Genomic DNA, 57,671 nt, shown 5'->3' with positions numbered 1-57,671 from the left:
GATCTTGCCCCGGATCGGCAGCAGCGCCTGGTAGTCGGACGAGCGGGCGTTCTTGGCGGTACCGAGCGCGCTGTCGCCCTCGACGATGAAGAGTTCGGACCGCTCCGCGTCGTCGATCCGGCAGTCGGCGAGCTTCGCCGGCATGGAGGACGTCTCGAGCGCGTTCTTTCGCCGCTGCGTCTCCTTGTGGACCCGCGCCGAGATGCGGGACTTCATTTCCGCGACGACTTTCTCCAGCAGCAGCGCCGACTGCGCTTTGTCGTTCCGCGCCGAGGAGGAGAGCCGGGCCTGCAGTTCCTTCTCGACGACCTTGGCGACGATCGCCCGGACAGCGGAAGTCCCGAGGATCTCCTTGGTCTGGCCCTCGAACTGGGGCTCGGCGAGGCGCACGGTGAGGACGGCCGTGAGCCCGGCGAAGACGTCGTCCTTCTCGATCTTGTCGTTGCCGGCCTTGAGCTTGCGCGCGTTGGCCTCGATGACCTTGCGGAAGGTCTTCAGGAGCGCCTGCTCGAAGCCGCTCTGGTGCGTGCCGCCCTTGGGTGTCGCGATGATGTTGACGTAGCTGCGCACCGTCGTCTCGTAGCCGATGCCCCAGCGCAGCGCGATGTCCACCTCGCAGTCGCGCTCCACCTCCGCCATCTGGCTGTGCCCCCGCTCGTCGAGGACGGGCACGGACTCCTTGAAGCGGCCCGAGCCGTGGAACCGCCACACATCCGTGACCGCCGCGTCCAGGGCCAGGAACTCCGCGTACTCGGAGATGCCGCCGTCGTGCTGGAACACCTCCTCCACGGGGCCGGACTCCGCCGGCGTGCCCGGCAGCCTCCGCTCGTCCCGGAGCGTGATGCGCAGGCCCGGAACCAGGAAGGACGTCTGCCGGGCGCGGGTCTGCAGTTCCTCGTAGGAGAAGGTGGCGTCGGGTGTGAAGATCTGCCGGTCGGCCCAGTACCGGATGCGCGTTCCCGTCACGCCCCGCTTGGCCGTCCCGACGACCTCGAGGCGCGACCCGTCGAGGAAGGGCTCGAAGGGGGCGGTGGGCGACGGCGTCCTGCCGTCCTTGAAGATGCCGGGCTCCCCGCGGCGGAAGGACATGGCGTAGGTCTTGCTGCCGCGGTCGACGAAGACGTCCAGGCGGGAGGACAGGGCGTTGACCACGCTCGCGCCGACACCGTGCAGGCCGCCGGAGGCCGTGTACGAGCCACCGCCGAACTTGCCGCCGGCGTGCAGTTTGGTGAAGACCACCTCGACGCCGGTCAGGCCGGTCTTGGGCTCCGTGTCCACGGGGATGCCGCGGCCGTCGTCGTGGATCTCCACCGAGCCGTCGCCGTGCAGGATGACCGTGATGCTCTGGCCGTGGCCGGCGAGTGCCTCGTCGACGGAGTTGTCGATGATCTCCCACAGACAGTGCATGATGCCGCGGGAGTCCGTGGACCCGATGTACATCCCTGGACGCTTGCGCACCGCCTCGAGGCCCTCGAGGACCGAGAGGTGCCGGGCGGTGTAGTCCGAGGTGGGGGTCACGGTGAGTTAGTCTCCTTGGCGGAACGGGCACGATCCAGGACAGGCGTCAGGAGGGTGGTTGCCGGGATGGGTCGCTCCAGTTTATTACCTCCCGCCGACAGGAACCGGCAGCACCCGCGCCGGGCGCCGCCGCAGCACATCCCGTCGCCGGAATGTGACCCATACCCCTGATACGCCGCCAGCGAAAGGGGACCCAGCCTGCGGAGGAGCGGCAACGAATAGTGGTTATATGGAAAGACGATCCACATGAGGAGGCATTCATGACCACTGCAGTAGCCACTCGCGAGCTCACTGCCCTGGACCGCTGCGACCGCTGCGGCGCCCAGGCCTACGTTCGGGCAGTCCTTCAGTCCTCCGGTGGAGAGCTTCTGTTCTGCGGCCACCACGCACGCGCCGTCGAAGCTAACCTCAAGCCACTCACGTCCGAGTGGCAGGATGAGACCCAGCGGCTTCACGCGAAGCCGGCTCTCGTCGGCGACTGACCGCCGCAGGGACTATCGACCACTGACCCATCAGGCGCCCCGTGTACGGGCGCTCGTACGAGGAAAGGCCCGCTCCGACGGAGCGGGCCTTTCCTCGTTTCGGGGATGGCTGCGGCGAGTCGGTGGCCGTGCTCGATCGGCACGCCTGGTGCTGCAGCAGCGCACGGAGGGTGGGTCCGTGTCGTTCCCGGTGGACTCGTACCGGATCCGGATCCTGCCGGTATCCCGACGTGCCGTTGGCGACTCGAGTCACCGGGCCGGAGCGGATGCTGCGCGTGCACACGTGCGTAACGGTGCACCTATAGTGGGGCGACGTGTTCCTACCGAGATGGGCCCTCATGCTCTCTGTTCTCCGCCATCGGGCGTACCGCAATCTGTTCACCGCTCAGGTCGTCGCCCTGCTCGGGACCGGCCTGCTCACGGTCGCCCTGGGCCTGTTGGCGTTCGATCTCGCCGGCGGGCAGGCCGGCGCGGTCCTGGGTACGGCGCTGACGATCAAGATGCTCGCCTACGTCTTCGTGGCCCCCGTGATGGCGGCACTGGTCGAACGCCTGCCGCGCAAGGGCGTTCTGGTCGGCGCCGATCTGGTGCGGGCGGCGATCGCGCTGAGCCTGCCGTTCATCGATCAGGTGTGGCAGATCTATGCTCTGGTGTTCATCCTCCAGTCCGCCTCGGCGACGTTCACCCCGGCGTTCCAGGCAATGATCCCCGTGGTCCTGCCCGAGGAGAGGGACTACACGAGGGCCCTGTCGCTCTCACGGCTCGCCTACGACCTCGAATCCCTGGTGAGTCCGCTGCTGGCCGCGGCACTGCTGACGGTGCTGCATTTCCATGACCTGTTCGTCGGCACGATGGTCGGGTTCCTGGTCTCGGCGGCAATAGTCCTCGCGACCGGGTTGCCCGTGGTTCCGGTGGCCCGACAGCAGGGGTCCTTCCTGCGGCGCACCACCCTGGGCTCACGGTTCTTCCTGCGCGAACCGTCCCTGCGCGGGCTGATGGCGCTGAACCTGGCCGTCGCCACGGCCACCGCTCACGTGCTGGTGAACACGGTCGTTGTCGTCCGCAACCTCTTCGCGGGGACCAATACTGATGTCGCAATAGCGCTGGCGTTCTACGGGGCCGGGTCCATGATCATCGCGGTCATCGCCCCTCGGGCACTGGAGCGGACACCGGAGCGGACATTCATGCTGTGTGGCGCCGCGGTCCTGACCGCGGGGCTGCTCTGCGCGGCATTCCTCGCCTCCACCGAGCAGAGCAGCGTGCATCTCACCGACAACTCATGGTGGATCTTCCTCGGCCTGTGGGTCGTGCTGGGCATCGGCACCTCGATGATCAGCACCCCGTCCTCACGCCTGCTGCGCCGGGTTGCGACCGACGACACCAGGAGCTATCTCTTCACCGCGCAGTTCTCACTGTCCCACGCCTGCTTTCTCCTGGCCTACCCGATCGCGGGGTGGGTGGGTGCCGCAATCGGCCAGAGTGCCGCCGCCCTCGTTCTCGGTGGGCTTGCCCTCGCCGGAACGATCGCCGCGTCGCTCGTCTGGCCCTCGACGACGGGCACGTCGTCGAGGGCCGGCAGGACGTCGATCCCAGCAGTGAGATCGTCATCCGGATCACCCGCCCCAGCCCCCGTGCCGACGGAGCCTCCAGCGCCGGGAGGTAGCGTAGGACAACCATCAGCATCCGACGCCGGAAGGGAAGCGCACCCGTGAGCAACCCGCCGGCCGATCAGCGCATCGATCGCAGCGCAGCCCTTCAGCCGCCCGCGCAGGCCGCCCGGGACGAGCCCGGCTCGGATGAGCCGAGCCTCGTGCATGCGGTCCAGCCGGACGCCCAGCGCCTCGACGCGGGAGCGGCCACGTTCAGGATGCTCGCCGATCCCACCCGCCTGCACATCCTGTGGCTTCTCACCCAGGGCCCCGCCGATGTCGGAACGATCGTCGCAGCTACCGGCGCGAACCGCACCGCGGTGAGTCAGCATCTGGCCAAGCTCCGACTCTCCGGCCTCGTGTCCACCCGCAGGGCCGCGCGCAACGTGATCTACAGCATCATCGACGGGCATCTCGCCCGGCTCATCCTCGAGGGAATGAACCACGCGGACCACCGCGTCACGGGAGAACCCGCCCACGACTAGAAGCGGCCGACACGCCCTCCGACGACCCCGGAACACACCGAACGACTCCCCCGACGACGAAGGGCCCCTCCCGCAGGAAGGGCCCTCCACCGTCTGGAGGCTCGACGATCAGTCGAGGTAGTCCCTCAGCACTTGTGACCGCGAGGGGTGGCGCAGCTTCGACATCGTCTTCGACTCGATCTGGCGGATGCGTTCACGCGTGACGCCGTAGACCTTGCCGATCTCGTCCAACGTCTTGGGCTGTCCGTCGGTCAGGCCGAAGCGCATGGCCACGACGCCGGCCTCCCGCTCGGAAAGGGTGTCCAGCACCGAGTGGAGTTGCTCCTGCAGGAGGGTGAAGCTCACCGCGTCCGCGGGCACCACGGCCTCGGAGTCCTCGATGAGGTCGCCGAACTCCGAATCGCCGTCCTCGCCGAGCGGCGTGTGCAGCGAGATGGGTTCGCGGCCGTACTTCTGGACCTCGACGACCTTCTCCGGCGTCATGTCGAGCTCGAGAGCGAGCTCCTCGGGGGTCGGTTCGCGGCCGAGGTCCTGCAGCATCTGCCGCTGGACGCGGGCCAGCTTGTTGATGACCTCGACCATGTGGACGGGGATGCGGATGGTCCGGGCCTGGTCCGCCATGGCACGGGTGATCGCCTGGCGGATCCACCAAGTCGCGTAGGTGGAGAACTTGAAGCCCTTGGTGTAGTCGAACTTCTCGACCGCACGGATCAGGCCGAGGTTGCCTTCCTGGATGAGGTCGAGGAAGAGCATGCCACGCCCCGTGTACCGCTTGGCCAGCGACACGACGAGGCGGAGGTTCGCCTCGAGCAGGTGGTTCTTTGCCCGCTTGCCGTCGTGGATCACGAATTCGAGTTCGCGCTTCAGCTTGGGATCCATGTCCGGGTCCGCAGCGATCTTCTCCTCGGCGAAGAGCCCGGCCTCGATGCGGAGAGCGAGGTCCACTTCCTGCTCCGCGTTGAGCAGGGCGACCTTGCCGATCTGCTTCAGGTAGTCCTTGACGGGGTCCGCGGTGGCACCGGCGGACACCACCTGCTGCGCGGGGGCGTCATCGTCGTCCGCGTCGGAGTAGACGAAACCGGTGCTCGTGCCGACCTCGGGGGTCTCGGGCTTGGCGTCCTCGGCCTCGACCTCGACGGCGGGATCCGTTGTGTCGACGGTCTCCACGGAACCCTGTGCGTCCGCTGCCGATGCCTTGGCGGCGGCGGTCGAAGCGGCCTTGGTCGCTGGCTTCTTGGCCGCCACCCGTCGCTTGGTAGTGGTGGTACCAGCGTCTGGCGACGCCGGTGCTGCTGTCTTCTTGACCGACACAGAGAACCTTTCGAACGGCGGTGTGCGGCATCATCAGAGGGACAACACCACTATGACCCTGTCAAGTCCGCGCTCTATACCAGATAGATGCTGCCCGGGTCAGTTCCCAGAGGAACGGTCCCGCAGCCCTCGCTATTCCCTCGGAGCCGCCTGTCGACGGAAACCCGATGGAAAATGCTCGGTGAAGTTCTGGTGCACGGACCCAACCGGGTCTCAACCTTCATTGTCTCATGGGTCGCCGCCGCGCCGGAAATCACCCGGGGTCGTCGATCTGCCCCCGTCGGCCGGTCCCGCAGGCTCCGGTGCGCGGTCTCGGGCCACATCACGCGGCGCCGACACAGGCCGAGGCCGTCCAGGCTGTCGCACGGCTCCGCGCCCAGGCCGGGAGCCCGCCGCGGCGCAGGAGTTCGTGCAGCAGGCGGGCGAGACGGTACCCGGGAACGGCCCGCTCCGCGGCATCCAGGAAGACAGCCGCGCGCGAACCCCGACCCCGCGCGTATTCGAACCAGGCGCTCATCGTCAGGGCCGCGGCACGCGACTCGCCGTCCGACACCGCCGCGAGCTGCGCGAGGAGCATGCTCATCGCATCGACGCGGTGCCAGGCGATCACGCCGGAGTAGCTGCCGCCCAGCACCTCCGCATAGGGCAGGGCGCCGGCATCGCCGGCAGTGGCCTCCCGTGTCGGCGTTCCCGCAGAACCGGGGGCGTGCCCGGGACCGGGACCATCCGCTCGGAGCGCGGCCACTGTGCCCTCGAGCGGGCCGCCACGCCGGACCTCCGGCAGGACCGGTACGGCGCCGGGAGCCGTCCCTGCCGTCGTGGGCGCGTCGATCGGCGGGGGCGGCTCGAGCAGCCCGCAGGCGGTGGCGCCGTCGAGAGCTGCCCCAGACCCGAGGCACGCACTGACGAGGAGGAAGTCTCGGACAGCCCGTGACTCGATGCTCGCCAGGAGGAAGCCCGTGACGTCGGGTTCCGCCTCCACGTCCCACCTCCGGGCGGCAGGCAGGACGGCGTCCCACAGCGCGGACGTCACGTGGAACTGCGCCGGCGTGATCCACCGTCCCGCGCAGCACGCGGCATAGTGCGCCTGCGCGTCGTCGACGGCCCGCGTCACCGGGTCGGAGGCCCTCGGCCCCATGAGGTCCCGCGCAGCGACGGCGGGGACGGTGCGGTGTACGGCGTCGGGCGCGGAGGCGTCGAAGGCACTCCCGCCGAAGATCAGTTCGGCATTGAGGGCGCTGTGGGACACGGTGTCGAGGGGTTGCCCGGGCCAGGGGCAGCACTCCTCCTCCATGCAGAAGACATCACGCCACCCGGACCGGGAGACGACCCAGCCACCGCGGACTGGCAGGCCCGCGGCGTCGAGGACCGTCTCGACGGTCAGAACCAGCCCGCTGCGGGGCGCCGGAGTCCGTCTCTCCCACCGCTCCTGGGTGTAGACGACGATGAATGTGCCGTCGGCGTCGGCGTCGCCCTGCAGGAACGAGAGCACGCCGTCGGCGAAACCGAGCGGATCCACCCCGGCGTCCGGGAGATCCACCCGCAGCGTGGCGCCAAGCCTCCTGCCGCTGGTCGTCAGGACCACCAGGCTCTCGCGCGGCACGAAACCGAGGGCGTGCGGGATGTAGGAGAGGATGTCGGCCGGTGAGGTGACGACGAAGGACGGTGACGCCGGAGTGCCCGGTGCGGGGCTCGTGGAGGATGACATGCCGCCAGCGTCCTCGTGTCGCCCACCGGACACAGGAGCATGCCGGCCTATGTGGACAACCGTGGTCAGCGCGGCGACAACCCGAGCCGCCCTACCGCCCCCGGGCCTTCTGCTCCCGACGGCGGCGGCGTTCGCGGGCCAGGGCGTCGCGGAGCGGGGGGACGACGACGCCCTGCTCGGCCATCCTCCGGCGGACCCTCCGCCGCGCGATGACGACGGCTGCGGCGCCGACGGCGAGGACGAGGAGCTGCACGGACATCGCGAGGCGGAAGGACGGCAGCGCGTACAGGTCGCCCTGCGAGAACCCGTTCGCGAGCAGGACGTCGAGGACGGTTCCGATCGCGAACATCGTCAGCAGGGAGGCCATGAAGCCCCCGATGTTCACGATCCCGGTAGCGGTACCCATGCGCGCCGCAGGGTTGAACGTGCGGGCGAAGTCGAACGCGATCATGGACCCCGGTCCTCCGACGGCGAGCGCCACCACCAGCAGCGTCAGGAGCGGGAGGGGCGCGGGTCCCGGGTAGAGGAGGACGGACAGCCAGGCCGCGGCCATCAGCGCGGCGATCGCGAGCACCATGGTGGAGCGCCGGAGGGGATGCCGGCCCACGTAGCGGCCGAGGAGCGGGCCGCAGACGATCCCCACCGCGACGAACAGGGTCATCAGGCCCGACGCCGCACCCTCGCCCACCTTCTCGGCCCGGACCAGGTACGGGTATCCCCACATCAGGACGAAGACGGTGCCTGGGAACTGGATGGTGAAGTGCGTCCACAGGCCCAGCCGCGTGCCGGGCTGATTCCAGGCCGCGGCGAGGGATATGCCGGTTTCCCGGAAGGTCTGGGCACTCCGCGGGCCGGCGACGGGCGAGTCCCGGATCAGCGCGACCGAGAGCACGACGGCGAGGACCGAGAGGGCGGCGGCCGACAGGAACGCGGGCTGCCAGCCGAACGCGGCCAGCACCGCGACGAAGGGGATGACCGAGACCACCTGGCCGAGCTGGCCGATGATGCCCGTCCACTGCGTCAGGACGGGAATGCGGCGTGGTTCAAACCAGGCGGGCAGGAGCCGGAGCACGCTGATGAACGTCATGGCGTCCCCCGCCCCCACGAACAGGCGGCCGACGATACCGGCCCCCACGGAATCGGCGAACGCAAGCTGCGTCTGCCCCAGTGCCATGAGCACGCCACCGGTGACGACCAGTGTCCGGGGGCCCCAGCGGTCGACGAGCACGCCGACGGGCACCTGGAGTCCGGCATACACGAGCAGTTGGACGACGGTGAACGTCGACAGCTGCGAGGCCGAGGCGCTGAACCGGTCCGTCGCCTCGAGGCCCGCCACACCGAACGTGGTGCGCTGGGTGACGGCGACCAGGTAGGCCAGGACCCCTGCCGCCCAGACCAGGAGTGCCCGGGAAGAATTCACCCGCCCATTATCCTGTGGCGGATGGGCCGACCGCTCCGCCGTCGCCCCCGTCGGGGCCGCCCGGCTTCGACGCCGTGCCGGTCTCCGGCGCGATGTCGCCCTCGGACTCCGGGTGGGCGTAGTCGATGGCCGTGGTCCCCAGGAACTCCGTGTCCCAGAGGAGCGTGGACTCCTCCTCCGCCTGGGGACTCGCGAGGTAGGCCTCCACAGCGGCGCCCAGCTCCTCCGCGCTGGCCAGCTCGCTGTTCTCCTTGACCAGCAGCGACTTCCGCTCGGTGCCGTCGGCGTACTCGTCGTAGCGCTTCTCGAGCGAGGCGACCACCGACTGCACCTCCGCGGAGTTGCCGACCTGCCGGGCGATCTGCCGTTCGACGTCGCGCCCCGTCTCCCGCAGGCGGTCGGTAGGGAGGACAAGACGGGCCGTCGCGCCCAGGTATTCGAGGCCCGCGACGGCGGCCGGTGGGTACTCGGCCTCGGCGAGGTAGTGCGGGACGTGGATGACGTGACCGACGACGTCGTGGCCGGCCTCGATCAGGCGCAGCTCCAGCACGTGCCCGATCGACGCCTGCAGCTCCGCCGTGGGACGCCACGCATTCATGCCCTCGATGAGGTCGGACCGGTTGCCGTGCAGCGTCACTCCGATCGGCCGGGTGTGCGGGACGGGCATCGGGATCGCATGGATCCACGAGGTCATCGGCACCTCCAGGTCCTCGACGAGTCCGACGACGGCGCTCGCGAATCGCTCCCACTGGAGGTCCGGCTCGGCGCCGGTGAGGAGCAGGAACGGCTCACCGAGCCCATCGGACAGACGATGCAGCTCGAGCCGGTGCGGCCGGTAGTCCGTGAGGTGGTCCTCGGCGAAGGTGATCTTCGGGCGGCGGCCGCGGTAGTCCATGAGCTGGTCGGCGTCGAACGCGGCGACGGGCTCGTGCTCGAGCACCTCGAGGAGCTCCTCGCTGACCTGCGACACCACCTGGCCGGCATCGATGAAGCCGGTCAGGCTCACCAGCAGGGGCAGGCCCTTGCTCTCGGGGTCGTCGAAGACGTCGGGGTCGGTGGTGTACAGGGTTCGTGGATCCAGCATGGCTCTCTCCTCCGGTCAGGTCCTCATCTCATCAACACAGCCCGCGTCGGCTTCATTCCGGACCGCCGCACCGCAGAGACTACGATCGTCAGGACGGATCCCGGACCACCGGATACCGGGACCACCCGCAACGCCGATCTGGACAACCCAGCCGGACACGAGGAGACAGATTCCGTGATCAGAACCACCGAACCACACCTGACCGCTTCCGCGAAGGACCTCAAGAAGATTCCGAGCGACGCGCTCGTGATCGCGGTCGCCAAGGGGGCCGACGGGCCCGTCCTGCTCGAGAGCCCCCTCCCCGGAAAGGCCGCGCGCGCCCTCGGGGACTCCCTCCAGGTCCTCGGGATCACGGGCGCCGTGGACGAGGTGCGCCGCTTCCCCGGCCTCCCCGAGACGGGCGCCGATTCGCTCGTGCTCTCCGGTGTCGGCCCGGTGTCCGTCGGCGAGGCCCTCGCACCCGAAACCCTCCGCCGCGCCGCCGGGGCTGCGATCCGCCAGCTGAAGGGACTCGACACCGTCGTCCTCGCCCTGCCGGCCGACACCGTCGCGGCCGCGACCGCGGTCGCCGAAGGCGCCGCGTTCGGTGCCTACAGCTACGAGGGGCACAAGTCCGGAATCACTCCGGACGGCACGGTCGCACCGTCCAAGGACAACGAGGCCGTCCGCAGCGTCGTCGTGTACACGCCGGTCGCGTCCGACGCCGATCTGGCGCCCGCGTTCCGGCGCGCCGTCATCCTCGGCAAGAACGTCAACGCCACGCGCACCCTCGTGAACCAGCCCCCGAGCCACCTGTACCCGGAGACCTTCGCGCAGGCCGCGAAGGAGCTCACGCGAGGACTGCCGGTCAAGGTCACCGTGATGGACGAGAAGCGACTCGAGCGCGACGGGTACGGCGGCCTCCTCGGCGTCGGCAAGGGATCCTCCCGCCCCCCGCGCATGGTCAAGGTCGAGTACTCCCCCGCGAAGTCCGCCGTGCACCTCGCTCTCGTGGGCAAGGGCATCACCTTCGATTCGGGCGGGCTCTCGCTGAAGCCGGCCGCGGGCATGCAGACCATGAAGCTGGACATGGCGGGCGCCGCCGTCGTCCTGACCACGCTCCTCGCCGTTGCCGAACTGGGCCTGCCCGCGAAAGTCACCGCCTGGCTGTGCCTGGCGGAGAACATGCCCTCCGGAACCGCGCAGCGCCCCGAGGACGTCCTGTCGATCTACGGCGGGCGGACCGTCGAGGTCCTCAACACCGACGCCGAGGGCCGTCTGGTCCTCGCCGACGGGCTCGCAGCCGCGAGCGAGGAGGCACCCGACGCCATCATCGACATCGCGACGCTCACGGGCGCGCAGATGATCGCGCTCGGCACACGCGTCTCCGGTGTCATGGGCGACGACGGCGTGCGCGACGCTGTGAAGGCCGCCGCTGACCGGGCGGGCGAGCAGTTCTGGCCCATGCCCCTGCCCGAGGAGCTGCGCCCCAGCCTCGAGTCACAGGTCGCGGACCTCGCCAACATCGGCGAGCGGAACGGCGGCATGATGACCGCCGCGGTGTTCCTCCGCGAGTTCGTCGGCCAGGTCGACGGCGAGAAGATCCCGTGGGCACACCTGGACATCGCCGGACCGGCTTTCAACGAGGGCGCGCCGTACGGGTACACCCCGAAGGCCGGCACCGGTGTCGGCGTCCGCACCCTGCTCGCGTACGTCGAGGACGTCCTCGCCCGCACCGCGTGATGTCCCTCGGGGGCGCCGGACCGCACCGCGGCACGGCACCCCCGAGGCCCTGACCCGGTCGTAGTGTCCGCGCTCCAAGTGGATGCAGGCCACAACTGGGGATAGGGTGAAAAACAAAGGGTACGAAGCACCTGCGACCGCACCGCGACCGCATCAGTCATCGATTCATCAACCGACGCGCCCTGCGCGTCAAACAGACCACGCGAGGGAGCGTCCAAGTGGCCGCATCGGCAACTGCGCAAGAATTCGACATCCTGGTACTCGGTGGAGGCAGCGGCGGCTACGCTGCGGCACTCCGCGCGGTGCAGCTGGGCTTCACGGTGGGGCTCATCGAGAAGGGCAAGCTCGGCGGCACCTGCCTCCACAACGGCTGCATCCCCACGAAGGCACTCCTGCACTCGGCCGAGATCGCCGACGGCGCCCGCGACGCCGAGAAGTACGGGGTCAAGGCCACGTTCGAGTCGATCGACATGAATGCCGTGAACGCGTACAAGGACGGCATCATCGCCGGCAAGTACCGGGGTCTGCAGGGACTCATCAAGTCCAAGGGCATCACGGTCATCGAGGGCTCGGGCAAGCTCGCGTCGGAGAACACCATCGACGTCGACGGCACCGTCTACACCGGCAAGCACATCGTCCTCGCGACCGGTTCCTTCTCGCGCAGCCTCCCCGGCCTCGAGATCGGCGGCAAGGTCATCACCTCCGACCAGGCGCTCACGATGGACTTCGTGCCGAAGACCGCGATCATCCTCGGCGGCGGCGTCATCGGATGCGAGTTCGCGTCCGTGTGGAAGTCCTTCGGTGTGGACGTCACCATCATCGAAGCCCTGCCGTCCCTCGTCCCCAACGAGGACGCCTCGATCGTCAAGAACTTCGAGCGGGCGTTCAAGAAGCGCGGCATCAAGTTCAACACCGGCACCCGTTTCAAGTCGGTGGAGCAGAACGACGACGGCGTCGTGGTGTCCCTCGAGGACGGCAAGACGTTCGAAGCCGACCTCATGCTCGTCGCCGTCGGACGCGGGCCCGTCACGCAGGAACTCGGCTACGAGGAGGCCGGCCTCACCATGGACCGCGGCTTCGTCATCACCAACGAGCGCCTCCACACCGGCGTCGGGAACATCTACGCGATCGGCGACATCGTGCCCGGCCTGCAGCTGGCCCACCGCGGCTTCCAGCAGGGCATCTTCGTGGCGGAGGAGATCGGCGGCCTGAAGCCCGTCGTCGTCGCCGACCTGAACATCCCCAAGGTCACCTACAGCGATCCCGAGATCGCGTCCGTGGGCTACACCGAGAAGGCCGCCCGCGAGAAGTTCGGCGACGACCGCGTCGAGACGCACGAGTACAACCTCGCCGGCAACGGCAAGAGCTCCATCATCGGCACCGGCGGCCTCGTGAAGCTCGTCCGCGAGAAGGACGGCCCGATCGTGGGCGTCCACATGCTCGGCAGCCGCATGGGCGAGCAGATCGGCGAAGCGCAGCTCATCGTCAACTGGGAGGCGTACCCCGAGGACGTGGCCCCGCTCATCCACGCGCACCCCACGCAGAACGAGGCGCTCGGCGAGGCCCACCTCGCGCTGGCGGGCAAGCCGCTGCACGGCTGACCCGCAACACGTCACGCAGCACCCCGGCTTGGTCCACGCCCCGAGGGCGTGGACTAAGCTCGGAAGCAGGAAATTCGAGCACGTCCAGCTGAGCAGGCCCCGCGCATCACCCAGCTGCCAGGAACGATCTACGAAGGAGAAACGGGCGCACTATGTCTGAATCCGTGAACTTGCCCGCTCTCGGTGAAAGCGTCACCGAAGGCACCGTCACCCGCTGGCTGAAGCAGGTCGGTGACCGTGTCGAGGTCGACGAGCCGCTCCTCGAGGTCTCCACCGACAAGGTCGACACCGAGATCCCGTCCCCGATCGCGGGCGTGATCGAGGAGATCCTCGTCGCCGAGGACGAGACCGCGGAGGTCGGCGCTCCGCTCGTGCGCATCGGCGACGGCTCCGGCAGCGCCGATACGGACAGTGGTGATTCGGACGCCGCGGCTCCGGAGGCGCCCGCGGAGGCCGAGGAGGCTCCCGCCGAGCCCGAGGCCGACACCGAGCCCGAGGCCCAGGCCGCTCCTGCCGAGGCCGAGTCCTCCAGCGGATCCTCGGACGAGTCGTCCGAGGGCACCGAGGTCACCCTCCCCGCCCTGGGTGAGAGCGTCACCGAGGGCACCGTCACCCGGTGGCTCAAAGCCGTCGGCGACGACGTCGAGGTCGACGAGCCCCTCCTCGAGGTCTCGACCGACAAGGTCGACACCGAGATCCCCTCGCCCGTCGCGGGGAAGCTCCAGGAGATCCGCGTCAACGAGGACGAGACCGCCGAGGTCGGTGCGGTCCTGGCCGTGATCGGCTCGGGAGCCGATGCGCCGAAGAAGGCCGAAGCCGGGTCGGGCGAACCGATGGCCGCAGCACCCGCCGAGGAGCGCGGTGACGCTCCCACCGAGAAGGCCGGTTCCGACGACGGGACCAAGGCGGCCAAGCAGACGTCCGAGCCCGCCGAGGACGCTCCCGCCCCGGCCGAGGACGAGCCGGCAGCGAAGCCTGCGGCCCAGGACAAGCCTGCGGCCGACTCCGCTTCGGCGGAGGGGTCCGGCGGCTCGGACGCGGCGGCCTATGTGACGCCGCTCGTGCGCCGCCTGGCGAACCAGAACGACGTCGACCTCTCCACCGTCAAGGGCACCGGCGTCGGAGGACGCATCCGGAAGCAGGATGTCCTCGAGGCAGCGGAAGCCAAGAAGAGCCAGGCAACGGAACCTGCTGCGGCAACGTCCGCTCCTGCTCCCGCCGCTCCCGCATCATCGAAGCCCGCCGCTCCCGCTGTGGAGCCCTCGAAGCTGCGGGGGACCGTCGAGAAGGCCCCCCGCATCCGGCAGACGATCGCCAAGCGCATGCGCGAGTCGCTCGAGGTGTCCGCTCAGCTCACCCAGGTGATCGAGGTGGACATGAGCCGCATCGCGAAGCTGCGGGCCGCGTCGAAGGACACCTTCCAGGCGCAGAACGGCGCGAAGCTGACCTTCCTGCCCTTCCTCTCCAAGGCCGTGACCGAGGCGCTCAAGCAGCACCCCAAGCTCAACGCCTCGTTCGACGAGGAGAAGAAGGAAGTCACCTACCACGACGCCGAGCACCTCGCGATCGCGGTCGACACCGAGAAGGGCCTGCTCGTCCCGGTGATCAAGGACGCCGGCAACCTGAATCTCGGAGGACTCGCCAAGAAGATCGCCGACGTCGGTGCGCGCACCCGCAGCGGTCAGATCGGCCCGGACGAGCTGTCGGGCGGGACGTTCACGATCACAAACATCGGCTCCGCCGGCGCCCTGTTCGACACGCCGATCATCAACCAGCCGCAGGTCGGCATCCTCGGGACCGGCATCATCGTCAAGCGTCCCGTGGTCATCACCGGCCCCGACGGGGACGACACCATCGCGATCCGTTCCATGATGTACCTGAGCCTGACCTACGACCACCGCCTGGTCGACGGCGCGGATGCCGGCCGCTTCCTGCAGACGCTGAAGGCACGCCTGGAGGGCGGCGCGTTCGAGGCCGATCTCGGCCTGTAACGGCCGTCCGGGCCGCCCGGCGCACAGGAGAAGCCGCTTCCCGTCAGGGGGCGGCTTCTCCCGTTCTCCCCAGCTCCCTAGGATGGGACCGAAGCACCGGATGCGACCCCCGCGTCCGTTCCGACAGCAAGGAGAACCATGGCTACCGTTCGCACAGCCCACACCGTCTGGAGCGGGGACCTCCCCACCGGCTCGGGGCAGGTCTCTCTCGATTCCTCCGGCCTCGGCACCTACGACGTCACCTGGAGGGCGCGCGCCGAGCAGTCCGAGGGCAAGACGAGCCCGGAGGAGCTCATTGCCGCTGCGCACTCCGCGTGCTTCTCGATGGCGTTCAGCCACGCCCTCGGCGAGGAGGGGAAGACCCCGGAGCGCGTCGAGACGAAGGCGGAGGTCGACTTCCAGCCGGGCACCGGCATCACCGCCATCCGGCTCACGCTCGACGCCACCGTGCCCGGACTGTCCGAGGAGGATTTCCAGCGAGTCGCACAGGGCGCCAAGGAAGGCTGCCCCGTGTCGCAGGCACTGGCCGCGGTCAAGGACATCTCGCTGACCGCCACGCTGCACGGCTGAGCGACGTCCGCTCCGCAGCATGAGGGACCCTGGACGCCGTCCGGGGTCCCTCGTCCCGGCCGACTCCCTGCCGTCCTGCTCCGGAGCCACCTCGGCACCGTCCCGGTACCGTTCCCCCGTGACGCATGGTTCGATGGGAGCATGCGCATCCTCCTCGCCGGCGCGTCCGGGACCATCGGTACTGCCCTCATCCGCCAGCTCGAGACGAATCACGAGGTCCGACGCTTGGTGCGCAGGGCACCCGGGGGTCCTCAGGAGGTCCGGTGGAACCCCTCGGCCGGAGAACTCGACGTCGACGCCGTCGACTGGGCGGACGCCGTCATCAATCTCTCCGGGGCGGGCATCGCCGGCGGGCTCTGGACGCGGGGTTACAAGGAGACGCTCTACTCGTCGCGCATCACCGCGACCCGTACGCTCGTCGAGGCGATGCGGAGGGCAGCGAACCCGCCCACCGTATTCATCAGCCAGTCCGCGTCCGGTTACTACGGGGACCGCGGCGACGAGGTCCTGACCGAGAGTTCGTCGTCCGGCGAGACGTTGCTCGCGGACATCTGCCGCCGCTGGGAAGCCGAAGCGCTTCGCGCCCCGGACGGCGTTCGAGTGGTACTCGCCCGCACCGGGATCGTCATGACCGAGAAGGGCGGGGCCCTGCCTCCGCTGCTGATCCCCATTCGGTTCTTCGCCGGGACCTCGCTCGGCTCCGGGCGCCAGTGGTGGCCGTGGATCAGCCTCGACGACGAGGTCAGGGCGCTCGAGTTCCTCCTCACCGCGCCGCTGTCGGGGCCGGTCAACCTGAGCGCTCCGGCGCCGGCGACCCTGGATGCGATCACCCTGCAGCTCGGCGCCGCATTCCACCGGCCAGTGTGGTTCCGGGTGCCCGGACCGATCCTGACCACCGTCTTCGGACAGCTCGCCTACGAACTCCTGCTGGTCAGTCAGCGGATGGAGCCCCGCGCGCTGACCAGGGCCGGTTTCACCTTCGGCGAGCGCACACCGGATGCCCTCGCCGCCTGGGTGCACCGCACCGTGACCTCCTGAGGACGACGGCGCCACTCACGCGGGTGGCTCCACGACCGAGTGGATCCGCCACCCGTCGCCCGAGGTCCACAGGATGAAGACGAGCTCCTGCCGCCCGGCCGCCCTGCGCGTGCCGGGCGGGGACTCGTGCGGAGCCGACGCTGTCTCGGTGTAGGACGACAGCTCTGCCGTCGCACGGACCACGGAGACCTCGGTCTCCGGAGGCGGACCGGCCACCGCCGGCAGGTTCGCGAGCGCCGGCAGGCCGGCCAGCTCTGCCGCCGTCAGAGAGGCCGAAGCCCGGATATCGATCGACAGATCCTGCAGGGTCCTCCCCGTCTCCGCGAGCGCTCCGACCGCTTCACGATCCGCCGACATCGCAGGAGAACCCTCGACATCGACCATCGCGAGCAGACCCGCGTCGGCCTCCGCGAAAGCCCGCGCCCGCAGCGCGGCCAGGCCGTCCAGCGCGTCGGCGGGATCAGCGGCCTGCGCCGCCCGGTCGGCCTCGGAACCCGTGAGTGCACGCTCGTTCCGGTCCGGGACCGGACTGCTGTTCCCTCCGCCTGCAGCGGGCAGGGTCGCTGGGCCCGGGTCGGACGGTGACTGGTTGGCGGCGCCGGGCGGGGCTCCGGCCGGAGTTCCCGGCGGAGGCCCGGACGGAGTCCCGGGCAGAGTCCCGGGCAGAGTCCCGGGCAGAGTCCCGGGCAGAGTCCCGGGCAGAGTCCCAGGCACTCCGGCGGGCGCGGCGTGGGGCGCACGACCGGCTGCCGGCTCCACGGGCCCGTCGACGGTCAACGCCACCCCGGCCACGAGCAGCACGACGGCGGCGACTCCGGCCAGAAGCGCCAGCACCTCCCGGGTGCGGCGCTCCCCCGACCGGCCACGGCCCCGCCGCTGGGGCGAGGCCCCGGCGGCCCGTCGACGGGAGGCCGGAGCCGTCGCCGTAGCCCGAGGGCGCTCTGTACGGGAGAGCACGTCGGCGGGCCGGTCCTGTCGGAGCCGCTCCGCCCGGGAGCGCCGCCCTGAGGGCAACCCACCCGCCACCCGTGGTGCCGGATGGTGTGGTCCCCGCGGGAGTGCCTTCCCGAGGCGCCCTCCTGGCGTACGCCGGCCGAGACCGGTCAGCCGACTCCACGTGGCCGGCATGGCGACGGCAGGCGGGTCGGTGCGTCGTGTCAGCAGTTCCGGCAGGACGCTCGCATGCGCGGCCGGGACGAGGTCTATCGGTACCGGCGTCGAGCACGCCAGCAGACCGCGCGCGAAGTGGTCCGCCGAAGGGCGCCGATCCCGGCTGGAGCTGAGCGCATCCTCGATGAGGTGCATGAGCTCCGGGGATACCTCGGGGACGATCAGCGCGAGGGGCGGCCGCTGCTCGGCGGGTCCGGGGACACGGCCGGTCAGGGCGAACCAGGCCACGGCCGCCAGCGCGAAGACGTCGGCGCCGGTGTCGAACGACCCGGTGTGGAGCGGATCGCGGAAGCCGGGGGTGCCGGTGACGCCACCTCGCCCGGCTCCGAGAAGGCGTGCGGTTCCAAGATCCCCGAGGAGCGGCTTGCCCTCGGCGGTGAGGAGGATGTTTCCCGGTGTCACGTCCCCGTGCACGGCACCCGTATCGTGCAGGTAGCTGAGCGCCTGGGCCACCGGGACCAGCGCCGTCACGACCTCCGGGATCGGCAGGGGCCCGCGACTCGTCACGAGCGCCAGGAGGGAGCCCCCCTGGGCGAGGTCCATCAGCAGGCCGGGGCCCTGGTCCGTCCCGACGACGCCGTGCACCCTGACGAGGTGATCGTGGGTGAAGCGCTGCAGGAGCCTCAGCTCGCGCACGAGCATGCCCGTGTCCGCGTCACGCCCGGCGTCCGACGACGGAGAGGGCGCTGCGCCTGCAGCCGCCGCGGCCCCGGTGGCTGGTACAGCGCCTGGAGGCACGGCGCCGGTGGCAGCGTGTCGTCCGCGGCGCGGCGGGACCTCCGCAGGGCCGCCGGGTACCGGTGCGAGCACCTTCAGGGCGAGGCGCCGTCCGCCGTCGTCCGTCACCAGCCAGACGGCGGAGGAACCGCCGCGGCCCAGGAGGCGACCGACCCGCAGCCCGGGAGCGGCAGGGCGCTCGACGTCGTCGACCTCGACGGGCCGAAGGCCGTCCGATGCGCCCTCCGGGGCTGGTTCCTCGTCATCGTCCATCATCCAGTTCTAGGCCACCGCAGAGCACCCGACGGGGTTATCCACAGCCCGGCCCGCACGATCTCCCGAAACGGATTGCAGAATTAGAACGAGTGTTCTAATTTTAAGGAACAGTTCGGCACGAGACAGGGTTGTCATGACACGCACACTCATCGACGCACCCGAGGCCTGGCGTCCGGTGGACGAGGCCATCGGACTCTCCTTCGAGGACGTCGACGGCGTCCCGCGGCCCTCCCGCCTGTGCTGGCGAGGCTCACAGTGGCAGGTGGTGGGCCCCCGCCGCCACTGGTTCACCTGGCGGGCATTGCCTTCAACACCGGCCGATCGGGAGGACGTGCGCCCGGTCCACCCGTGGCGCGCCGATTTCTGGAGATTCCAGGCCCAGACCGGTCCCGTCTCGCCGATCCTCCACTTCGAGGTCCGCCGCGTGGGGAAGGACTGGCGACTGGTCCGGCTCGGCGCGACCTTCGACCTCCCCGACCGGCCCGAGGGTGAGCAAGGGCAGCAGCGCTGACAGCACAGGTCGGGCAGGTCGGGCAAACCGGGCAGGCCAGGCAGGCCGGGCAGGACCGGTGGGGGTGGGCGACCGGCCCAGGAGATCGACCCCAGGAGATCGACGGGGAAACCGTGTCGCCGCACAGGACTAGGCTTGGGTCATGACTCTTGTGCTGTCGCGCGTCGGCCTCGCTCCGGACTTCATCGAGTACACGCAGGGGTGGGAGCTGCAGAAGGCGCTCCACGCCGCGGTGGTGGACGGCACTGCTCCGAGCACCGTCCTGCTCCTCGAGCACGACGCCGTGTACACGGCGGGCAAGCGCACGGAGGACCACGAGCGGCCCTTCGACGGCACGCCGGTGGTACCCGTCGATCGCGGCGGGAAGCTCACCTGGCACGGCCCGGGACAGCTGATCGGATACCCGATCCTCGCGTTACGGGATCCGGCGCGTGTCGCCGACTATGTCAACACCCTGGAGGAGGTGATCATCGCCTCACTGCGACCGCTCGGCATCGAGGGCATCAGGATCGATGGGCGTTCCGGGGTCTGGCTCGCGGAGACCGCCACTGACCCTGCCCGCAAGATCGCGGCCATCGGCATCCGCGTCAGGAACCGTGTCACCATGCACGGCTTCGCCGTCAACTGCAGCAACGATCTCGCGCCCTTCCAGCAGATCGTCCCCTGCGGCATCGCGGATGCCGGCGTCACGTCCGTCTCCGCCGAATGCGGCCGCACGGTCACACCGGCCGATCTCGTTTCGTCGATCGAGGCGGAACTGCGCAAGAATGAGGCGGTGCTGGTGCGCAAGGATGACACCGAAGCACCCCGCCACGACCCTGCTGGTGCCGGCGGTTCGCCTGGCGCCACCCAGAACCAGCACGAAGGAGCTTCCCTGTGAGTCTTGCACCCGAGGGCCGCCGACTGCTGCGCGTCGAGGCGCGCAATGCCGAGACACCGGTGGAGCGCAAGCCCGACTGGATCAAGGCCAAGGTCAACATCGGCCCGGAGTTCGTCTCCATGAAGAACCTCGTGAAGAAGGAGGGCCTGCACACCGTCTGCGAGGAAGCAGGCTGCCCCAACATCTTCGAGTGCTGGGAGGACCGGGAAGCCACGTTCCTGATCGGTGGCTCAGAATGCACCCGACGGTGCGACTTCTGCCAGATCGACACCGGCAAGCCGCAGCCCCTCGACCGCAGCGAGCCCTTCAAGGTCGCCCAGTCGGTGCAGTCCATGAACCTGCGCTATGCCACCGTCACCGGCGTCGCCCGCGACGACCTGCCCGACGAGGGGGTCTGGCTCTACGCCGAGACCATCCGCCAGATCCACAGCATGAACCCGGGCACGGGCGTCGAGATCCTCATCCCCGATTTCTCCGGCCGTCCCGAGCACATCGCGGCGATCTGCGACGCCGCCCCCGAGGTCTTCGCCCACAACGTGGAGACCGTCCCCCGCATCTTCAAGCGAATCCGCCCGGCATTCCGCTACGAGCGCTCCCTCGACGTCATCACCCAGGGACGTGACCGAGGCATGGTCACGAAGTCGAACCTCATCCTCGGGATGGGCGAGACCCGGGAGGAGATCTCCGAGGCCCTCCGCGACCTCCACGAGGCCGGCTGCGACCTCATCACCATCACGCAGTACCTGCGCCCGAGCGAGCGGCACCTCCCCGTGGACCGGTGGGTGAAGCCCGGCGAATTCGTCGAACTGAGCGAGGAAGCCGAAGCGATCGGGTTCCTTGGCGTCATGAGCGGCCCCCTCGTGCGCTCCTCGTACCGCGCCGGCCGCCTCTGGGCCCGCGCCATGCGCAAGAAAGGTCTCGAGCTCCCCCCGGAACTCGCCCACCTGGACGAGTCCGGCACCGCCCTGCAGGAAGCGTCCTCGCTCCTCGCGGGCTGACGCACCCGCCGCTCACGACGGCGGGCTGCCCGGCCGCCGCTCCCCCGCCATCCCGTAGAATCGAAGAACTATGTCGCACACGATCGATCCCTCCGGTTCCCCCACGCCCAAACGCCGCCTCTTCTCGCGCAAGCCGAAAGCGGCGAAAGGTCCGAAGAAGACCGGGCGGATGAAGCAGGTCCGCGAAGTCTTCAAGATGACGCGGCGCAACGATCCCAGCGTGGTCTGGTTCATGCTGCTGGCCTTCGTGGGCATCATCGCGCTGGGGCTGCTGATCGGGTTGCTGATCGACAATGTCATCACCCTGATGATCATCGCCATCCCGCTCGCGTTCCTCGCGGCGATCTTCATCCTGTCCCGCCGGGCCGAACGCGCGGCGTTCTCCCAGATCGAGGGGAAGCCCGGCGCGGCCGGCGCGGCCCTCAGCGTCCTCCGCCGCGGCTGGATTCTGCAGGAGCAGCCCGTCGCCGTCAATCCGCGCACCCAGGACGCCGTGTTCCGCGTGATCGGCCGCCCGGGCGTCATCCTCGTCTCGGAAGGCCCGTCCACCCGGGTCAAGCAGCTCGTGGACAGTGAGAAGCGCAAGATGACCCGGATCATCCCGAACGTGCCCATCCACGTGATCGAGACCGGCCGTGACGACCGGCAGGTTCCCCTGTCGAAGCTCCCGAAGACCGTGCAGAAGCTCAAGAAGACGCTCACCAAGCAGGAGGTGTCCGCCGTCGACAAGCGGCTGAGCGCCCTCGGCACGAAGCTCCCCATCCCCAAGGGCGTAGATCCGTTCAAGGCGCGTCCTGACCGCAAGGCGATGCGCGGGCGCTGAGCCGGGAACCCGCGATCGACAGTCGAAGAGCCCCCCCCATCAGGAGGGGCTCTTCGTGTCACCGCGGTCGGATGCCCGGCTGGATGCGGAAGAGTCCGGTACCGCGTACCCGGTCGTGGAGGCCACGCTGGTCCGCGTCGATGATGAGCGCCGGGATCACCAGGCACAGGAGCACGCTCCGGATGATCGCGGTGAGGTAGCCGGCCGGCCTGCCGTCGAGCGTCTGCACCTGCATGCGGAGCACACGGTGCCCGATGCTGTAGCCGAAGAAGCCGACCAGCAGGATCTGTTCGGCGAGGAAGATGTACAGCGTGGCGAAGGAGTCGTAGTCGAAGAACGCGGCGGAGATCAGCGAACAGATGGCCCAGTCGATCAGGAGCGCTGCGGCCCTCGGACCGAACCGGGCAATGGATCCCGGACCGGATTCGGGCCGTCCGAGCCGCTGGCCGGGCCACTGCTGGTTGCCCGACGGCGGGGGGCCTTCCATCCACGAACCGATGTCATCTCTACTCACCACTTGACCAGCGTACCCGGCGGGGAGCGGGCCCATTATGCACCCGGCCTCGCGGACACGCTAGGGTAGGAGACGCACTTCCCCTCATGTAACGTCCCGGAAACAACGGCGACACCAGCGAGAAACTGCCCGCTCCTACAGTTGAAGCGAGACGGCGGCAGCGTTCCGTTCCGCCGGAGCTCGCGACTTCCCGCGCGGTGCAGGTGCACGCGCTGGCGCCCAGTCTTCCTCCCCAGCCCTGCGATAGGAGCACGATTCGATGTTCAAGAATGCGGACGAGGTCCTCAAATTCATCGCCGACGAAGACATCAGGTTCGTCGATGTCCGGTTCACCGACCTGCCCGGTGTGCAGCAGCACTTCAACGTCCCAGCGAAGTCGGTCGACGCGGACTTCTTCATCCACGGCCAGCTCTTCGACGGCTCCTCCATCCGGGGCTTCCAGGGCATCGCCGAGTCGGACATGCAGCTCATCCCGGACGTCACGACGGCGTTCATCGACCCGTTCCGCGCCGAGAAGACCCTCGCGTTGAACTTCTCCATCGTCAACCCACGCACCGGTGACCCCTACCACCGGGATCCGCGCAGCGTCGCCGAGCGGGCCGAGGCGTACCTGTCCTCCACCGGCATCGCGGACACGGCGTTCTTCGCCCCCGAGGCCGAGTTCTTCATCTTCGACAACGTGCAGTACGAATCCTCCCCGCAGGGCAGCTTCTACAAGGTGGACTCCATCGAGGCACCCTGGAACAGCGGCCGTGAGGAAGTCGGGGGCAACCTCGGCAACAAGACGCCGTTCAAGGGCGGCTACTTCCCCGTGTCCCCGGTCGACAAGCAGGCCGACCTCCGCGATGCGATCTGCGTCGAACTGGACAAGGCGGGCCTCGAGGTCGAGCGGTCCCACCACGAGGTCGGCGGTGCGGGCCAGGCCGAGATCAACTACAAGTTCACGACGATGACCCACGCTGCGGACGACCTGCAGAAGTTCAAGTACATCGTGAAGAACGTCTCGAACGCCTGGGGCAAGTCGGCCACCTTCATGCCGAAGCCCGTCTTCGGCGACAACGGCTCGGGCATGCACTGCCACCAGTCCCTGTGGAGCAACGGACAGCCGCTGTTCTACGACGAGCGCGGCTACGCCGGCCTGTCGGACATGGCCCGCTGGTACATCGGTGGCCTGCTCAAGCACGCGTCCGCCGTCCTGGCGTTCACCAACCCGACGGTGAACTCCTACCGCCGTCTGGTCAAGGGCTTCGAGGCCCCGGTCAACATGGTCTACTCGCAGGGCAACCGCTCCGCCGGTATCCGCATCCCGATCACCGGTTCCAACCCGAAGGCCAAGCGCATCGAGTTCCGCGCACCGGACCCCTCGTCGAACCCGTACCTCGCCTTCGCGGCGCAGCTGATGGCCGGCCTCGACGGCATCAAGAACCGCATCGAGCCCGCGGACCCCATCGACAAGGACCTCTACGAGCTCCCCGCCGAGGAAGCCAAGGACATCCAGAAGGCTCCCGGCTCGCTCGAAGAGGCGCTCCTGGCCCTCGAGGCGGACAACGAGTTCCTGCAGGCGGGCGACGTGTTCACGCAGGACCTGATCGACACGTGGATCCAGTACAAGCGCGAGATGGAGATCATGCCGCTCTCGCTGCGCCCGAACCCCTACGAGTTCGAGCTGTACTACGGCGTCTAGCAGGATCCGCGGCTGAACGGGGTTCAGTCCGCAGGGAGTCCGCACGAGCGGCCGGCACTTCGGTGACGGCAGCCCGTGCGGACTCTTCCATGTCCGGGACCAGGCGCCCGTGCGATCCCGCCGGCTTCGGCTCGACGTCGGCGCCGCCGTGCGTTCACCCGGGGCGGGTGGCTGCTACACCGAACCCCTGCTCGCACCGCTCGGAACAGAACAGCGGCGAGTAGTGCACGGTCCCACGTGACCCGTCGCAGTTCATGCACTTGCCTCGAAACTTTTGGGACCACTTCTTGACTGCTTCGACGATTCGCACTCAGTGACACTATCGCCCACAGATTCGGACTCTTGCAGCGACACACCCGCCCCATTGCCCCCGTCTGTCACACAGGGACCTGCGCCGATGGCTAGAACCTGAAGAACCGGGTTTCCGCTGCCCCCTCCCACTCCCCTGGGGCGCACCGACGAGGGCAGCCGCCCCACAGCAGGGACGCCCGCCGTCGCGCGTCGAGCTCCGGCGGGGGACGCTAGTACCCGTAGAAGTGCCGCTCGAAGATGCTCCGGCTGCGCCGCGTCATCCGGAGGTAGTCCTCCTCGAGGTGCGAGCCGCTGTCCGGGCCGTACCCGCACCACCGCGCCACCGCCTCGAGGTCACGGCGTGAGGAGGGCAGCAGATCGGACCCGCGGCCGCTCCAGATGACATTCGCCCCCCGGATGCGGGTGGCCAGTGTCCAGCTGCCGCGCAGGATCGCGACGTCTTCCGCCGGCACGAGCCCCTCGGCCTCGATCACGTCCAGCGCGGTGAGGGTCGACTGGACGCGCAGGGCCGGGACCGCGTGTGCGTGCTGCAGCTGGAGGAGCTGCACGAGCCACTCGACATCGCTGAGGGCACCGCGCCCCAGCTTCAGGTGCCGCGACGGGTCGGCGCCGCGCGGGAGCCGCTCCGCTTCGACGCGCGCCTTGATGCGCCGGATCTCGCGGACGTCGGTTTCGGCGATCTCCTGCGGATACCGCAGGGGATCGATGACCTCGAGGAACTCCGCGGCGAGGCCGTCGTCGCCCGCGAGGGGCCGGGCCCTCAGGAGCGCCTGCGCCTCCCACACGAGTGACCAGCGGCGGTAGTACTCGCGGTAGGACCCGATGGAACGCACCATCGGACCCTGCTTGCCCTCCGGGCGGAGGGCCGCGTCGATCTCCAGCACCCGTTCGGCGAGCACCGGCGGCTTGCACGGCTGCGTGAGCAGCGCGACCAGCCGGGCCACGATGGTCTCCGCCTGCTTCTGCGCCGCCGACTCGTCCACGCCGTGCCGCGGCCGGTGCACGTAGATGACGTCGGCGTCGGACCCGTAGGTGATCTCGCGGCCGCCCTGGCGTCCCATCGCCATCACCACGACGTCCGTGAGCTGGTCCTCGCCGGCGAACACCTGCTTCTCCGCCACGTGCAGCGCCCCGAGGACAGCTGCCCGGTCCGCGTCGGACAAGGCCTCCCCCACCTCCGCCTGTGACAGGAGGTTCGAACTGTCGGCGATGGCGATCCGCAGCAGCTCACGGCGCCGGATGAGGCGGATCAGGCGGATGGCCTCCTCCGGCTCCGGGTGCCGCGACATCTTGGACTGGATCTCGTGCCACTGGGCCTCGAAGGTGTCCGGGACGAGCTCCGCATCGGCACCGAGCCACTGCGTCGACTCCGGTGACACCTCCAGCAGATCGGTGATGAAGCGGCTGCTCGACAGGACGGCGCAGAGCCGCTCCGCGGCGGCGTTGGAATCGCGCAGCATGCCCAGGTACCAGTGGCTCTCGCCGAGCGATTCACTGAGGCGGCGGAAGCCGAGGAGCCCGGCGTCGGGATCGACGCCGTCGGCGAACCAGGCCAGCAGGATGGGCAGGAGCTGCCGCTGCAGCAGGGCGCGACGCCGCAGCCCGCCCGTGAGCGCCTCGATGTGCCGCATCGCACCCCGGGGGTCCTGGTAGCCGAGCGCCGCGAGGCGCGCCTGCGCCGCCTCCGCCGTGAGCTGCACGTCCTCGGGCTCGAGGGTGGCCGCGTTGTTGAGCAGCGGCCGGTAGAAGATCGACTCGTGGAGCCGCCTGACGAGCCGCCGCGTCGACTGCCACTTGTCGTGGAGGCTCTGGGCGCTCGGACGCACTGTCACCATGCACCCCTCGGAGGACCGCGCCAGGGCACGCAGCGCGGTCTCGTCCTCGGGCATGAGGTGGGTGCGGCGCATCTGCATGAGCTGGATCCGGTGCTCGAGGACCCTCAGGTACCGGTAGGCGTCGTCGAGGTCCAGCGCGTCGGAGCGCCCCACGTACCCGGCGGCACTCAGCGCGGCGATCGCGGACACGGTGTCACGCACGCGCAGCGACTCGTCCAGCCGGCCGTGGACGAGCTGCAGCAGCTGCACGGTGAACTCCACGTCGCGCAGGCCCCCGGGCCCGAGCTTCAGCTGGCGCGCCTCCTCGTTGCGGGCGATGTTGTCCGTGACGCGGCGGCGCATGGCCCGGACGCCGTCGACGAACCCCTCCCGCTGCGACGACGCCCAGACGAGAGGGGCGATGGCCTCCTCATACCGGCGGCCGAGGTCGGGGTCCCCCGCAGCGGCGCGCGCCTTCAGGAGGGCCTGGAACTCCCAGCTCTTGGCCCACCGTTCGTAGTAGGACACGTGCGACTGCAGCGTCCGGACGAGCTGGCCGTCCTTGCCCTCGGGACGGAGATTCGCGTCGACCTCCCAGAGGGCGGGTTCCTGCCCGGGCGAGTAGACGCCCCGGGACATGCCGGACGCGAGCCCGGTCCCGACCCTGGTCAGCGTCGTCTCGTCGAGGTCGTCCCCCTCCACCACGTAGACCACGTCCACGTCGGAGATGTAGTTCAGCTCGCGGGCACCGCACTTGCCCATCGCGATCACGGCGAGCCGGACCCGGGCGACGACGTCGGGTCCGTACACCTCGCCCAGCTCCGCCCGCGCGACGGCGAGGGATGCCTCCAGTGCGGCGGCGGCGAGGTCCGCGAGTTCACGCGCGACGACGGGCAGGTAGTCGACCGGGATGCAGTGGCCGAGGTCGCGGACGGCGAGGTCCGTCAGGAGCCGCCGGTAGGCGACCCGGAGCCGGCAGTACGCGTCGACGCCGACGGCGCCGGCAACGGGATTGGCCGCGGCCGGGTCGGCGTCGACGGAGCCGAGCAGTTCCGCGCGCAGATCCTCCGGAGTGACGACGGGCGGGGTCGCCGGTCGGGTCGTCACGACGTCGAGGTGCTCCGGATGGCGCATGAGGAACTCCCCGAGCGCCTCGGTAGCTCCCAGCAGCCGGAACAGGAGACCACGCCGGCCCTCGTCGGAGAACGCCGCCCCGACCGCCGCGCGATCCACGGCGAGGAGCCTGACGAAGGACTGCAGCGCCATGTCCGGGTTGGCGGACACGGCGAGACCTGCGAAGAGATCGTCGTCGTTGAGACCCCGCAGCTCCGGAGCGTCGAGGAAACGCCGGCTCTTCTCGAGGTCCGTGAAGCCATAACTGATCAGCTTGCGGTTAAGGCTCATGTGCCAACCCTAGCCATGTCCCTCAGGGGCGCCTCACAGGATGTTGAGGTTCCGGCGCAGCTCGTAGGGGGTCACCTGGATACGGTAGTCGTGCCACTCGGCGCGCTTGTTCCGCAGGAAATTCTCGAAGACCTGCTCCCCCAGGATGTCCGCGACGAGCTCGGACTCCTCCATGACGCGGATGGCGTCGTGCAGGCTCGCGGGCAGCGGATCGTGTCCCATGGCACGGCGCTCCGCGGCGGTCAGGCTCCAGACGTCGTCCTCTGCCGCCGGCGGCAGGTCGTAGCCCTCCTCGATGCCCTTCAGGCCCGCTCCCAGCAGCACCGAGTAGGCGAGGTAGGGATTGCTGGCGGAGTCGATGCCGCGGTACTCGATGCGCGCCGACTGGCCCTTGTTCGGTTTGTAGAGGGGCACGCGGACCAGGGCGGAACGGTTGTTGTGGCCCCATGACAGGTAGCTCGGGGCCTCGCCGCCGCCCCAGAGCCTCTTGAAGGAGTTGACGAACTGGTTGGTCACGGCGGTGAACTCGGGGGCATGCCGGAGGATGCCCGCGATGAACTGGCGTGCGGTCTTCGACAGCTGGAACTCGGCCCCGGCCTCGTAGAAGGCGTTCGTGTCACCCTCGAACAGCGAGAAGTGAGTGTGCATCCCGGACCCGGGGTGCTCCGAGAAGGGCTTCGGCATGAAGGTCGCGTAGCTGCCGGAGGTCAGGGCGACCTCCTTGATGATCGTGCGGAACGTCATGATGTTGTCGGCGGTCTGCAGGGCGTCGGCGTACCGCAGGTCGATCTCGTTCTGCCCGGGGCCGGCCTCGTGGTGGCTGAACTCGACGGAGATCCCGACGGACTCGAGCATCGCCACGGCCATGCGCCGGAAATCCTGGGCCACGCCGCCCGGCACGTGGTCGAAGTAGCCCGCCTGGTCCACCGGAACCGGCTGGCCGTCCGCCCCCGGTTCCGCGGACTTCAGGAGGTAGAACTCGATCTCGGGGTGCGTGTAGCAGGTGAACCCCATGTCGGCGGCCTTCGCGAGGGTCTTCTTGAGGACCCCGCGCGGGTCGGCGGTGGACGGCTGGCCGTCCGGGGTGAGGATGTCGCAGAACATCCGGGACGTCTGCTCCTTCTCGCCGCGCCAGGGGAGGATCTGGAAGGTGGACGGGTCCGGCTGGGCAAGCATGTCCGATTCATACACCCGGGCGAGACCCTCAATGGAGGACCCGTCGAATCCGAGGCCCTCCTCGAACGCACCCTCGACCTCGGCGGGCGCGAGCGCCACGGACTTCAGCGAACCGACGACGTCGGTGAACCACAGCCGTACGTACCGCACGTCCCGCTCCTCGATGGTGCGCAGTACGAACTCCTGCTGCCGGTCCATGACAACCTCATTCCTCGATTCGATGCCCTGACCGTCCAGTCGGGGCGGCAGGCAGCGCCTGCCGGGGCCGCGTGCGTCCTGCTGCGGTGCCTGTGCGACACCCGCGCGGCCCGGGGCCGTGTCGGGCACGCGTGCGGCGCCGTCCTCACTCTACTGAGTCGCGGGAGCGGGACAGCTGCGGCGGCACCCCGCCAATTCTCGCCTGCCCGTGTTAACGGCCGGTTACGGGCGGGGCAGGCAGGCTCCAGGGGGCCCTGCCGGCGGAGCGCCGTCCGATAGTCTCGTGTCATGACTTCCGCCGAACTGCCTGCCCCCTACGGCGCGGGCACGACGCCGACCCCGCCGACCGTCCCCCCGACCGGTCGCATCCGCGTCCGGCACCTGCAGGAGGCGAAGGACAACGGTACGCGCTTCGCGATGCTCACCGCGTACGACCAGTATGCGGCGCAGGTCTTCGACGAGGCCGGCATCGAGGTGCTCCTGATCGGTGATTCGGCGGCCAACAATGTCCTCGGGCACGCCACGACGCTACCCATCACGCTGGACGAGATGATCCTGTTCAGCCGGGCCGTGAGCACGGCGGCGCGGCGGGCGCTCGTCGTCGCCGACCTGCCCTTCGGCAGCTACGAGGTCTCGCCCCAGCAGGCTGTCGAGTCCTCCGTCCGCCTCCTGAAGGAGGGCCTCGTGCACGCCGTGAAGATGGAGGGCGGCGCCGAGTACGCGGAGACGGTCCGGGCGCTCGTACGCGCCGGCATCCCCGTGATGGCGCACATCGGGTTCACGCCGCAGAGCGAACACGCCCTCGGCGGGTACCGCGTCCAGGGGCGCGGCGACGCGTCCCGGCGCATCGTCGACGACGCCGTCGCCCTCACCGACGCGGGGGCGTTCTGCATCCTGATGGAGATGGTGCCCAGCGACACCGCGGAGGCCGTCGACGCCGCCGTACGCGTCCCGACGATCGGCATCGGCGCCGGTCCGGGCACGACCGGCCAGGTGCTGGTGTGGCAGGACATGGCGGGGCTGCGCGGCGGCCGGCAGGCGAAGTTCGTCAAGCAGTACGCGGACGTCCGGACAGTCCTGGCCGACGCGGCGCGCGCCTACGCGGACGAGGTCCGGTCCGGCACGTTCCCCGGCCCCGAGCACACCTTCTAGGCGGCAGGACGGCGCCTACGCGTCGTCGTCCCGGTCCCAGGCGTCGTTGCGCTGCTGGATTTTCTCGAGGGCCTTCTCGGCCTCGGCCCTCGTCGCGTACGGGCCGATGAGCTGGGACCAGTCCGACTGCCGGTCCTCCTCGACCTCGTGCGTGCGCACGTTGAACCAGTACTCCGTCATGTCGACCTCCTTCATCCGGGCACGGACCGTGTCGTCCGCCGGCCGGTCCGACAACACCTTTCGGCTGCCAGCCGACGTCCACTATAAGATCAGGGTATGCCCCAGATCTCCGCCGCCGCGCCCCTTGGGACCCTGACACCCGGCACCGTCTCGCCCCAGCGCCCCGTTCCACGGGATATCGCCCGCCCGGAATACGTGGGCCGCAAGGCACCGGCCCCGTTCACGGGCTCGGAGGTGAAGACCCCGGAGACGATCGAGAAGATCCGCGTGGCCGGCCGCATCGCGGCGCAGGCCATCGTCGAGGTCGGCAGGCATGCGAAGCCCGGTGTCACCACCGACCACCTCGACCGGGTGGGTCACGAGTTCCTGCTCGACCACGGCGCCTACCCCTCGACGCTCGGGTACCGGGGGTTCCCCAAGTCGCTGTGCTCGTCGCTCAACGAGGTCATCTGCCATGGCATCCCGGACTCCACGGTGATCGAGGACGGGGACATCCTGAACATCGACATCACTGCCTACAAGGACGGCGTGCACGGCGACACGAACTACACCTTCTGCATCGGCGACGTGGACGAGGAGTCGCGATTGCTCGTCGAACGCACGCAGGAATCCCTCAACCGCGCCATCCGCGCCGTCGCGCCGGGCCGCGAGATCAACGTCATCGGCCGCAGCATCGAGTCCTACGCGAAGCGCTTCGGTTATGGTGTTGTCCGTGACTTCACCGGGCACGGCGTGGGCGAGGCTTTCCACACCGGGCTGATCATCCCGCACTACGACGCCGCCCCGGCGTACAACCGCGTGATCGAGCCGGGAATGGTCTTCACGATCGAACCGATGCTCACGCTCGGGACGATCGACTGGACGATGTGGGCGGATGACTGGACCGTCGTGACGAAGGACCGGAAGAGGACGGCGCAGTTCGAGCACACCCTCCTGGTCACCGACCGCGGCGCCGAGATCCTGACCCTCCCCTAGCACGACACCCGCAGTCCACTCCGTGTGCTGCACCACGACCATGTCCGGCTCACGCCGGACGACGCACCCACCCGTCAAGAGAGAATCATGGCCAAGGACACCGACAAGAAGAAATCGAAGAAGCTCCCGGCCACGGTCATCGGCGTGGACATCGGTGGCACGGGCATCAAGGGCGGCATCGTCGACCTCGAGAAGGGGGTGATCGTCGGCGAACGGTACCGGATCCCCACGCCGAAGCCGTCGACGCCCCAGGCCGTCGCGGAGGTGGTCGCCCAGATCGTCGCGGAACTCTCCTCCCGGCCCGAAGGCCCTGCCGCCGACGTCCCGGTCGGCGTCACCTTCCCCGCCATCATCCAGCACGGTATCGCCCGGTCCGCGGCGAACGTGGACAAGAGCTGGCTCGACACCGACGTCGACGGCCTGTTCAGCAAGGTCCTCGGGCGGGAGGTGCACGTGATCAACGACGCCGACGCCGCCGGCCTCGCCGAGGTCCGCTACGGAGCGGGCAAGGGCAGGATGGGCACGGTGCTCGTGATCACCCTGGGCACGGGCATCGGCTCGGCATTCATCTTCGACGGCAAGCTGGTGCCGAACGCGGAACTCGGACACCTCGAGATCGACGGGCACGACGCCGAGACGAAGGCGTCCGCCGTCGCCCGTGAGCGGGACGGCATCGACTGGGACGAGTACGCCGTCCGCCTCCAGCGCTATTTCTCGCACGTGGAGTTCCTCTTCTCCCCCGAGCTGTTCATCGTGGGCGGGGGGATCTCGAAGCGCAGCAGCGAGTACCTGCCGTCGCTGGACCTGCGCACGCCGATCATCCCCGCGCAGCTGAAGAACCAGGCCGGGATCGTCGGCGGGGCGCTGCAGGCTGCCCTGCTCTCAGGCACCAAGGCCTGACCGCCGGAACGATCCGTGATCGGGGGAACCCCGGTGCACGGAAGCCCGGTACGGATCGATCCGTACCGGGCTTCGTCATCCGGAGATGGAACCGGTGGTGGCGTCGGCTTCCCCTCCGCAGCCACCACCGGGGTCTGTATGGGCGCTAGTGCGCCGTCAACGGCCGCTGCAATCCGCTGGGGACGCGCCGGGCGGAGTCCTCGTCCTGCCTGCGCAGCGTCCCGATGGCCTCCTCGAAGTCCTCGAGGGACTCGAAGCCCTGGTACACGCTGGCGAACCGCAGGTACGCGATCTGGTCGAGCTTCCGGAGCGGTTCGAGGATGGCGAGCCCCACCTCGTGCGCATCGATCTCCGCGACGCCGCTGGCGCGGACGTTCTCCTCGACCTCCTGCGCCAGCAGGGCGAGATCGTCCTCGGTCACCGGTCGGCCCTGGCAGGCCTTGCGGACACCGTTGATGATCTTGGACCGGCTGAACGGTTCGCCTGCTCCGGAGCGCTTGATCACGCTGAGGCTGGTCGTCTCCACGGTGCTGAAGCGACGGCCGCACTGCGGGCACTGACGACGACGGCGGATCGCCGATCCGTCATCGGCGAGGCGGCTGTCCACGACGCGGGAATCGGCGTTGCGGCAGTACGGACAGTACATGGCTCCCCTCCCGCTCCGTGGGCCGTTCCGACAACGTGCCGGGACCAGTGTAGGACTACATGTAGTGAAACAACAACACTGTAATTACCAGATGTAGTGGCGGCCGAAGGAACGGGCGGCTCGTCCGGTCAGGACGCACCGGACCCGAAGCGGGCCGTGACGGCCTCCCCGTGCGCCGGGAGGTTCTCCGCCTCCGCCAGGGAGACGATCGAGGACGCGACCTCGTGCAGCGCCTCGCGGTCGTAGTGCACGAGCTGGACGGCGCGCAGGAACGTCGTCACGTTGAGGCCGGAGGCGAACGCGGCCGTCCCGCTGGTGGGCAGGACATGGTTGGACCCCGCGCAGTAGTCCCCGAGGCTGACCGGGCTGTAGGCGCCGATGAAGACGGCGCCGGCGTTGCGGATGCGACCGGCCACGGCCGCGGCGTCGGCGGTCTGGATCTCGAGGTGCTCGGCGGCGTAGGCGTCGCACACCGCGATCCCGTGCTCGACGTCGTCGACCAGGATCACGCCGGACTGCGGCCCGGACAGGGCGGTCCGCACGCGGTCCGCGTGCCGCGTCCGGGCGGCACGGACCCCGAGGGCGTCGACGACGGCGGCCGCGAGCTCCTCCGAGTCCGTCACCAGGACGGAGGCCGCCTGGGGATCGTGTTCGGCCTGGCTCACGAGGTCCGCCGCGACGAGGTCGGGGTCGGCCGTTGCGTCCGCGAGGACGGCGATCTCCGTGGTGCCGGCCTCCGAGTCGATGCCCACCTGGCCGCGGACCAGGCGCTTGGCCGTGGCCACGAAGACGTTGCCGGGGCCCGTGATGACGTCGACGGGATCGATGTCCCGGCCGGTTCCCGTATCGTCCCCGATCCCGTAGGCGAGGGCCGCGACGGCCTGGGCCCCGCCCATCGCGTACACCTCCGTGACGCCGAGCATGGCCGCGGCGGCGAGGATCGCGGGGTGCGGCCAGCCGCCGAACTCCTTCTGCGGGGGCGAGGCGAGGGCGATCGATGCGACGCCGGCAGCCTGTGCGGGCACCACGTTCATGACCACGGAGGACGGGTAGACGGCGAGCCCGCCGGGCACGTAGAGGCCCACGCGGCCCACGGGGATCCACTTGTGTGTCAGGTGCGCCCCGGGCGCCACCTGCACCTCGACCTCCTCCGGCACCTGGGCCTGGGCGAAGAGGCGCGCACGGCGGATGGCCTCCTCGAGAGCGGCCCGGACGCCGTCGTCCAGGCCTGCGAGGGCGGCATCGATGACCGCGGCCGGCACCCGCGGGTGCTCCTGCTCGACGCCGTCGAAGCGCAGGGCGAGTTCGCGGAGGGTGTCGACGCCCCGAGCGCGGACGTCGTCGATGATGGCCTGCACGACGGCTTCCGAGGACCGGGCGTCCGCGGCGGCCCGCGGCATCTCGTTCTTCAGGTCGCCCGGCGTCAGGGTCCGGCCGCGCAGATCGATGGTGCGGAAACCGACGGTCGGGGAGGTGCTGGACGGTGGATTCACCCTGAGAGTCTATCGGGACCGCCGACCGCGCGTTCACCGGCGCGGGTGGGTTGTGCGGGTGTCAGGTCCGGCGGCGCGCGAGGCCGATGAGCGCCGTGGCGAAGATGATCACGGCGGCGACGCCGGGCCAGATCGCCAGGGCCCCGTGGGAGTGCAGCAGGAAGTCGGATCCGGGCAGGCCGTCGCGCCCGTGCGGTCCGAGCAGGAGGGCGAGGCCCTCGCCCACGCCGAGGGCGAGGAGGGAACCGAGGACCGACCCACCGACGGCGGCGAGGATCCGCGCGGTCGGGGCTGGCAGCGCGAGCCGCAGGGCGACCACGGTGCCGACGGCGATCCCTGCGGCGAGCCCCAGTCCCGCGAAGGTGAGGTCCCGGAGCAGCCACTGGTCGGCGGAGGTCGGATCGCCGAAAAGGCGTCCGGTGGGGGCGAGGAGCCACCACGCGGCCCCGAGGACGGCGCCCAGCAGGATCGTGGATCCGAGCCACCAGAAGATGCCGGCGGGCGGCACCGATCGCCGATCCTCGGCTACGGCGTAGACGGGAGGCGGATAACTGCCCGGTCCGGTGACCGGGTCCTTGCTGGCGCGCATGACTTCTACATTAACAAACGGGTCCGCGTCCGGGTCGCGCGCCTAGGGTTGGAGGGTCCGACCCCGTCGAGCCCCCGGAGGAACCACGTGAGCAACCCAGGCACCGCAGCGACGGCCACGCCGCGCACCGGCGACCTCGCGGAGCCCTTCCGCGAGGTCTTCCGCCGCCACGCCGCCGGCGTGGCCATCATCACCGCCACTTACGACGGCGTCCCCTACGGCTTCACGGCGACGTCCGTGGCATCGCTGTCCGCAGACCCGCCGCGGTTCTCGTTCAACATGGCGCGGTCCTCGTCCTCCTGGCCGGCGGTCGCGAACACGAATTTCGTGGGCGTCCACATGCTCAGCACCGAGAACGAGGGCCTGGCGAACCGCTTCGCGCGGACGAAGGACCGGTTCACGGGCGACCACTGGGAGCCGGGGCCGGAGGGCGTCCCGATCCTCCGGGACGTCGCCGGCTGGCTCGTGGGCCGCATCAGCATGCGCCTGTCCTTCGAGAACAACGCCGTGGTGGTCGCGGAGGTGGTCTCCGGGAGCATCGGGGCCGACGGCGCTCCCCTGCTGTACCACGGCGGCAGCTACGGGACGCCGACGGCCACCGACTACGTCATCTGATCCGTCGTCCGACGCGGCGCCGGGCCGGACGGCCGGACCACGCCGTCCGGTCAGGCGTCGAGGCAGGCGGGTCCGAACAGGACCTTGAGGTCCCCGAAGAGGCCCGGCGTCGGATTCACGCGCAGGTCCACCCCCAGCTTCATGACCTCGACCTTCCGTGACCCGTTGAGCCGGATCAGCACCTCACTGGTTCCGGGATGTGTCCTCAGCACGTCGCCGAGCGCCGTGACGGCGGTCTCGGTCGCCTTGTGCTGCAGCATGGAGATGACCACCGGCCCCGAATGCCCCTCGCTGAGGTCGGGCACGGTCAGTTCCTGCGCGTTGAGCATCACCGCACCGTCATCGCGTCGCTGCAGGCGGCCGCGCACGACGACGATCAGGTCCTCCGCGAGGACCCCCGAGATGGGGCCGTACACCTGCCCGAAGAACATGACCTCCATGGACCCGGCCAGGTCCTCGACCTCGGCCCGCGCGTAGGCGTTGCCGCTGTTCTTGGCGATCCGGCGCTGAAGCGAGGTGATCATGCCGGCGATGGTGACGATCGCGCCGTCGGCCGGTCCCTCCTCGCTGATGATGGAGGGGATGGAGGAATCGGCGTGCTGGCTGAGGATCCCCTCCAGACCCTGGAGGGGGTGGTCCGAGACGTACAGGCCGAGCATGTCCCGTTCGAAGGACAGCTTGTCCTTCTTGTCCCACTCGGGCAGGTCCGGCACCTCGACGGACAGGCCACCCACGGCGCCCCCGGCGTCGTCGAACGCGCTGAAGAGGTCGAACTGGTTCGCGGCCTCGTTGCGCTTGAGGACGATCACCGAGTCCACGGCCTCCTCGTGGATCATCGCGAGGGCCCGGCGCGGATGGCGGAGGGAGTCGAAGGCGCCGGCCTTGATCAGCGATTCGATGGTGCGCTTGTTGCACACGACGGCGGGTACCTTCTGCAGGAAGTCGCTGAACGAGGTGAAGGCCCCCTTCTCCTCCCGCGCCCCGACCATCGCGCCGACGACGTTCGCGCCGACGTTGCGGATGGCGCCCATGCCGAACCGGATGTCCTTGCCGACCGGGGTGAAGTTCACACTGGATTCGTTGACGTCCGGCGGCAGGACCGTGATGCCCATGCGGCGGCACTCGTTGAGGTAGATCGCCAGCTTGTCCTTGTCGTCGCCGACGCTGGTGAGCAGGGCCGCCATGTACTCGGCGGGGTAGTGCGCCTTGAGGTACGCCGTCCAGTAGGACACGAGGCCGTACGCCGCGGTGTGCGCCTTGTTGAACGCGTAGTCGGAGAACGATTCCAGGACGATCCACAGCTTGTCCATCGCGGCCTGCGAATAGCCGTTGGCCTTCATGCCCGCGAAGAAGTCGGCCTGCTGCTTGTCCAGTTCCGACTTCTTCTTCTTGCCCATGGCGCGGCGGAGCATGTCCGCCTGGCCCAGCGTGAAGTTCGCCAGCTTCTGGGCGGCGCTCATCACCTGCTCCTGGTACACGATGAGGCCGTACGTGCCGCCGAGGATCTCCTCGAGCGGTCCCTCGAGCTCGGGGTGGATCGGCTCGATCTCCTGCAGGCCGTTCTTGCGCAGGGCGTAGTTCGTGTGCGAGTTCACGCCCATCGGGCCCGGTCGGTACAGCGCCAGGACGGCGGAGATGTCCTCGAAGTTGTCGGGGCGCATGAGCTTCAGCAGCGACCGCATGGGCCCGCCGTCGAGCTGGAACACGCCGAGGGTGTCGCCGCGTGCCAGGAGTTCGTAGGACTCCTTGTCGTCGAGCTCGAGGTCCTCGAGGACGAGGTCGGTGTCCTTGTTCGCCTTGATGTTCTCGACGGCGTCCGTGATGATCGTCAGGTTCCTCAGGCCGAGGAAGTCCATCTTGATCAGTCCGAGCCCCTCGCACGTGGGGTAGTCGAACTGCGTGATGATCTGCCCGTCCTGCTCACGGCGCATGATCGGGATGATGTCGATCAGCGGGTCGGAGGACATGATGACGCCGGCGGCGTGCACGCCCCACTGGCGCTTCAGCCCCTCGAGGCCGAGGGCCGTCTCGAACACCTTCTCGGAGTCGGCGTCGGTCTTCAGGAGTTCGCGCAGCTCCTCCGCCTCGGAGTACCGCTTCGCGTTCTTGTTGTGCACGTCCGCCAGGGCGAGGCCCTTGCCCATGACGTCCGGCGGCATGGCCTTCGTGAGCCGCTCTCCCGTGGAGAAGGGGTAGCCCATCACGCGGGAGGAGTCCTTGAGCGCCTGCTTGGCCTTGATGGTGCCGTACGTGACGATCATGGCCACGCGCTCGTCGCCGTACTTCTCGGTCACGTACCGGATGACCTCGGCGCGGCGCCGATCATCGAAGTCGACGTCGAAGTCGGGCATGGAGACGCGCTCGGGGTTGAGGAAGCGCTCGAAGATCAGGCCGTGCTTGAGGGGGTCGAGGTCGGTGATGCGCATGGCGTACGCCACCATGGAACCGGCACCCGAGCCGCGGCCCGGGCCCACCCGGATCCCGTTGTTCTTCGCCCAGTTGATGAAGTCGGCGACGACGAGGAAGTAACCGGGGAACCCCATCTGCGTGATGACGCCGACCTCGAACTCCGCCTGCTTGCGGACGTCGTCGGGTATGCCCGCGGGATAACGGTACTGCAGGCCGGTCTCGACCTCCTTGACGAACCAGGACTGCTCGTTCTCGCCCTCCGGCACGGGGAACCGGGGCATGTAGTTGGCCTTGGTGTTGAACTCGACGTCGCAGCGCTCGGCGATGAGCAGCGTGTTGTCGCAGGCTTCGGGGTAGTCGCGGAAGATCGCGCGCATCTCGGCGGGCGACTTCAGGTAGAACTCGTCGGCGTCGAACTTGAAGCGCTTCGGGTCCGCGAGTGTGGATCCGGACTGGACGCACAGCAGGGCCGCGTGGGCCTTGGAGTCCTCGGCGTGCGTGTAGTGCAGGTCGTTGGTGGCCACGAGCGGGAGGCCCAGGTCGTGGGCCAGCCTGATGAGGTCCGCCTTGACGTTCCGCTCGATGTCGAGCCCGTGGTCCATGAGCTCGCAGAAGTAGTTCTCCGCCCCGAAGATGTCGCGGAAGTCGGAAGCCGCCTGCCTGGCCTCGTCGTACAGGCCGAGCCGGAGCTTCGTCTGGACCTCGCCGGACGGGCAGCCCGTCGTCGCGATCAGGCCCTTCCCGTAGGTCTGCAGGAGGTCCCGGTCCATCCGGGGCTTGTACAGGTAGCCCTCGAGGGAGGCGAGCGACGACATGCGGAAGAGGTTGTGCATCCCCTCGGTGGTCTCGGACCACAGGGTCATGTGGGTGTAGGCGCCGGCGCCGGAGACGTCGTCGCGTCCACCACCGCCCCACTGGACCCGGGTGCGGTCGTTCCGTGCCGTGCCCGGGGTGAGGTAGGCCTCGACGCCGATGATGGGCTTGATGCCCGCGCTGGTGGCCTTGCTCCAGAAGTCGAACGCGCCGAACACGAAGCCGTGGTCCGTGGTGGCGAGGGCCTTCATGCCGAGTTCCTCGGTGTGGCTGAAGAGGTCCGTCAGCCGGGCGGCACCGTCGAGCATCGAGTACTCGGTGTGGTTGTGGAGATGGACGAACGAATCTGTCGATGCAGGAGTAGCCACCCCACGAGTCTAGTGCTCCGCTACCCGGCGACGGGCCCCGGGGCGTGTCGCCCGGGGTTCCCCCGGCGTGTCACACCAGGCCGTCCGACAGGGCCATCAGGGCGTACGCCAGATCCACCGGATACGGGCTGGTCGCGGCGACCGGCTCCCCCGTGCGCGGATGCGCGAAGCCCAGGCGGTGGGCGTGGAGCCACTGCCGGGTCAGCCCGAGTTCGGCCGCGAGGCGCGGGTCCGCGCCGTAGGTGAGGTCCCCCGCGCAGGGATGCCGGAGTGCGGAGAAGTGGACGCGGATCTGGTGGGTCCGGCCGGTCTCGAGGTGTACCTCGACGAGGCTCGCCCGGCCGAAGGCCTCGAGCACCTCGTAGTGCGTCACGGAGTCACGGCCGCCCTCCATGACCGCGAACCGCCATTCGTGGTGCGGGTGGCGGCCGATGGGGGCGTCGATGGTGCCCTTGAGGGGCTCCGGCAGACCCTGCACGACGGCGTGGTACACCTTGTCCACCGTGCGCTCCTTGAAGGCGCGCTTCAGGGCCGTGTAGGCGGGTTCGGTCTTGGCGACGACCATCGCACCGGAGGTCCCGACGTCGAGCCGGTGGACGATCCCGACACGCTCGGGCGCTCCCGACGTCGAGATCCGGTAGCCGGCCGCCGCGAGAGCGCCGACGACCGTGGGACCCACCCACCCGGGCGACGGGTGTGCGGCGACGCCCACGGGCTTGTCGACGACGACGAAGTCCTCGTCGTCGAGCAGGATCCCCATGCCGTCGACCGCCTCCGGGATGACGCGGTGCCTGTCCTCGGGATCCGGCAGGTCGACGTCGATGCTGTCGCCGGCGTGGACGCGGTCGGACTTGGCCAGCGGCGTACCCCCGCGCAGCACGCGCCCGTCCGCGCACCACTGCGCGACGGCGGAGCGGGAGGCGTCGAGCAGGCGGGCGAGGGCGGCGTCCGCCCGGTTCCCGGCTTCGCCTGCCGGGACGATCAGCTCCCGGCGGTCACCGGCCATGATCGTCGCGGTCCGTCGTCGGATCCGTCGGGTCGGCCTGCGGGTCCGTCGGTTCGTCGTCGGTACGGCGGCCGTCCAGCCCGATGCCCCGCAGGGTCAGGATGCAGATGAGCACCACACCGCTGACGACCGCCGAATCGGCGATGTTGAAGATGGCGAAGTTCGGCAGGGCGATGAAGTCCACCACGTGGCCCTGGCCGAACGAGGGCTCCCGCAGGAGACGGTCCGTCAGGTTCCCGAGGGCGCCTCCGAGGACGAGCCCGAGTGCCGCGGACCACCGGAGGGAGGCCACCTTCCTCACCTGCAGGATGAGCGCCGTGGACACGACCACCATGATGATCGTGAAGACCCAGGTGTAGTCCGTCCCGATCGAGAAGGCGGCCCCCGGGTTCCGGAAGAAGCGCCAGCTGAGCAGGGGCGGGAGGACCGGCGTGATCTGCCCTTCGGTCATCGTGGACACGACCCACCATTTGGTGAGCTGGTCGGCGACGTAGGCGACCAGGGCACACCCGACCATCAGGAGCCCGTAGCGTGCCGGGATGCGACGGACGCGTCCCGGCCCACCGGCCGGGGCGCTGCCCGCTGCGGCCGACGGGACGCCGTCGGGCTCGGGGGTGGTGTCGGCGGGCTGGTGCTCGTTCACGGTCCATCCAATATGTCGGGGCTGTGTGGTGTGTCGTCAGGGGGAGGCCGGCCTGGGCCCGCGGGAACCGTCCTGACGCCGGAAGGGCCGGCTGCCCGGGGCGCACCCCGGCAACCGGCCCTTCCACTGCTGCCCCGATGCGGGTCGGGCCAGGACGCCTCGCTAGGAGGCGGACTCGGTCGCGAGGGAATCGCGGGCATCGAGGTCGCGGAGCTGACCCTCGATGTAGGCCTTGAGTCGTGCACGGTAGTCGCGCTCGAAGCCGCGCAGCTGCTCGACCGTGTGCTCGAGCACCGTCTTCTGCTCCTCGAGGTCCCCGAGGGTCTTCCGGCTCTTCTCCTCGGCGTCCTCGACCAGGCCCGTGGCCTCGAGCTGGGCCTCGGCAATGATCTTGTCGCGCTGCTCGACGCCCGCGTTCACGTACTCGTCGTGCAGGCGCTGCGCCATGGCGAGGACACCGGCGGCGGACTCTGCCGAGGTGACGGAGGCTGCCGGAGCTGCCGTGGCAGGGGTGTCGGGGATCGCGGCAGGGCTGGTCTCGTCGTCGGCCTGGGGTGCGGCCGTTTCGCCGGTCGACGGCTCGGTGTGCGTGCTCGCGGCGACGGGCGCGGGGATGGCCGTGGCCTGGGAGACATCCGACGGACCGTCCCCGAGCCTGCGGCGCAGTTCCTCGTTCTCGGAGTTCAGGCGGCGCAGCTCGACGACGATCTCGTCGAGGAAGTCGTCGACCTCGTCCTGGTCGTAGCCCTCGCGGAACTTCGTCGGCTGGAACCTCTTGTTGACAACATCTTCTGGCGTCAGGGCCATGTGCTCACCTCATACTGATAAGAGCCGGCCCGCCGGCTGGCGGTTCTGGCTGCGGTACCGGATCGTGGACGTGGATCACTGGGCTCACGTCGGATTGAGCATCAGCGTATATCTTCCCGGGGTCATTGCCGAAACACCTCGGCCGGCTATCGCGCGAGGCCCGCTGCCACCGACATTAGGATCAGCACGACGACGAACAGCACCAGGAACGCGAGATCCAGCTGGACCCCGCCCAGGCGGAGGGGCGGGATGAGCCGGCGCAGGGCCTTGATGGGTGGATCCGTCACCGAGTAGATGCCCGAGGCCAGCACGAGTGCCGACTTCTGGGGGCGCCAGTCGCGGGCGAACCCCTGGACGGCGTCATAGATGATGCGCAGGATCAGGGCGAGCTGGAACAGCATCAGTACCAGGTAGATCAGTGCGAATACCAGACTCACAGAGCAGTTTCAGTCCTTCGGGCCTTGGAGGGTCGTGCGCGACCGGGGGGCCGCAGCTCAGCTCTGGTTGAAGAAGCTGGTCTGTCCTTCGCTTGCCTTCAGGTCCTCGCCGAGGACTTCAATATACGACGGCGAGAGCAGGAACACCTTATTCGTGACCCTTTCGATGCTGCCGTGCAGGCCGAACACGAGGCCCGCAGAGAAGTCGACGAGGCGCTTGGCGTCGGACTCCCCCATGTCGGTGACGTTCATGATCACGGGGATGCCGTCCCGGAAGCTCTCGCCGATGAGCTTCGCGTCGTTGTACGAGCGGGGGTGGATCGTGGTGATCTGGCGCAGGGCGGCCGAGTCCTCGCGGGACGACGGCGCGCGCTTGATCGGAGTGACCGGCGCCCGGTATTCCTCGGCGGGGGCCACGCGTACCGCAGCCGGAGCCGGCTCGAGGTGACGCTCGTCGCGATCGTAATCCACCGTGTAGTCCTCGTTCCTGCTCTGCGCGCTTTTCGCTTCGGGCTCGTAGTGCTCGTCACCATCGGCGAGCCCAAGGTAGATCATCGTCTTGCGCAGTGCGCCGGCCATGGTGACTCCTGTTCTGAGAGTGGATCGGTGGGTTCTGGGCCGTGCCACGGGCCACCGACCCGGTGCCCGTCGTACCGCCGTTCTGACGTCGACGCTACCCCACGGCGGGACGCGGGCCGAGAACATCGGACCCGATCCTGAGGTGTGTCGTTCCTGCGGCGACAGCCTCCTCGAGGTCCCCGCTCATTCCCGCCGAGACGGCGGCAGCGGCGGGGTCGACGGCGCGCACCTCGGCCGAGATGCGCAGGAGCCGACCGAACGCCTCGGCCGGGTCGGCGCCGAGGGGTGCCACGGCCATCACGCCCGCGAGCTGCAGGCCCTCCGTGGAGGTACAGGCCTCGGCCAGGGCCACCGCGTCGGCGGGCAGCGCTCCTCCCCTGCCCGACGGTGTCTCCGCGGCGTCGGCGTCGAGGGTGAACTGGAGGAAGCATCGGAGGTCCTCCCGGGCCTCCATCCCGGCCCCGGAGCGGCGATCCTGCTCCGCCCTGACCGCCCTGCCGAGCGCCGTGATGAGCGGGAGGCGGTCGACGGAGTGCACGCTGTCTGCGTAGCGGACCACCGACTTGGCCTTGTTGGTCTGGAGCTGCCCGATGAAGTGCCAGGCGAGCGTGAGGTCCTGGAGGTCGGCTGCCTTCGCCGCGGCCTCCTGGTCGCGGTTCTCGCCCACGTCGGTGATGCCGAGCCCTGCGAGGATCCGCACGTCGGAGGCGGGGAAGTACTTGGTGACGACGATCAGCTCCGGGGCATCACGCCCGGCCGCTGCGGCGGCGGACGAGATGCGCGCCCGGACGGCCCGCAGGCGGTCCTCGAGGTCACGGGCGCGGGCGGGGTCCGGCGTGTCGCCCGTCCTCACGTCCGCCACACGAGGCCGGCGATACGCCCCGCTCCCGGCGCGCGCCGGTGGGAGTACAGCCCCGGGTTCTCGACGGTGCAGCAGGGGCCGCCACCGTCCACGGGCTGGACCGTGGCGCCGGCGCGTGCGAGCTGCCCCGCCACGGCCGCCGGCAGGTCGAGGGCCGGCGTCCCGCGACGCGTCCGCGATGCTGCCTCGGGAAGCACCTGCGCGAGGGTCTGCATCATGTCCTCGGGAACCTCGTAGCAGGAGCCGCACACGGCTGGGCCGATCCAGGCCGCGATGTCACGCGCCCCATGAGTGCGGAGCGTGCCGAGCGCGCGCTCGACGATTCCGTTGCCGACACCCGCCCGACCGGCGTGCACCACGGCCGTGGCCCCCGTCCCACCGTCCGCGACGGAGGCGTCCGCGAGGACGATCGGCACGCAGTCGGCGACGAGGACGGCGAGCGGCTCGCTTCCGTCCGGCGACACCATGCCATCGGCATCGGGGGCACACTGCGCGCTCCGGTCGACGACGGCCACACGGTCGGAATGGGTCTGGCTCATGAAACGCAGCGCGCCGCCGGGGACGCCCATCGCGGACTCCAGCCGACGGCGGTTCCCCTGGACGGCGTCGGGCTCATTGCCGACATGGAGGGCGAGATTGCCCGCGCCCACCGCGGTGAACGCCACCCTGAGACCAGGCCGGACCTCCACGTTCCAATGGAACGCGGAGGTCCGGCCCGGTCCGTCGTCCGTGGCCACCGACTACTTGAGGAAGTCGGGCACGTCGAGATCGTCGGAGCGACCGGCCGACAGGTCCGGCTCGACGATCGCCGGCAGGTCGACGTCGAAGCCGGAGTCGGCCGGGACGGCCTGCACGGTCTGGGCGCGCTGCTGCGACCAGGCACCGAGGCCCGCGGTCGCCGCTCCGGCCGTACGCTGCTGGTCCCCGCCTACGCGGGGGGCGACGGCCGGTCGTGCCGCCGGTGCTGCCGCGGCGGGCTGGGACGTGACGTCCACCTGGTCGAAACCGGCTGCGATGACCGTCACGCGTGCCTCGTCACCGAGGGCGTCGTCGATGACCGCGCCGAAGATGATGTTCGCCTCGGGGTGCGCGACCTCCTGCACGAGGCGTGCGGCCTCGTTGATCTCGAAGAGACCGAGATCGGAGCCACCCTGGATGGACAGCAGGACGCCGTGGGCGCCGTCGATGGACGCCTCGAGCAGCGGCGACGCGATCGCGAGCTCGGCCGCCTTGACGGCGCGGTCCTCGCCGCGGGCGGACCCGATGCCCATGAGCGCGGACCCTGCACCCTGCATCACGGACTTCACGTCGGCGAAGTCGAGGTTGATCAGGCCGGGCGTGGTGATGAGGTCGGTGATGCCCTGGACGCCGGAGAGCAGGACCTGGTCCGCGGAGCGGAACGCGTCGAGCATCGAGACGTTGCGGTCGCTGATGGACAGCAGGCGGTCGTTGGGGATCACGATGAGCGTGTCGACCTCCTCGCGGAGGGTGTCGATGCCGCTTTCGGCCTGGTTCGACCGACGGCGCCCCTCGAAGGTGAACGGACGCGTGACCACGCCGATCGTGAGGGCGCCGAGGGACCGGGCGATCCGGGCGACGACGGGCGCGCCGCCGGTGCCGGTTCCGCCACCCTCACCCGCGGTGACGAAGACCATGTCGGCTCCGCGCAGGACTTCCTCGATCTCCTCGGAGTGGTCCTCGGCGGCCCGACGGCCGACCTCGGGATCCGCGCCGGCGCCGAGGCCTCGTGTGAGCTCCCGTCCGACGTCGAGCTTGACATCGGCGTCGCTCATGAGCAGGGCCTGGGCGTCCGTGTTGATGGCAATGAACTCCACGCCGCGGAGTCCGACCTCGATCATCCGGTTGATGGCGTTGACGCCGCCGCCGCCGATGCCGACGACCTTGATGACGGCCAAGTAATTCTGAGGTGCTGCCACGTCCTGTGTCCCTTGTTCGAATCTGTGTGCTGTACGGGGGTCCGCCGGTGCTCCGGCGTCGACCTTCACCCGAAACAACGTTAACGTTCAGGTTGAGGGTTAACGTTATGTCAAGTAACTTCTATGTTCGACGCTAGGTGCATACGCATCCGGTTGCAAAGACCGGACGCCGCGTGTCGGCGTGTCGGCTCCCGATCTCCCGTGTCGCGGGGCCTGCGACGTCACCGCGTGACCGGCCGGTCCGGTGTGCTGACGTCGAACACCGTGACGGGCGGGTCCGTGGCCGGGAGCGACAGCATCGCCTCGAGCACCCGCGCCTTCTCCGCACTGCGTTCGGCGCTGCCCCAGAAGATCCGCTGCGCGCCCCTCAGGGAGAGCTGGATGGAATCGACGCTCGACGCCGACGCGCTGTTGAGGCGCGACAGGATGCCGGCCGGCAGTTCGACCAGCACCGCGGTGATCGAGGAGAACACCTCCGAGTTGACCGCGTCGGCTCCCCCGTCGATCAGGGGCAGTTCGGCGTCCCCCCGCCGGGCGACGGTCGTGAGCTGCGTACCCTCCGCATCGACGAGCACGAACTCCTTGCCGGTCTGCAGGACGGCGACGGGCTCGCGCTCCTCCACCGTCACCACGAGCGTCGACGGCGGTTCCGCGGCGATCCGGACGTCCTCGACGGGTGCCTTGTCGGCGAGGAGGTCCGCGACCTGCTCGCGCGAGATCCGGGTGAGCGGGATCCCTGTCAGGGGCGCGAGGGCCGCCTGGACCTCCGCCGTCGTGACCAGCGTGTTGCCCTGCACGGAGACCGTACGCAGGGCGAGGGCCGGCGAGAAGATCACGTAGGCCACGAGCCCACCGAGGACGACCATGACGGCGAGAACGGCCAGAAGCGTGTTCCTCAGCCGGTGCGAACGCTGCGGGGCGGGGAAATCGAGGACGGTCCCGGAGGCGCCGTACTCCGGCCGTCCGGCGAGCGTGGTGGTGCCTCTCGTGCCACCCGCGCCGCCCATGCCGGTACTCGCGGTGCTCCCGCCCGTGCTCCTCGCACCCGGCGCCCGGGTACTTCTCGCGCCCGGCGTACCGAGCGCCCGCGTCACGGGGGGCTTCCTCGGCGTCATCCGGCAGCCCCCGGGCCTGCGCCCGCGGCCCGGTCCGTCAGCAGGCCGACGAGCCGGACGCCGTACTGCGTGACGTCCCCGGCGCCGATCGTGAGGACGATGTCGCCGGGCCGGGCACCGCCGATCACGGCCTGCAGGGCCTCGTCCGTGTCAGGGACGTACGCCGCGCCGGCGCCGCGCATGAGATCGGTGATCGTCCAGCCGCCCACGTCGTCGACCGGGTCCTCCCGGGCGGCGTAGACCGGCAGGACGACGGCGGTGTCGGCGAGGGAGAGCGCGTCGGCGAACCCAGACGCGAATTCACGCGTCCGGGAGAACAGGTGCGGCTGGAACAGGACGTGCACGCCGTGCTCCCCCGCCACGGTGCGCGCTGCGGTGAGCGCTGCCCGCACCTCGGTGGGGTGGTGCGCGTAGTCGTCGAAGACCCGCACGCCGTCTCCCTCGCCCCGCGCCTCGAACCGGCGTGCGGCGCCCGAGAACAGGGACAGGCCAGCCGCGGCGACGGCCGGGTCCACCCCGAGCTCCAGGGCGACCGCGAACGCCGCCGCGGCGTTCAGGATGTTGTGGTGCCCCGGTACGCTCAGCTGCAGTTCCTGCTCGGCGTCCAGTCCGTCGACGGCGAAGGACAGCACGCTGTTCGTGGTGCTGCCCACCGCCCGCGTGTCCCTGATCCGGAGATCGGCCGTGGCAGCGTACCCGTACGTCCGCACGCGGCGGGCCGGCGGGATGGCCGCGGCCAGCGCGGCAGCGCCCGGGTCGTCGGCACAGGCGATCAGCAGGCCGTCCTCGGGCAGCCGGTCGGCGAACTGCCGGAACGCGGCGTGCACGGCCGCGGCGGTGCCGTAGTGGTCCAGGTGGTCCGCTTCCGCGTTCGTCACCACGCTGATCTGCGGCGCGTAGTTCAGGAAGGATCCGTCCGACTCGTCGGCCTCGGCGACGAAGACGTCTCCGCCGGTCCACTCGGCATTGACACCGAGGGCGGCCACGTCTCCCCCGATCGCGAACGACGGCTCGAGCCCCGCCTGCCGCAGCAGGACCGTGATCATGGCCGTCGTCGTCGTCTTGCCATGGGTCCCGGCGACGGCGACGGCGGTGCGGCCGCTCATCGCCGCGGCGAGGGCCTCCGAGCGGTGCAGCACGGGAAGGCCCCGGCGCCGCGCCTCGGCGAGTTCCGGGTTGGTCTCGCGGATCGCGGACGAGACGACGACGGTGCCGTGCTCGGGGACCGCGTCCACGCTGTGGCCCACGTGCACGTCGGCGCCGAGGGCGGCGAGGGCCCGCAGGGTTCGGGACTCCGCCGCGTCGGAACCGGAGACCCGCAGGCCGCGACCGAGGAGCACGCGGGCGACGGCGGACATGCCCGCGCCGCCCAGGCCGATGAAGTGGACGGGTTCGGACAGGACCGCGTCGGCCGCCATCGTTCTGTCAGGGGTGCTGTCAGGGGTGCTGTCAGGGGTGCTGCCGGTGGAGATGTCCGTGCCTTCCGTCATGCCGTCGTCGTCGGTCCTGCCGTGCCGTGCGCTCATCGGTTCGACTCCGCGACGGCCAGGACGAGCTCCGCCATGCGCCGGTCCGCGTCCCGCACGCCCTGCGCGTAGGACGCCGTCGACATCGCGGCGAGCCGCGGAGCGTCGGTGACCAGCGGCAGGACGTTCTGCCGGATCCAGTCGGCGGTGAAGGCGGCGTCCTCGACGACGATCCCACCGCCGCAGTCCACGAGCCCGGCCGCGTTGAGCCGCTGCTCTCCGTTGCCGTGGGGCAGCGGGACCAGCACGGCGGGCAGCCCTACCGCTCCGACCTCGCTGACCGTCGCGGCGCCGGCGCGGGCGACCAGGAGGTCGGCAGCGGCGTACACGCGCTCCATGCCGTCGACGAACTCGACCTGGTGGTACCCGGGCGCCGCCAGCGGCGCCCCGTCGTCGCCGCGGGCCTGCTTGCCCCGGCCCGTGATGTGCAGGATCTGGACGCCGGCCGCGGTGAGCTCGGGCATCGCGGCGGCCACGGCGCGGTTCAGGCTCGCCGCGCCGGAGGATCCGCCCGTGACGATGAGTGTGGACCGGTCCGGGTCGAGCCCGAGGGACGTGCGTGCCACGACACGGTCGCGGGCGCGGTCGAGGTCGGCGATGCTGCGGCGCATGGGCATGCCGACGAGTACGGCGTCGGTGAGGCCCGTTCCGTCGAACGCGACGGCGACGCGCGCCGCGATCCGTGCGCCCACCCGGTTCGCGATCCCGGGCCGGGCGTTGGCCTCATGGATCACGACGGGGATGCGGCGGCTCCACGCGGCGAGGTACACGGGTGTCGAGACGTACCCGCCCACCCCGACGACGACGTCGGCCCCGGCATCCGTCACGATCGCCCGCGCCTGGCGGACGGCCCGGACGAGGCGGACCGGGAGCTTGAGGAGGTCCGTCGAGGGGCGTCGGGGCATCGGCACCCGGTCGATGGTCCGCAGCTCGAAGCCGGCCGCCGGGACGAGGCGCGTCTCCATGCCCGCTTCGGTACCCACCGCCGTGATGCGCGCGCCCGGCAGCTCGTCGATGATGGCCCCCGCGATGGCGAGCAGCGGGCTGATGTGGCCGGCCGTACCGCCGCCGGCGAGGACGACTGAGACCGCGCGGTCGGGGGTGGAGGGGTGTGTCATGGAGGTACGGGGCCTTTTCCGGAGGTCAGGACGCGGGCCGGTCCGGCGCCGCGACGGCGGACTGCGGGGTCTTCCGCGCGAAGGAGAGCAGGACGCCGACGGCGGCGAGCGTGAAGGTCAGCGCGGACCCGCCGTAGGAGATGAACGGCAGCGGCACGCCGATGACGGGCAGCAGACCCGTCACCATGCCGATGTTGACGAACGCCTGGCCGATGAGCCAGACGAGGATGGAGCCCATGAGGATCCGCACAAACGGGTCGGTGTAACGCATCGCCACACGGATGGTCGCCACGGCGAGGATGCCGAAGAGCAGCACCACGACGAACGTGCCGATCAGCCCGAACTCCTCGCCGATGATGGCGAAGATGAAGTCGTTGTGGGCCTCGGGGATCCAGTTCCACTTCTGCCGGCTCTGGCCGATCCCGACGCCGAACCAGCCGCCGGAGGCCATGGCGAACAGCCCGTTGTCGGACTGCATGCACAGGTCCGTCCCGTCGTCGCAGTTCAGCCGCAGCCAGGCGGCGATGCGCCCCCCGCGGTTCGAGCTCGTCACGATCATCAGGAGGGACCCGGCGGCGGCCACGAGCCCCACCAGCGTGAACATCTTCAGCGGCGCGCCGGCGAAGAAGAGCGCCGCTGCGGCGATCATCATGAGCACCAGCCCGGTCCCGAGGTCCCCGCCGATGAGGACGAGGATGATGGGCAGGCCGCCCAGCGGCAGCGCAGGGATGAGGGCGTGCTTCCAGTCGCGGATCAGGGCCTTCTTGCGCTCGAGCACGACCGCGAACCAGAGCGCCAGGGCCAGCTTCGCCGGTTCGGACGGCTGGAGCGTCTGCGAGCCGATCCGGATCCAGTTCTTGTTGCCGTTGATCTCGACACCGATGGCCAGGACGAGCACGAGCAGGACGATCGCGATGCCGAGGCTCGGCCAGGCGAGCGCCCGGTAGGCGCGGGGCCCGAGCCGGGACAACACGAGCATCAGGATCAGCCCGGCGCCGGCCCAGACGGCCTGCTTGAGGAAGAGGTCGAACGTGTCCTTGCCCTCGGAGATCGCCTCGACGGAGGACGCCGACAGCACCATCATGAGTCCGATGGCGGTCAGCGCGAGGGCGGCTCCCAGGATGAGGTAGTAGCTGGAGCCCGACGGCGAGTGGTCCGAGCCCTCGAGGACTTCCCAGCCACGCCGCAGGCGGGCACGCAGGCCCTTCGCCGGCGCGCTGGTGGCTGCCCCCGGCAGCCCGCTCGGGGCCGCGGCGGTGGCACCGCCGCGGACGGTACGACCCGTCACCGCGGACCGGGGCGTCGACGTCGCCCCTCCGGAGGGGGCCGACCGGCCGGTCCCCGCCGTCCGGGCGGACCGGACGGCGGGCTTGCGTCCTCCCGGACGGGTTGGCGTGGTCATTACGACTCCTTCGCGGTCGTCCCCTGTCCACCGCGGGCATGGACGGCGGCCATGAAGGCCGCCCCCCGGTGCGCGTAGGACGAGAACTGGTCCATCGACGCGGCGGCAGGCGCCATCAGCACCGTGTCGCCGTCCTGGGCGAGCCGCGCGGCTTCCGCGACGGCCCACTGCATCAGGGCGTCTCCGGTGACCGGGTCGGGTGATCCGGCGTCGCGCCCCCGTCCAGTGTGCGCGTTCAGCGGGAGGGAGACCGGAACATCGGGCGCGTGTCGGGAGAGCGCCCCCTGGAGGGGCGCGGGGTCCTCGCCGAGCAGGACGACGGCGCGGAGCCGTGCAGCGTGCTCGCGGACGAGATCGTCGTAGGACACGCCCTTGGACAGGCCACCGGCGATCCACACCACCGACTGGAAGGAGGCGAGCGACGCGGAGGCGGCGTGGGGGTTGGTGGCCTTCGAATCATTGATCCAGAGCACACCGTCCTCGTTCGTGATCACCTGGATGCGGTGGTCGCCGGGCTGGAAGGCCCGGATGCCGTCGCGCACCCCGGCGGCGGGGATCCCGGCAGCCCGGACGAGCGCGGCGGCGGCCAGGGCATTCGCGACGAGATGACGGGGCACCACCTCGCCGAGCTCGCTGATGGACGCCAGTTCGGCGGCCGAGTCCTTGCGCTGCTCGATGAACGCGCGGTCGACGAGCAGGTCCTCGACGACGCCCATCATGCTGACCGACGGCATGCCGGTGGTGAATCCCACGGCACGGCAGCCCTCCATCACCTCGGCGTCCTCGACCATCGTCTCCGTCTCGCGCTGCTCCACGTTGTAGATGCAGGCGATCTTCGTGCGCTCGTAGACCGAGGCCTTGGCGGCGTAGTACGCCTCGTAGCTGCCGTGCCAGTCGACGTGGTCCTCGGCGATGTTCAGGCACACGCTCGCCAGGGGTTCGATCGAATGGGCCCAGTGCAGCTGGAAGCTGGACAGTTCGACGGCGATGACGTCGTAGCCCTGCGGGTCGCGGATGACGTCGAGGATGGGGGTGCCGACATTCCCGGCGGCGACCGCGCGCCTGCCGGCTGCGATGAGCATGGACTCGGTCAGGCCGACCGTGGTCGTCTTCCCGTTGGTCCCGGTGATCGTGAGCCACTCGGCGGTGGGACGGCCTTCGCGGATCCGGACGCGCCACGCCAGCTCCACGTCACCCCAGATGGGGATGCCGGCGGCCGCTGCCTCGGCGAGCAGCGGCTGGGTGGGCGGCCACCCGGGCGAGGTCACCACGAGGTCGGGTTGCTCGCCGTCGATCAGGGGCAGGGCGGCGGCGTGATCTGCCCCGAGCAGGACGTCGCGCGCGCCGACGATCCGCAGGGTGTCGGCTTTCGCGTCGTTCGCGGGGGTGTGGCCGGCGTCCACGACGACGACGACGGCGCCGAGCTCGATGAGGGTGTCCGCCGCGGAGAACCCGGAGGCTCCGAGGCCGGCGACGACGACCCTGAGCCCTGCCCAGTCGGCGTCCCACGAGGTGAGGTTCGCCAAACGGGGGGTCTCCCAGGTGTTGGGGCGCGGGCCTCCGGGCGATCCGGTCATCCGACGACCCATTCCGCGTAGAAGATGCCCAGCCCTGCCGCCACGAAGAGGCCTGCCAGGATCCAGAACCGGACCACCACGGTGACCTCCTGCCAGCCCTTGAGTTCGAAGTGGTGCTGGAGCGGCGCCATCTTAAAGACGCGTTTGCCGCCCGAGAGCTTGAAGTAGCCGACCTGGATGATGACCGACAGCGTGATGAGGACGAACAGTCCGGCGAGGATCACCAGGAGCAGTTCGGTGCGGGAGAGGATCGCGAAGCCGGCGATGGCGCCGCCGATCGCGAGGGACCCGGTGTCGCCCATGAAGATCTTGGCGGGGGACGTGTTCCACCAGAGGAAGCCGACGAGGGCGCCGCACATCGCCGCGGCGATCAGGGCGAGGTCCAGGGGGTCGCGTACCTCGTAGCAGACACTGCCTGCGCCCGGCGACCCGCAGCTCTGGTTGCTCTGCCAGATGCCGATCAGCATGTAGGCGCCGAACACGAGGATCGCGGCTCCCGCGGCGAGCCCGTCCAGTCCGTCGGCGAGGTTCACGCCGTTGCTGGCCCCGGTGATGATGAGCAGGGACCAGGCGACGAAGAGGACCGCCCCGAGGATCGAGCCCGCGAAGGCGAGGTCGATCGGGGTGTCACGGATGAACGAGATCGCGGTGGAGGCCGGGGTTCGCCCTTCCTCGTTGGGGAACATCAGGGCCATGACACCGAAGGCGACACCGACGGCGGTCTGGCCGGCGATCTTCGCCGGGGCCGAGAGCCCGAGGCTGCGCTGCTTGGAGATCTTGATGTAGTCGTCCGCGAAGCCCACGACTCCCATGCCGGCGGCGAGGAAGAGCAGCAGCAGTCCCGACGCGCTGGGCCCGGAGGCGGGAGCGCCAATCGCCACCATGAGGAGGTGCGTGAGGACGTAGGCCAGCAGCACGGACCCGACGATGACGGCGCCGCCCATGGTCGGCGTCCCGCGCTTCGTGTGGTGCGCGGTCGGTCCGTCGTCGCGGATGAACTGGCCGTAGCTCTTCTTCACGAGGAGCCGGATGAACAGCGGCGTTCCGACGAAGGCGAAGATCAGGGCCATGGCCGCGCCTATGAGGATTGCTATCACGGCTGGGAGGCCTTTCCGGAAGCGTCAGGGGCGCCGGCCGGGTCAGTCCCGGCTGCTGGGGCGGGCGAGCTGTGGTTCTCACTGTGGTCCGGGCCGATCCGCTGCGCGATCCTGTCGCCGAGGAACCGGAGGCCGGCGCCGTTCGAGGACTTGAAGAGGACGATGTCCCCGGGCTCGAGTTCGGCGGCGAGCAGGCGCTCCGCCGCCTCGACGTCGTCGACGTGCACGGCTTCGCTGCCCCACGACCCCTCGAGCACTGCGCCGTTGAAGAGCGCGCGGGTGTTGGGGCCCACGCAGACGAGCTTCGAGATGTTGAGGCGGACCACCACGCGACCCAGGAGGTCGTGCTCCTCGATGCTGCTCTCCCCCAGTTCGAGCATCTCCCCCAGCACCGCCCACGTCCGTCGGCGGCCGCGGCCGAGTTCGGCGAGGGTCCGCAGGGCGGCGCGCATCGACTCGGGGTTGGCGTTGTAGGCGTCGTTGATGACGGTCACGCCGTCGGCCCGGTCGCTGCGCTCCATGCGCCAGCGGCTCGCGGCGGCCAGGGTGCGCAGGCCGTCCGCGATCCGCTCCGGGGCGCATCCGATCTCGTAGGCGACGGTCGCTGCGGCCAGCAGGTTCGTCGTGTGGTGCAGTCCGAGGAGCGGTGACACGATCTCGTGGTCGCTGCCGTCCGGGAAGGTGAGGGTGAACGAGGGGTTTCCCCCGGGCGTCGTCGTGCTGTTCCTCGCCCGCACCACGCTGCCCTCGGCCGCGAAGTCGTCCGAGGACGTGAAGAACGCGGTGCGCGCACCGGTGCGGGACCGCATGGCGAGGACGCGCTCGTCGTCGGCGTTGATGACGGCCGTGCCCGTGGCGGCGAGGGCCTCGAAGAGCTCTCCCTTAGCTCGGGCGATGTTCTCGACGCCGCCGAACTCGCCGGCGTGGGCCGACCCGACGCCGAGGACGACGCCGATGTCGGGCTGGACCAGCGAGGAGAGGTAGGCGATGTGCCCGGGCTTCGTGGCACCCATCTCGATCACGAGGTAGCGCGTCTCCCAGGTCGCCTGGAAGACCGTCAGCGGCACGCCGACCTCGCCATTGTAGGAGCCGCGGGGCGCTACCGTGGGGCCTGCCGCGGCGAGGATACCGGCGAGGAGGTCCTTGGTCGTGGTCTTCCCGGCGGAGCCGGTGATGCCGATGACGGTGACGTCGCCGGCGGACCGCAGCCGGCGGACCGTCTCAGCGGCGAGCTCGCCCATGGCGAGGACCGCGTCGGGGACGACGACGGCGGGGTAGGGGACGTCGTCCGGCCCTGCCACCTCCCGCTCGGCCAGCGTGAGGACGGCGCCGCGGCCGACGGCCGACCCGATGTGGAGGTGCCCGTCCGATTCCTCGCCGGGTTTGGCCACGAACAGCGACCCGGGGACGCACTCGCGGGAGTCGGTGGCTGCGGAGGTGACGGTGACGGCGGGCCCGGCGGGATCGATCCCGACCAGTCGTCCGCCCGTGAGTGCCGCGATCTCGGCTGCGCTGAATTCAATCATGACGGTTCAGGACTCTATCCCGGGGCGGGAAAGCACAGAGAATCCGTGCCTTGTCAACGCGGACCGCAGTTCCTCCCGGTCGTCGAGCGACAGGTTGACGCCCTTGACCTCCTGCCACACCTCGTGGCCGCGGCCGGCGACGATGACGGTGTCGGACGGCCGGGCGAGGGCCACGGCGCGCTCGATCGCCTCCGCCCTGGGGAACACCTCCAGCACCTCGCAGGCCAGCCCCTCGGCGCGGACCGCCGCTTCGGCGCCCGCCCGGACGGCCTGCCGGATGACCGCTTCGTCCTCGTCGTGCGGGTCGTCGTCGGTGACGACGAGGATGTCGGACAGGCGTGCTCCGACGGCGCCCATGACGGGGCGCTTGGATTCGTCGCGCTGCCCGGTGGCGCCGAACACGGAGATGACCCGGCCGCCGGGACGCCGGACCGAGGCCAGGGTCCGTTCGAGCGCGTCGGGATTGTGCGCGAAGTCGACGATCGCCGCGGGTTCCTCACCGACGAGCTGCATGCGTCCCGGCACCTCGGTGGTGAACGGGTCGTGGTCGTCGAGGGCGCGCTGGACGTCCTCCACGGCGACACCCGACGCGAGGACCATGACCGTGGCCAGGGCGGCGTTGGAGACGTTGAACGTCCCGGGGAGGCCGGTGCGGACCAGCACCTGCTGCCCCGTGCGGCCCTCGAGGGTGAAGCGGTGCCCGAGGCCGCTGGGCCGGACGGCGGTGACGGTCCAGTCGGCCGTCGGACCGCCGTCGCGGTGCTGCTCGGTGCGGACGGAGACGACGGGCACACCTGCCGTCCTGGCGATGCGGAGCCCCCAGTCGTCGTCGACCAGCACGACGGCGCGCCGGCAGCGCTCCGGAGTGAAGAGCGTCGCCTTCACGGCGAAGTAGTCCTCCATGGTCCCGTGCAGGTCGAGGTGGTCCTGGGTGAGGTTGGTGAAGCCCGCGACGTCGAACCGGACGCCGTCGACCCGCCCGAACTCGAGGGCGTGCGAGGAGACCTCCATGGAAGCCGCGTCGAGGTCGCGTTCCCGCATGAGGGCGAGCAGCGAGTGGACCTGCGGGGACTCCGGGGTGGTGAGCTCACTGGGAATGGCGTCCTCGCCGGCGCGGATCTCGATGGTCCCGATGAGCCCGGTGGTCCGGCCCAGCGCGCCGAGGAGCGCGTTGAGGAAGTAGGTGGACGTGGTCTTCCCGTTGGTGCCCGTGATCCCGAACAGGATCGGGGCGGCGCCGGGGGCGTCCGGCTGACTGTCGAAGATCACGCCCGCGAGCGGTCCGACGGCCCGGCGGGGGTCGGGGACGACGACGACGGGCGGCGCGTCGAAGCCGGCCGCCGTCGCGGTGCGGGTCACGATCGCGGCGCCTGCGGCATCCGTCAGGACGGCCACGGCACCGGCGCGCACGGCCTGCTCGGCGAAATCCGCGCCGTGGCGGGTGGCTCCGGGAACGGCCGCATAGACGTCCCCCGGAAGCACCGACCGCGAATCGAGGGTGAGTCCGGTGACCACGGGCAGGTCCGCTGATCCGGCGGGGTCGACGGATCCTGCTGCTCCGGCCAGGGGCCCGATCGCGGCCAGGGCCGCGGACAGCGGGACCGGGTGCGGGGCGCGCGGCCGCATCAGGGAGGCACCGCCTCCCCGCGAGTTGTTCGATTGCACGGTGCTCCGGCCTTCGGGTCAGTACTTGACCGGGTAGATGTCCGGCTTCAGCGTGGACGCCGGGACATTGTTGGAATTGAGGACCTGCTGCATCACCTTCTGGAACGACAGCCCCGGGATGAGATAGTACAGGTCGCCCTGCGGGCGCTGGAGCGTCACGACGACCACGTACTCGGGGTCCTCGATCGGCGCGATTCCGGCATAGGACAGGGTGTAGCCATCGTAGCCGCCCGAGGGACCGGGGGCCTCGGCGGTGCCGGTCTTCGCGCCCACACGGTACTGCTCGAGTTCCCCGGACTTGCCCGATCCCTCCACGGTCACGGTCTCGAGCATCTTCCGCATCTTCGCGGCCGTCTCCGGGGACACCACCTTCGTGCCCTCCTCCTCGGGCACCACGTGCTCGGTGCCGTCCGGGTCGATGTAGGCGTCGATCAGCCGCGGCTGCAGCCGCACCCCGTCGTTGGCGATCGTCTGGTACACCATGGCGGTGTGCAGGGCGGTCTGCGTGAGTCCCTGGCCGAACAGGACGGTGTACTGCTGGCGGTCGTCCCAGTTCTCGGGCGTGGTCAGCAGACCCTGGTTCTCCTCGTTGAGGCCGGTCCCGAGCGGCTCGCCGATGCCGAACTTCTTCAGCCAGTCGTACCGCTCCTGCCGGGTGAGCTGCTCGCCCACCTGGACGGTCCCGGTGTTCATCGACTTCGCCAGGATGCCCGCCGCGGTGCGCTTCTCGGTCTTGTGCTCGAACGCGTCCTTGAACGTCTGCCCGTCGATGGTGTAGCGGTTCTCGAGGGTGAACCTCGAGGTCGGTTCGATGAGCCCCTGCTCGATGGCACCGGCCATGGTGATGACCTTGGTGGTGGAACCCGGCTCGAAGGAGGCACTGACCGAGTTCGGGCGGCGCTGCTCCGCCGGTGTCTCCGTCGGGTCGTTGGGATCGGGCGTCGTGGATTCGGCCATGGCGCGGATCGCGCCGGTGTCCGTCTCGACGACGACGATGTTGCCCCACTCGGCGTCGTATTCCTCCACCTGGGAGGCGATGGTCTGCTGCGCGAACCACTGCAAGTCCTGGTCGATGGTGAGGCGGACGTCCCGTCCGTCGACCGCCGGCACGTCCTCGTTCGTCGCGTAGGGGATGCGGATCCCGTCCCCGCCGATCTCGAAGGTCCTGCTGCCCGCGG

General features: G+C 69.9%; 47 protein-coding genes and 1 pseudogene (2 of these 48 cut by a window edge). 17 read left to right on the top strand and 31 right to left on the bottom strand.

Annotation, left to right across the window (positions count from 1 at the left end; translation table 11 throughout):
* Positions 1 to 1,518: the 5' portion of a DNA gyrase/topoisomerase IV subunit B gene (locus ACX80F_RS12625; protein WP_459336748.1), read on the bottom strand. 588 nt of this gene lie to the left of the window's left edge; only the first 1,518 of its 2,106 coding nucleotides appear in the window; it begins with the start codon at positions 1,516 to 1,518; the stop codon falls past the left edge of the window.
* Positions 1,519 to 1,778: 260 nt separating this feature from the next.
* Between ACX80F_RS12625 and ACX80F_RS12620 the strand changes: the two genes are divergently transcribed.
* The 3 genes from ACX80F_RS12620 (at position 1,779) to ACX80F_RS12610 (ending at position 4,134) form a co-directional block, all read left to right on the top strand.
* Positions 1,779 to 2,000 carry a DUF7455 domain-containing protein gene (locus tag ACX80F_RS12620; RefSeq protein ID WP_459336747.1) on the top strand — a complete coding sequence of 74 codons (222 nt, stop codon included), beginning with the start codon at positions 1,779 to 1,781 and terminating at the stop codon, positions 1,998 to 2,000.
* 338 nt (positions 2,001 to 2,338) lie between these two features.
* Complete coding sequence (locus tag ACX80F_RS12615; protein ID WP_459336746.1) at positions 2,339 to 3,712, top strand: MFS transporter; 1,374 nt, start codon at positions 2,339 to 2,341, stop codon at positions 3,710 to 3,712.
* The gene (locus ACX80F_RS12610) at positions 3,709 to 4,134 is read left to right on the top strand and encodes an ArsR/SmtB family transcription factor (protein WP_459336745.1); all 426 of its coding nucleotides are present in this window, start codon (positions 3,709 to 3,711) and stop codon (positions 4,132 to 4,134) included. The genes ACX80F_RS12615 and ACX80F_RS12610 overlap by 4 nt, the downstream gene beginning before the upstream one ends.
* A 108-nt stretch (positions 4,135 to 4,242) precedes the next feature.
* On the opposite strand, the gene ACX80F_RS12605 is transcribed toward ACX80F_RS12610, so the two are convergent.
* From ACX80F_RS12605 to ACX80F_RS12590, 4 genes and pseudogenes are all read right to left on the bottom strand, one after another.
* On the bottom strand, positions 4,243 to 5,445 hold the full coding sequence (locus ACX80F_RS12605) for an RNA polymerase sigma factor (protein WP_459336744.1): 1,203 nt from the start codon (positions 5,443 to 5,445) through the stop codon (positions 4,243 to 4,245).
* 322 nt (positions 5,446 to 5,767) lie between these two features.
* Complete coding sequence (locus ACX80F_RS12600) at positions 5,768 to 7,153, bottom strand: DUF4192 domain-containing protein (RefSeq protein ID WP_459336743.1); 1,386 nt, start codon at positions 7,151 to 7,153, stop codon at positions 5,768 to 5,770.
* Between the two features lie 91 nt (positions 7,154 to 7,244).
* The gene (locus ACX80F_RS12595) at positions 7,245 to 8,573 is read right to left on the bottom strand and encodes an MFS transporter (protein ID WP_459336742.1); all 1,329 of its coding nucleotides are present in this window, start codon (positions 8,571 to 8,573) and stop codon (positions 7,245 to 7,247) included.
* Between the two features lie 190 nt (positions 8,574 to 8,763).
* Positions 8,764 to 9,657: pseudogene (locus ACX80F_RS12590) on the bottom strand (proteasome assembly chaperone family protein); the annotation flags it as partial.
* Positions 9,658 to 9,831: 174 nt separating this feature from the next.
* On the opposite strand from ACX80F_RS12590, the gene ACX80F_RS12585 reads away from it, so the two are divergent.
* The 5 genes from ACX80F_RS12585 (at position 9,832) to ACX80F_RS12565 (ending at position 16,579) form a co-directional block, all read left to right on the top strand.
* Positions 9,832 to 11,379 (top strand): leucyl aminopeptidase, encoded by a 1,548-nt coding sequence (locus ACX80F_RS12585; protein ID WP_459336741.1) that lies wholly within the window; start codon positions 9,832 to 9,834, stop codon positions 11,377 to 11,379.
* Positions 11,380 to 11,597: 218 nt separating this feature from the next.
* Positions 11,598 to 12,980, top strand: coding sequence for a dihydrolipoyl dehydrogenase (lpdA, locus tag ACX80F_RS12580; RefSeq protein ID WP_459336740.1), 1,383 nt, complete (start codon positions 11,598 to 11,600; stop codon positions 12,978 to 12,980).
* Between the two features lie 152 nt (positions 12,981 to 13,132).
* Positions 13,133 to 14,971 carry a 2-oxoglutarate dehydrogenase, E2 component, dihydrolipoamide succinyltransferase gene (gene sucB, locus ACX80F_RS12575; protein ID WP_459336739.1) on the top strand — a complete coding sequence of 613 codons (1,839 nt, stop codon included), beginning with the start codon at positions 13,133 to 13,135 and terminating at the stop codon, positions 14,969 to 14,971.
* 138 nt (positions 14,972 to 15,109) lie between these two features.
* A complete protein-coding gene (locus ACX80F_RS12570) occupies positions 15,110 to 15,541 on the top strand; it encodes an OsmC family protein (protein WP_459336738.1) in 432 nt (143 codons plus the stop codon).
* Positions 15,542 to 15,682: 141 nt separating this feature from the next.
* Complete coding sequence (locus tag ACX80F_RS12565) at positions 15,683 to 16,579, top strand: TIGR01777 family oxidoreductase (RefSeq protein WP_459336737.1); 897 nt, start codon at positions 15,683 to 15,685, stop codon at positions 16,577 to 16,579.
* 15 nt (positions 16,580 to 16,594) lie between these two features.
* On the opposite strand, the gene ACX80F_RS12560 is transcribed toward ACX80F_RS12565, so the two are convergent.
* Complete coding sequence (locus tag ACX80F_RS12560) at positions 16,595 to 18,739, bottom strand: serine/threonine-protein kinase (RefSeq protein ID WP_459336736.1); 2,145 nt, start codon at positions 18,737 to 18,739, stop codon at positions 16,595 to 16,597.
* Between the two features lie 136 nt (positions 18,740 to 18,875).
* On the opposite strand from ACX80F_RS12560, the gene ACX80F_RS12555 reads away from it, so the two are divergent.
* The 4 genes from ACX80F_RS12555 to ACX80F_RS12540 all read left to right on the top strand — a co-directional run bounded on the left by ACX80F_RS12555 (position 18,876) and on the right by ACX80F_RS12540 (position 21,954).
* Positions 18,876 to 19,253 (top strand): hypothetical protein, encoded by a 378-nt coding sequence (locus ACX80F_RS12555; RefSeq protein ID WP_459336735.1) that lies wholly within the window; start codon positions 18,876 to 18,878, stop codon positions 19,251 to 19,253.
* Between the two features lie 142 nt (positions 19,254 to 19,395).
* Entirely contained in the window at positions 19,396 to 20,133 is a 738-nt protein-coding gene (gene lipB, locus ACX80F_RS12550) for a lipoyl(octanoyl) transferase LipB (protein ID WP_459336734.1), read from the top strand.
* A complete protein-coding gene (gene lipA / locus ACX80F_RS12545; protein WP_459336733.1) occupies positions 20,130 to 21,131 on the top strand; it encodes a lipoyl synthase in 1,002 nt (333 codons plus the stop codon). The genes lipB and lipA overlap by 4 nt, the downstream gene beginning before the upstream one ends.
* A 70-nt stretch (positions 21,132 to 21,201) precedes the next feature.
* Positions 21,202 to 21,954 carry a DUF4191 domain-containing protein gene (locus tag ACX80F_RS12540; RefSeq protein WP_459336732.1) on the top strand — a complete coding sequence of 251 codons (753 nt, stop codon included), beginning with the start codon at positions 21,202 to 21,204 and terminating at the stop codon, positions 21,952 to 21,954.
* A gap of 58 nt (positions 21,955 to 22,012) precedes the next feature.
* On the opposite strand, the gene ACX80F_RS12535 is transcribed toward ACX80F_RS12540, so the two are convergent.
* Complete coding sequence (locus ACX80F_RS12535; protein ID WP_459336731.1) at positions 22,013 to 22,471, bottom strand: RDD family protein; 459 nt, start codon at positions 22,469 to 22,471, stop codon at positions 22,013 to 22,015.
* Between the two features lie 256 nt (positions 22,472 to 22,727).
* Here ACX80F_RS12535 and glnA (ACX80F_RS12530) point away from each other — a divergent pair, with 256 nt between their 5' ends.
* Entirely contained in the window at positions 22,728 to 24,152 is a 1,425-nt protein-coding gene (gene glnA, locus ACX80F_RS12530; protein ID WP_459336730.1) for a type I glutamate--ammonia ligase, read from the top strand.
* Between the two features lie 521 nt (positions 24,153 to 24,673).
* Here the strand turns inward: glnA (ACX80F_RS12530) and ACX80F_RS12525 are convergent.
* Together ACX80F_RS12525 and glnA (ACX80F_RS12520) are read right to left on the bottom strand one after the other, a co-directional pair.
* Positions 24,674 to 27,682 carry a bifunctional [glutamine synthetase] adenylyltransferase/[glutamine synthetase]-adenylyl-L-tyrosine phosphorylase gene (locus tag ACX80F_RS12525; RefSeq protein WP_459336729.1) on the bottom strand — a complete coding sequence of 1,003 codons (3,009 nt, stop codon included), beginning with the start codon at positions 27,680 to 27,682 and terminating at the stop codon, positions 24,674 to 24,676.
* 33 nt (positions 27,683 to 27,715) lie between these two features.
* Entirely contained in the window at positions 27,716 to 29,056 is a 1,341-nt protein-coding gene (glnA, locus tag ACX80F_RS12520; RefSeq protein ID WP_459336728.1) for a type I glutamate--ammonia ligase, read from the bottom strand.
* Between the two features lie 288 nt (positions 29,057 to 29,344).
* Here glnA (ACX80F_RS12520) and panB point away from each other — a divergent pair, with 288 nt between their 5' ends.
* On the top strand, positions 29,345 to 30,208 hold the full coding sequence (panB, locus tag ACX80F_RS12515) for a 3-methyl-2-oxobutanoate hydroxymethyltransferase (protein ID WP_459336727.1): 864 nt from the start codon (positions 29,345 to 29,347) through the stop codon (positions 30,206 to 30,208).
* Between the two features lie 15 nt (positions 30,209 to 30,223).
* Here panB and ACX80F_RS12510 read toward each other — a convergent pair whose 3' ends face one another.
* The gene (locus ACX80F_RS12510) at positions 30,224 to 30,388 is read right to left on the bottom strand and encodes an SPOR domain-containing protein (RefSeq protein WP_459336726.1); all 165 of its coding nucleotides are present in this window, start codon (positions 30,386 to 30,388) and stop codon (positions 30,224 to 30,226) included.
* A gap of 96 nt (positions 30,389 to 30,484) precedes the next feature.
* Here ACX80F_RS12510 and map point away from each other — a divergent pair, with 96 nt between their 5' ends.
* Together map and ppgK are read left to right on the top strand one after the other, a co-directional pair.
* The gene (map, locus tag ACX80F_RS12505; protein ID WP_459336725.1) at positions 30,485 to 31,363 is read left to right on the top strand and encodes a type I methionyl aminopeptidase; all 879 of its coding nucleotides are present in this window, start codon (positions 30,485 to 30,487) and stop codon (positions 31,361 to 31,363) included.
* A gap of 87 nt (positions 31,364 to 31,450) precedes the next feature.
* Positions 31,451 to 32,263, top strand: coding sequence for a polyphosphate--glucose phosphotransferase (gene ppgK, locus ACX80F_RS12500; protein WP_459336724.1), 813 nt, complete (start codon positions 31,451 to 31,453; stop codon positions 32,261 to 32,263).
* A 145-nt stretch (positions 32,264 to 32,408) separates the two neighbouring features.
* On the opposite strand, the gene nrdR is transcribed toward ppgK, so the two are convergent.
* The 3 genes from nrdR to ACX80F_RS12485 form a co-directional block, all read right to left on the bottom strand.
* Complete coding sequence (nrdR, locus tag ACX80F_RS12495) at positions 32,409 to 32,909, bottom strand: transcriptional regulator NrdR (protein WP_459336723.1); 501 nt, start codon at positions 32,907 to 32,909, stop codon at positions 32,409 to 32,411.
* A gap of 128 nt (positions 32,910 to 33,037) precedes the next feature.
* Complete coding sequence (gene hisD / locus ACX80F_RS12490) at positions 33,038 to 34,402, bottom strand: histidinol dehydrogenase (RefSeq protein ID WP_459336722.1); 1,365 nt, start codon at positions 34,400 to 34,402, stop codon at positions 33,038 to 33,040.
* A gap of 61 nt (positions 34,403 to 34,463) precedes the next feature.
* Positions 34,464 to 34,991: a hypothetical protein gene (locus ACX80F_RS12485; RefSeq protein WP_459336721.1), complete on the bottom strand. Its 528-nt coding sequence runs from the start codon at positions 34,989 to 34,991 to the stop codon at positions 34,464 to 34,466.
* Between the two features lie 87 nt (positions 34,992 to 35,078).
* Between ACX80F_RS12485 and ACX80F_RS12480 the strand changes: the two genes are divergently transcribed.
* Positions 35,079 to 35,606: a flavin reductase family protein gene (locus tag ACX80F_RS12480; protein ID WP_459336720.1), complete on the top strand. Its 528-nt coding sequence runs from the start codon at positions 35,079 to 35,081 to the stop codon at positions 35,604 to 35,606.
* Between the two features lie 50 nt (positions 35,607 to 35,656).
* Here the strand turns inward: ACX80F_RS12480 and dnaE are convergent, their stop codons facing one another.
* The 18 genes from dnaE to ACX80F_RS12390 all read right to left on the bottom strand — a co-directional run.
* Positions 35,657 to 39,196 (bottom strand): DNA polymerase III subunit alpha, encoded by a 3,540-nt coding sequence (gene dnaE, locus ACX80F_RS12475; RefSeq protein WP_459336719.1) that lies wholly within the window; start codon positions 39,194 to 39,196, stop codon positions 35,657 to 35,659.
* A 70-nt stretch (positions 39,197 to 39,266) separates the two neighbouring features.
* Positions 39,267 to 40,202 (bottom strand): RluA family pseudouridine synthase, encoded by a 936-nt coding sequence (locus ACX80F_RS12470; RefSeq protein WP_459336718.1) that lies wholly within the window; start codon positions 40,200 to 40,202, stop codon positions 39,267 to 39,269.
* Positions 40,192 to 40,719 carry a signal peptidase II gene (gene lspA / locus ACX80F_RS12465; protein WP_459336759.1) on the bottom strand — a complete coding sequence of 176 codons (528 nt, stop codon included), beginning with the start codon at positions 40,717 to 40,719 and terminating at the stop codon, positions 40,192 to 40,194. The genes ACX80F_RS12470 and lspA overlap by 11 nt, the downstream gene beginning before the upstream one ends.
* A gap of 288 nt (positions 40,720 to 41,007) precedes the next feature.
* On the bottom strand, positions 41,008 to 41,652 hold the full coding sequence (locus ACX80F_RS12460; protein WP_459336717.1) for a DivIVA domain-containing protein: 645 nt from the start codon (positions 41,650 to 41,652) through the stop codon (positions 41,008 to 41,010).
* Between the two features lie 146 nt (positions 41,653 to 41,798).
* The gene (locus ACX80F_RS12455) at positions 41,799 to 42,089 is read right to left on the bottom strand and encodes a YggT family protein (protein ID WP_459336716.1); all 291 of its coding nucleotides are present in this window, start codon (positions 42,087 to 42,089) and stop codon (positions 41,799 to 41,801) included.
* Positions 42,090 to 42,146: 57 nt separating this feature from the next.
* On the bottom strand, positions 42,147 to 42,668 hold the full coding sequence (locus ACX80F_RS12450; RefSeq protein WP_459336715.1) for a cell division protein SepF: 522 nt from the start codon (positions 42,666 to 42,668) through the stop codon (positions 42,147 to 42,149).
* A 94-nt stretch (positions 42,669 to 42,762) separates the two neighbouring features.
* Positions 42,763 to 43,530, bottom strand: coding sequence for a YggS family pyridoxal phosphate-dependent enzyme (locus tag ACX80F_RS12445; protein ID WP_459336714.1), 768 nt, complete (start codon positions 43,528 to 43,530; stop codon positions 42,763 to 42,765).
* A complete protein-coding gene (locus ACX80F_RS12440; protein ID WP_459336713.1) occupies positions 43,518 to 44,267 on the bottom strand; it encodes a polyphenol oxidase family protein in 750 nt (249 codons plus the stop codon). The genes ACX80F_RS12445 and ACX80F_RS12440 overlap by 13 nt, the downstream gene beginning before the upstream one ends.
* 3 nt (positions 44,268 to 44,270) lie before the next feature.
* Positions 44,271 to 45,467, bottom strand: coding sequence for a cell division protein FtsZ (gene ftsZ, locus ACX80F_RS12435; RefSeq protein WP_459336712.1), 1,197 nt, complete (start codon positions 45,465 to 45,467; stop codon positions 44,271 to 44,273).
* A 221-nt stretch (positions 45,468 to 45,688) separates the two neighbouring features.
* Positions 45,689 to 46,474, bottom strand: a complete 786-nt coding sequence (locus ACX80F_RS12430; protein ID WP_459336711.1) for a cell division protein FtsQ/DivIB — start codon at positions 46,472 to 46,474, stop codon at positions 45,689 to 45,691.
* Positions 46,475 to 46,578: 104 nt separating this feature from the next.
* Entirely contained in the window at positions 46,579 to 48,000 is a 1,422-nt protein-coding gene (gene murC / locus ACX80F_RS12425; protein ID WP_459336758.1) for a UDP-N-acetylmuramate--L-alanine ligase, read from the bottom strand.
* 104 nt (positions 48,001 to 48,104) lie between these two features.
* A complete protein-coding gene (gene murG / locus ACX80F_RS12420; RefSeq protein WP_459336710.1) occupies positions 48,105 to 49,226 on the bottom strand; it encodes an undecaprenyldiphospho-muramoylpentapeptide beta-N-acetylglucosaminyltransferase in 1,122 nt (373 codons plus the stop codon).
* Between the two features lie 25 nt (positions 49,227 to 49,251).
* Entirely contained in the window at positions 49,252 to 50,628 is a 1,377-nt protein-coding gene (ftsW, locus tag ACX80F_RS12415) for a putative lipid II flippase FtsW (RefSeq protein ID WP_459336709.1), read from the bottom strand.
* Positions 50,628 to 52,205 (bottom strand): UDP-N-acetylmuramoyl-L-alanine--D-glutamate ligase, encoded by a 1,578-nt coding sequence (murD, locus tag ACX80F_RS12410; RefSeq protein WP_459336708.1) that lies wholly within the window; start codon positions 52,203 to 52,205, stop codon positions 50,628 to 50,630. The genes ftsW and murD overlap by 1 nt, the downstream gene beginning before the upstream one ends.
* Entirely contained in the window at positions 52,202 to 53,302 is a 1,101-nt protein-coding gene (gene mraY / locus ACX80F_RS12405; RefSeq protein WP_459336707.1) for a phospho-N-acetylmuramoyl-pentapeptide-transferase, read from the bottom strand. Before mraY ends, murD begins: the two co-directional genes overlap by 4 nt.
* Entirely contained in the window at positions 53,299 to 54,828 is a 1,530-nt protein-coding gene (locus tag ACX80F_RS12400) for a UDP-N-acetylmuramoyl-tripeptide--D-alanyl-D-alanine ligase (protein WP_459336706.1), read from the bottom strand. The genes mraY and ACX80F_RS12400 overlap by 4 nt, the downstream gene beginning before the upstream one ends.
* 6 nt (positions 54,829 to 54,834) lie before the next feature.
* A complete protein-coding gene (locus ACX80F_RS12395; RefSeq protein ID WP_459336757.1) occupies positions 54,835 to 56,454 on the bottom strand; it encodes a UDP-N-acetylmuramoyl-L-alanyl-D-glutamate--2,6-diaminopimelate ligase in 1,620 nt (539 codons plus the stop codon).
* 57 nt (positions 56,455 to 56,511) lie between these two features.
* Positions 56,512 to 57,671 carry the 3' portion of a peptidoglycan D,D-transpeptidase FtsI family protein gene (locus tag ACX80F_RS12390; protein ID WP_459336705.1) on the bottom strand. The gene runs 628 nt beyond the window's last position, so the window shows 1,160 of its 1,788 coding nt (coding positions 629-1,788); its start codon lies beyond the right edge, outside the window; its stop codon occupies positions 56,512 to 56,514.

The organism is Arthrobacter sp. TMS2-4 (assembly GCF_054511075.1).
Note: the sequence above shows the minus strand (reverse complement) of the source record. Positions and strands in the feature narration are given on the sequence as shown.

What these genes read in the sequence shown, in the direction of transcription:
- ACX80F_RS12620 (WP_459336747.1), top strand. Translation starts at nt 1,779, where the DNA reads ATGACCACTGCAGTAGCCACTCGCGAGCTCACTGCCCTGGACCGCTGC.
- ACX80F_RS12615 (WP_459336746.1), top strand. Translation starts at nt 2,339, where the DNA reads ATGCTCTCTGTTCTCCGCCATCGGGCGTACCGCAATCTGTTCACCGCT.
- ACX80F_RS12600 (WP_459336743.1), bottom strand. Translation starts at nt 7,153, where the DNA reads ATGTCATCCTCCACGAGCCCCGCACCGGGCACTCCGGCGTCACCGTCC.
- sucB (WP_459336739.1), top strand. Translation starts at nt 13,133, where the DNA reads ATGTCTGAATCCGTGAACTTGCCCGCTCTCGGTGAAAGCGTCACCGAA.
- ACX80F_RS12570 (WP_459336738.1), top strand. Translation starts at nt 15,110, where the DNA reads ATGGCTACCGTTCGCACAGCCCACACCGTCTGGAGCGGGGACCTCCCC.
- ACX80F_RS12565 (WP_459336737.1), top strand. Translation starts at nt 15,683, where the DNA reads ATGCGCATCCTCCTCGCCGGCGCGTCCGGGACCATCGGTACTGCCCTC.
- ACX80F_RS12560 (WP_459336736.1), bottom strand. Translation starts at nt 18,739, where the DNA reads ATGGACGATGACGAGGAACCAGCCCCGGAGGGCGCATCGGACGGCCTT.
- ACX80F_RS12555 (WP_459336735.1), top strand. Translation starts at nt 18,876, where the DNA reads ATGACACGCACACTCATCGACGCACCCGAGGCCTGGCGTCCGGTGGAC.
- lipB (WP_459336734.1), top strand. Translation starts at nt 19,396, where the DNA reads ATGACTCTTGTGCTGTCGCGCGTCGGCCTCGCTCCGGACTTCATCGAG.
- ACX80F_RS12540 (WP_459336732.1), top strand. Translation starts at nt 21,202, where the DNA reads ATGTCGCACACGATCGATCCCTCCGGTTCCCCCACGCCCAAACGCCGC.
- glnA (WP_459336730.1), top strand. Translation starts at nt 22,728, where the DNA reads ATGTTCAAGAATGCGGACGAGGTCCTCAAATTCATCGCCGACGAAGAC.
- ACX80F_RS12525 (WP_459336729.1), bottom strand. Translation starts at nt 27,682, where the DNA reads ATGAGCCTTAACCGCAAGCTGATCAGTTATGGCTTCACGGACCTCGAG.
- glnA (WP_459336728.1), bottom strand. Translation starts at nt 29,056, where the DNA reads ATGGACCGGCAGCAGGAGTTCGTACTGCGCACCATCGAGGAGCGGGAC.
- panB (WP_459336727.1), top strand. Translation starts at nt 29,345, where the DNA reads ATGACTTCCGCCGAACTGCCTGCCCCCTACGGCGCGGGCACGACGCCG.
- ACX80F_RS12510 (WP_459336726.1), bottom strand. Translation starts at nt 30,388, where the DNA reads ATGACGGAGTACTGGTTCAACGTGCGCACGCACGAGGTCGAGGAGGAC.
- map (WP_459336725.1), top strand. Translation starts at nt 30,485, where the DNA reads ATGCCCCAGATCTCCGCCGCCGCGCCCCTTGGGACCCTGACACCCGGC.
- ppgK (WP_459336724.1), top strand. Translation starts at nt 31,451, where the DNA reads ATGGCCAAGGACACCGACAAGAAGAAATCGAAGAAGCTCCCGGCCACG.
- nrdR (WP_459336723.1), bottom strand. Translation starts at nt 32,909, where the DNA reads ATGTACTGTCCGTACTGCCGCAACGCCGATTCCCGCGTCGTGGACAGC.
- ACX80F_RS12485 (WP_459336721.1), bottom strand. Translation starts at nt 34,991, where the DNA reads ATGCGCGCCAGCAAGGACCCGGTCACCGGACCGGGCAGTTATCCGCCT.
- ACX80F_RS12470 (WP_459336718.1), bottom strand. Translation starts at nt 40,202, where the DNA reads ATGGCCGGTGACCGCCGGGAGCTGATCGTCCCGGCAGGCGAAGCCGGG.
- lspA (WP_459336759.1), bottom strand. Translation starts at nt 40,719, where the DNA reads ATGGTCGGGTGTGCCCTGGTCGCCTACGTCGCCGACCAGCTCACCAAA.
- ACX80F_RS12460 (WP_459336717.1), bottom strand. Translation starts at nt 41,652, where the DNA reads ATGGCCCTGACGCCAGAAGATGTTGTCAACAAGAGGTTCCAGCCGACG.
- ACX80F_RS12450 (WP_459336715.1), bottom strand. Translation starts at nt 42,668, where the DNA reads ATGGCCGGCGCACTGCGCAAGACGATGATCTACCTTGGGCTCGCCGAT.
- ACX80F_RS12430 (WP_459336711.1), bottom strand. Translation starts at nt 46,474, where the DNA reads ATGGGCGGCGCGGGTGGCACGAGAGGCACCACCACGCTCGCCGGACGG.
- murC (WP_459336758.1), bottom strand. Translation starts at nt 48,000, where the DNA reads ATGGCGGCCGACGCGGTCCTGTCCGAACCCGTCCACTTCATCGGCCTG.
- murG (WP_459336710.1), bottom strand. Translation starts at nt 49,226, where the DNA reads ATGACACACCCCTCCACCCCCGACCGCGCGGTCTCAGTCGTCCTCGCC.
- ftsW (WP_459336709.1), bottom strand. Translation starts at nt 50,628, where the DNA reads ATGACCACGCCAACCCGTCCGGGAGGACGCAAGCCCGCCGTCCGGTCC.
- murD (WP_459336708.1), bottom strand. Translation starts at nt 52,205, where the DNA reads ATGACCGGATCGCCCGGAGGCCCGCGCCCCAACACCTGGGAGACCCCC.
- ACX80F_RS12400 (WP_459336706.1), bottom strand. Translation starts at nt 54,828, where the DNA reads ATGATTGAATTCAGCGCAGCCGAGATCGCGGCACTCACGGGCGGACGA.
- ACX80F_RS12395 (WP_459336757.1), bottom strand. Translation starts at nt 56,454, where the DNA reads ATGCGGCCGCGCGCCCCGCACCCGGTCCCGCTGTCCGCGGCCCTGGCC.